63 protein-coding genes, 1 pseudogene and 1 other annotated feature (2 of these 65 only partly in view) are annotated in these 57,671 nt (G+C 33.9%); of the genes and pseudogenes, 27 read left to right on the top strand and 37 right to left on the bottom strand.

Translation table 11 applies throughout. The annotated features are described in order from the left end of the window. The 4 genes from ahpC to KI230_RS01810 all read left to right on the top strand — a co-directional run. Window positions 1-195 carry the 3' portion of an alkyl hydroperoxide reductase subunit C gene (gene ahpC / locus KI230_RS01825; RefSeq protein WP_000052781.1) on the top strand. The gene continues 375 nt to the left of window position 1, outside the view, so only the last 195 of its 570 coding nucleotides appear in the window; the start codon falls outside the window, past its left edge; the stop codon is at window positions 193-195. Between the two features lie 15 nt (window positions 196-210). Then, window positions 211-1,734, top strand: a complete 1,524-nt coding sequence (ahpF, locus tag KI230_RS01820; RefSeq protein ID WP_045177558.1) for an alkyl hydroperoxide reductase subunit F — start codon at window positions 211-213, stop codon at window positions 1,732-1,734. 114 nt (window positions 1,735-1,848) lie between these two features. After that, window positions 1,849-3,468 (top strand): hypothetical protein, encoded by a 1,620-nt coding sequence (locus KI230_RS01815; protein WP_000887780.1) that lies wholly within the window; start codon window positions 1,849-1,851, stop codon window positions 3,466-3,468. A gap of 72 nt (window positions 3,469-3,540) precedes the next feature. After that, entirely contained in the window at window positions 3,541-4,167 is a 627-nt protein-coding gene (locus tag KI230_RS01810) for an NDxxF motif lipoprotein (protein WP_000746687.1), read from the top strand. A gap of 68 nt (window positions 4,168-4,235) precedes the next feature. Here KI230_RS01810 and KI230_RS13825 read toward each other — a convergent pair whose 3' ends face one another. Further along, window positions 4,236-4,361, bottom strand: a complete 126-nt coding sequence (locus KI230_RS13825; RefSeq protein WP_257240746.1) for a hypothetical protein — start codon at window positions 4,359-4,361, stop codon at window positions 4,236-4,238. A 61-nt stretch (window positions 4,362-4,422) separates the two neighbouring features. Between KI230_RS13825 and KI230_RS01805 the strand changes: the two genes are divergently transcribed. Continuing rightward, entirely contained in the window at window positions 4,423-4,806 is a 384-nt protein-coding gene (locus tag KI230_RS01805; protein WP_000868252.1) for a YdeH family membrane protein, read from the top strand. Between the two features lie 65 nt (window positions 4,807-4,871). Here the strand turns inward: KI230_RS01805 and KI230_RS01800 are convergent, their stop codons facing one another. Then, the gene (locus KI230_RS01800; RefSeq protein ID WP_000158376.1) at window positions 4,872-5,453 is read right to left on the bottom strand and encodes a histidine phosphatase family protein; all 582 of its coding nucleotides are present in this window, start codon (window positions 5,451-5,453) and stop codon (window positions 4,872-4,874) included. A gap of 177 nt (window positions 5,454-5,630) precedes the next feature. On the opposite strand from KI230_RS01800, the gene KI230_RS01795 reads away from it, so the two are divergent. Continuing rightward, window positions 5,631-5,840 carry a hypothetical protein gene (locus tag KI230_RS01795; RefSeq protein WP_138277882.1) on the top strand — a complete coding sequence of 70 codons (210 nt, stop codon included), beginning with the start codon at window positions 5,631-5,633 and terminating at the stop codon, window positions 5,838-5,840. Window positions 5,841-5,882: 42 nt separating this feature from the next. Here the strand turns inward: KI230_RS01795 and KI230_RS01790 are convergent, their stop codons facing one another. Continuing rightward, the gene (locus KI230_RS01790; RefSeq protein ID WP_000466743.1) at window positions 5,883-6,134 is read right to left on the bottom strand and encodes a GlsB/YeaQ/YmgE family stress response membrane protein; all 252 of its coding nucleotides are present in this window, start codon (window positions 6,132-6,134) and stop codon (window positions 5,883-5,885) included. A 299-nt stretch (window positions 6,135-6,433) separates the two neighbouring features. On the opposite strand from KI230_RS01790, the gene KI230_RS01785 reads away from it, so the two are divergent. Then, a complete protein-coding gene (locus tag KI230_RS01785) occupies window positions 6,434-6,697 on the top strand; it encodes a helix-turn-helix domain-containing protein (protein WP_001055897.1) in 264 nt (87 codons plus the stop codon). Window positions 6,698-6,834: 137 nt separating this feature from the next. Here KI230_RS01785 and KI230_RS01780 read toward each other — a convergent pair whose 3' ends face one another. The 3 genes from KI230_RS01780 to selX all read right to left on the bottom strand — a co-directional run bounded on the left by KI230_RS01780 (window position 6,835) and on the right by selX (window position 8,936). Continuing rightward, window positions 6,835-7,407 (bottom strand): PepSY domain-containing protein, encoded by a 573-nt coding sequence (locus KI230_RS01780; RefSeq protein WP_000769720.1) that lies wholly within the window; start codon window positions 7,405-7,407, stop codon window positions 6,835-6,837. Between the two features lie 180 nt (window positions 7,408-7,587). Continuing rightward, on the bottom strand, window positions 7,588-7,956 hold the full coding sequence (locus KI230_RS01775; protein WP_000849175.1) for a YxeA family protein: 369 nt from the start codon (window positions 7,954-7,956) through the stop codon (window positions 7,588-7,590). Window positions 7,957-8,324: 368 nt separating this feature from the next. Beyond that, window positions 8,325-8,936: a staphylococcal enterotoxin-like toxin X gene (gene selX, locus KI230_RS01770; protein ID WP_045177550.1), complete on the bottom strand. Its 612-nt coding sequence runs from the start codon at window positions 8,934-8,936 to the stop codon at window positions 8,325-8,327. 205 nt (window positions 8,937-9,141) lie between these two features. Between selX and KI230_RS01765 the strand changes: the two are divergent. Further along, a pseudogene (locus KI230_RS01765) lies at window positions 9,142-9,832 on the top strand (tyrosine-type recombinase/integrase); the annotation flags it as partial. Between the two features lie 17 nt (window positions 9,833-9,849). Then, a complete protein-coding gene (locus KI230_RS01760; protein ID WP_001080634.1) occupies window positions 9,850-10,857 on the top strand; it encodes an Abi family protein in 1,008 nt (335 codons plus the stop codon). 234 nt (window positions 10,858-11,091) lie between these two features. Here the strand turns inward: KI230_RS01760 and rpsR are convergent, their stop codons facing one another. Genes rpsR through rpsF form a run of 3 tightly spaced genes read right to left on the bottom strand, consistent with a single transcriptional unit; the run spans window position 11,092 to window position 12,206 of the window. Next, window positions 11,092-11,334, bottom strand: coding sequence for a 30S ribosomal protein S18 (gene rpsR / locus KI230_RS01755; RefSeq protein WP_000897044.1), 243 nt, complete (start codon window positions 11,332-11,334; stop codon window positions 11,092-11,094). Window positions 11,335-11,385: 51 nt separating this feature from the next. Then, window positions 11,386-11,889 carry a single-stranded DNA-binding protein gene (ssb, locus tag KI230_RS01750; protein ID WP_000934799.1) on the bottom strand — a complete coding sequence of 168 codons (504 nt, stop codon included), beginning with the start codon at window positions 11,887-11,889 and terminating at the stop codon, window positions 11,386-11,388. Between the two features lie 20 nt (window positions 11,890-11,909). Continuing rightward, window positions 11,910-12,206, bottom strand: coding sequence for a 30S ribosomal protein S6 (rpsF, locus tag KI230_RS01745; RefSeq protein WP_001261460.1), 297 nt, complete (start codon window positions 12,204-12,206; stop codon window positions 11,910-11,912). 243 nt (window positions 12,207-12,449) lie between these two features. Here rpsF and KI230_RS01740 point away from each other — a divergent pair, with 243 nt between their 5' ends. Beyond that, window positions 12,450-12,641 (top strand): hypothetical protein, encoded by a 192-nt coding sequence (locus tag KI230_RS01740; protein WP_001052483.1) that lies wholly within the window; start codon window positions 12,450-12,452, stop codon window positions 12,639-12,641. Between the two features lie 85 nt (window positions 12,642-12,726). Here KI230_RS01740 and ychF read toward each other — a convergent pair whose 3' ends face one another. From ychF to KI230_RS01720, 4 genes are all read right to left on the bottom strand, one after another. Continuing rightward, a complete protein-coding gene (gene ychF, locus KI230_RS01735; protein ID WP_001218732.1) occupies window positions 12,727-13,824 on the bottom strand; it encodes a redox-regulated ATPase YchF in 1,098 nt (365 codons plus the stop codon). An 11-nt stretch (window positions 13,825-13,835) separates the two neighbouring features. Next, window positions 13,836-14,039 carry a DUF951 domain-containing protein gene (locus KI230_RS01730; RefSeq protein ID WP_000157345.1) on the bottom strand — a complete coding sequence of 68 codons (204 nt, stop codon included), beginning with the start codon at window positions 14,037-14,039 and terminating at the stop codon, window positions 13,836-13,838. 29 nt (window positions 14,040-14,068) lie between these two features. Further along, window positions 14,069-14,950 carry a mechanosensitive ion channel family protein gene (locus KI230_RS01725; protein WP_001077602.1) on the bottom strand — a complete coding sequence of 294 codons (882 nt, stop codon included), beginning with the start codon at window positions 14,948-14,950 and terminating at the stop codon, window positions 14,069-14,071. A 156-nt stretch (window positions 14,951-15,106) separates the two neighbouring features. Next, window positions 15,107-15,952: a ParB/RepB/Spo0J family partition protein gene (locus KI230_RS01720; protein ID WP_001566903.1), complete on the bottom strand. Its 846-nt coding sequence runs from the start codon at window positions 15,950-15,952 to the stop codon at window positions 15,107-15,109. 228 nt (window positions 15,953-16,180) lie between these two features. Continuing rightward, window positions 16,181-16,550, top strand: a binding site (T-box leader). A 65-nt stretch (window positions 16,551-16,615) separates the two neighbouring features. Between KI230_RS01720 and KI230_RS01715 the strand changes: the two genes are divergently transcribed. From KI230_RS01715 to KI230_RS01695, 5 genes are read left to right on the top strand one after another with little or no spacing between them, the layout of a single operon-like run. Further along, on the top strand, window positions 16,616-17,719 hold the full coding sequence (locus tag KI230_RS01715) for an aminotransferase class I/II-fold pyridoxal phosphate-dependent enzyme (protein WP_000655703.1): 1,104 nt from the start codon (window positions 16,616-16,618) through the stop codon (window positions 17,717-17,719). Continuing rightward, entirely contained in the window at window positions 17,716-18,876 is a 1,161-nt protein-coding gene (metC, locus tag KI230_RS01710; RefSeq protein ID WP_000175846.1) for a cystathionine beta-lyase MetC, read from the top strand. Before KI230_RS01715 ends, metC begins: the two co-directional genes overlap by 4 nt. Then, a complete protein-coding gene (locus tag KI230_RS01705) occupies window positions 18,845-20,686 on the top strand; it encodes a bifunctional homocysteine S-methyltransferase/methylenetetrahydrofolate reductase (RefSeq protein ID WP_045177543.1) in 1,842 nt (613 codons plus the stop codon). The genes metC and KI230_RS01705 overlap by 32 nt, the downstream gene beginning before the upstream one ends. Then, window positions 20,683-22,911 (top strand): 5-methyltetrahydropteroyltriglutamate--homocysteine S-methyltransferase, encoded by a 2,229-nt coding sequence (gene metE / locus KI230_RS01700; protein WP_000207619.1) that lies wholly within the window; start codon window positions 20,683-20,685, stop codon window positions 22,909-22,911. Before KI230_RS01705 ends, metE begins: the two co-directional genes overlap by 4 nt. 42 nt (window positions 22,912-22,953) lie before the next feature. After that, complete coding sequence (locus KI230_RS01695) at window positions 22,954-23,706, top strand: cyclase family protein (RefSeq protein ID WP_000195907.1); 753 nt, start codon at window positions 22,954-22,956, stop codon at window positions 23,704-23,706. Between the two features lie 82 nt (window positions 23,707-23,788). Here the strand turns inward: KI230_RS01695 and KI230_RS01690 are convergent, their stop codons facing one another. Then, the gene (locus tag KI230_RS01690; protein ID WP_000199071.1) at window positions 23,789-24,970 is read right to left on the bottom strand and encodes an acetyl-CoA C-acetyltransferase; all 1,182 of its coding nucleotides are present in this window, start codon (window positions 24,968-24,970) and stop codon (window positions 23,789-23,791) included. A gap of 538 nt (window positions 24,971-25,508) precedes the next feature. Here KI230_RS01690 and KI230_RS01685 point away from each other — a divergent pair. After that, a complete protein-coding gene (locus KI230_RS01685) occupies window positions 25,509-26,642 on the top strand; it encodes a low temperature requirement protein A (protein WP_214958304.1) in 1,134 nt (377 codons plus the stop codon). Window positions 26,643-27,025: 383 nt separating this feature from the next. On the opposite strand, the gene KI230_RS01680 is transcribed toward KI230_RS01685, so the two are convergent. Genes KI230_RS01680 through KI230_RS01665 form a run of 4 tightly spaced genes read right to left on the bottom strand, consistent with a single transcriptional unit; the run spans window position 27,026 to window position 29,435 of the window. Continuing rightward, window positions 27,026-27,655, bottom strand: a complete 630-nt coding sequence (locus tag KI230_RS01680) for an ABC-2 transporter permease (RefSeq protein ID WP_045177537.1) — start codon at window positions 27,653-27,655, stop codon at window positions 27,026-27,028. Continuing rightward, window positions 27,655-28,497, bottom strand: coding sequence for an ABC transporter ATP-binding protein (locus KI230_RS01675; RefSeq protein WP_000209548.1), 843 nt, complete (start codon window positions 28,495-28,497; stop codon window positions 27,655-27,657). Before KI230_RS01675 ends, KI230_RS01680 begins: the two co-directional genes overlap by 1 nt. A gap of 24 nt (window positions 28,498-28,521) precedes the next feature. Next, complete coding sequence (locus KI230_RS01670) at window positions 28,522-29,235, bottom strand: DUF3169 family protein (RefSeq protein ID WP_045177534.1); 714 nt, start codon at window positions 29,233-29,235, stop codon at window positions 28,522-28,524. Continuing rightward, window positions 29,232-29,435, bottom strand: a complete 204-nt coding sequence (locus KI230_RS01665) for a helix-turn-helix transcriptional regulator (protein WP_001246014.1) — start codon at window positions 29,433-29,435, stop codon at window positions 29,232-29,234. Before KI230_RS01665 ends, KI230_RS01670 begins: the two co-directional genes overlap by 4 nt. 240 nt (window positions 29,436-29,675) lie before the next feature. Between KI230_RS01665 and KI230_RS01660 the strand changes: the two genes are divergently transcribed. The 3 genes from KI230_RS01660 to tatC all read left to right on the top strand — a co-directional run bounded on the left by KI230_RS01660 (window position 29,676) and on the right by tatC (window position 31,107). After that, window positions 29,676-30,065, top strand: a complete 390-nt coding sequence (locus tag KI230_RS01660) for a DUF1398 domain-containing protein (RefSeq protein ID WP_000886005.1) — start codon at window positions 29,676-29,678, stop codon at window positions 30,063-30,065. 99 nt (window positions 30,066-30,164) lie between these two features. Beyond that, complete coding sequence (locus tag KI230_RS01655; protein WP_138277881.1) at window positions 30,165-30,389, top strand: twin-arginine translocase TatA/TatE family subunit; 225 nt, start codon at window positions 30,165-30,167, stop codon at window positions 30,387-30,389. A gap of 16 nt (window positions 30,390-30,405) precedes the next feature. Then, window positions 30,406-31,107, top strand: coding sequence for a twin-arginine translocase subunit TatC (gene tatC / locus KI230_RS01650; RefSeq protein ID WP_072384825.1), 702 nt, complete (start codon window positions 30,406-30,408; stop codon window positions 31,105-31,107). 91 nt (window positions 31,108-31,198) lie between these two features. On the opposite strand, the gene KI230_RS01645 is transcribed toward tatC, so the two are convergent. The 5 genes from KI230_RS01645 to KI230_RS01625 all read right to left on the bottom strand — a co-directional run bounded on the left by KI230_RS01645 (window position 31,199) and on the right by KI230_RS01625 (window position 36,083). After that, window positions 31,199-32,911 (bottom strand): FTR1 family iron permease, encoded by a 1,713-nt coding sequence (locus KI230_RS01645; protein ID WP_045177525.1) that lies wholly within the window; start codon window positions 32,909-32,911, stop codon window positions 31,199-31,201. Next, entirely contained in the window at window positions 32,892-34,121 is a 1,230-nt protein-coding gene (gene efeB, locus KI230_RS01640; protein WP_000186223.1) for an iron uptake transporter deferrochelatase/peroxidase subunit, read from the bottom strand. Before efeB ends, KI230_RS01645 begins: the two co-directional genes overlap by 20 nt. Next, a complete protein-coding gene (gene efeO / locus KI230_RS01635) occupies window positions 34,118-34,972 on the bottom strand; it encodes an iron uptake system protein EfeO (protein WP_000737196.1) in 855 nt (284 codons plus the stop codon). The genes efeB and efeO overlap by 4 nt, the downstream gene beginning before the upstream one ends. 267 nt (window positions 34,973-35,239) lie before the next feature. Further along, on the bottom strand, window positions 35,240-35,785 hold the full coding sequence (locus tag KI230_RS01630) for a GNAT family N-acetyltransferase (protein WP_006191812.1): 546 nt from the start codon (window positions 35,783-35,785) through the stop codon (window positions 35,240-35,242). Between the two features lie 79 nt (window positions 35,786-35,864). Beyond that, on the bottom strand, window positions 35,865-36,083 hold the full coding sequence (locus KI230_RS01625; RefSeq protein WP_138271804.1) for a hypothetical protein: 219 nt from the start codon (window positions 36,081-36,083) through the stop codon (window positions 35,865-35,867). A 64-nt stretch (window positions 36,084-36,147) separates the two neighbouring features. On the opposite strand from KI230_RS01625, the gene KI230_RS01620 reads away from it, so the two are divergent. Then, entirely contained in the window at window positions 36,148-37,143 is a 996-nt protein-coding gene (locus tag KI230_RS01620) for a YeiH family protein (protein ID WP_000157629.1), read from the top strand. A gap of 59 nt (window positions 37,144-37,202) precedes the next feature. Here KI230_RS01620 and KI230_RS01615 read toward each other — a convergent pair whose 3' ends face one another. Genes KI230_RS01615 through KI230_RS01605 form a run of 3 tightly spaced genes read right to left on the bottom strand, consistent with a single transcriptional unit; the run spans window position 37,203 to window position 39,784 of the window. Further along, window positions 37,203-37,769 (bottom strand): NADPH-dependent FMN reductase, encoded by a 567-nt coding sequence (locus KI230_RS01615; RefSeq protein WP_045177520.1) that lies wholly within the window; start codon window positions 37,767-37,769, stop codon window positions 37,203-37,205. Between the two features lie 13 nt (window positions 37,770-37,782). Next, entirely contained in the window at window positions 37,783-38,844 is a 1,062-nt protein-coding gene (locus KI230_RS01610; RefSeq protein WP_045177518.1) for an LLM class flavin-dependent oxidoreductase, read from the bottom strand. Between the two features lie 13 nt (window positions 38,845-38,857). Next, on the bottom strand, window positions 38,858-39,784 hold the full coding sequence (locus tag KI230_RS01605; protein WP_045177517.1) for a VOC family protein: 927 nt from the start codon (window positions 39,782-39,784) through the stop codon (window positions 38,858-38,860). Window positions 39,785-40,095: 311 nt separating this feature from the next. On the opposite strand from KI230_RS01605, the gene glpT reads away from it, so the two are divergent. Continuing rightward, complete coding sequence (gene glpT, locus KI230_RS01600; RefSeq protein WP_001010111.1) at window positions 40,096-41,454, top strand: glycerol-3-phosphate transporter; 1,359 nt, start codon at window positions 40,096-40,098, stop codon at window positions 41,452-41,454. 82 nt (window positions 41,455-41,536) lie between these two features. Here the strand turns inward: glpT and KI230_RS01595 are convergent, their stop codons facing one another. From KI230_RS01595 to mepR, 3 genes are all read right to left on the bottom strand, one after another. Continuing rightward, a complete protein-coding gene (locus tag KI230_RS01595) occupies window positions 41,537-41,977 on the bottom strand; it encodes a MepB family protein (protein ID WP_045177516.1) in 441 nt (146 codons plus the stop codon). Between the two features lie 103 nt (window positions 41,978-42,080). Continuing rightward, window positions 42,081-43,436, bottom strand: coding sequence for a multidrug efflux MATE transporter MepA (gene mepA, locus KI230_RS01590; RefSeq protein WP_138277880.1), 1,356 nt, complete (start codon window positions 43,434-43,436; stop codon window positions 42,081-42,083). 106 nt (window positions 43,437-43,542) lie between these two features. Next, the gene (gene mepR / locus KI230_RS01585; protein WP_000397416.1) at window positions 43,543-43,962 is read right to left on the bottom strand and encodes a multidrug efflux transporter transcriptional repressor MepR; all 420 of its coding nucleotides are present in this window, start codon (window positions 43,960-43,962) and stop codon (window positions 43,543-43,545) included. 211 nt (window positions 43,963-44,173) lie between these two features. On the opposite strand from mepR, the gene KI230_RS01580 reads away from it, so the two are divergent. From KI230_RS01580 to ulaA, 4 genes are read left to right on the top strand one after another with little or no spacing between them, the layout of a single operon-like run. Then, window positions 44,174-46,129 carry a BglG family transcription antiterminator gene (locus KI230_RS01580; RefSeq protein WP_045177514.1) on the top strand — a complete coding sequence of 652 codons (1,956 nt, stop codon included), beginning with the start codon at window positions 44,174-44,176 and terminating at the stop codon, window positions 46,127-46,129. A 4-nt stretch (window positions 46,130-46,133) separates the two neighbouring features. Further along, entirely contained in the window at window positions 46,134-46,577 is a 444-nt protein-coding gene (locus tag KI230_RS01575) for a PTS sugar transporter subunit IIA (RefSeq protein WP_000050767.1), read from the top strand. 1 nt (window position 46,578) lies between these two features. Further along, window positions 46,579-46,863 carry a PTS sugar transporter subunit IIB gene (locus KI230_RS01570; protein ID WP_000699538.1) on the top strand — a complete coding sequence of 95 codons (285 nt, stop codon included), beginning with the start codon at window positions 46,579-46,581 and terminating at the stop codon, window positions 46,861-46,863. 14 nt (window positions 46,864-46,877) lie between these two features. Next, window positions 46,878-48,224 carry a PTS ascorbate transporter subunit IIC gene (gene ulaA, locus KI230_RS01565; protein WP_001147967.1) on the top strand — a complete coding sequence of 449 codons (1,347 nt, stop codon included), beginning with the start codon at window positions 46,878-46,880 and terminating at the stop codon, window positions 48,222-48,224. Window positions 48,225-48,316: 92 nt separating this feature from the next. Here ulaA and KI230_RS01560 read toward each other — a convergent pair whose 3' ends face one another. From KI230_RS01560 to KI230_RS01530, 7 genes are all read right to left on the bottom strand, one after another. After that, window positions 48,317-49,342 carry an SDR family oxidoreductase gene (locus tag KI230_RS01560; protein ID WP_001060928.1) on the bottom strand — a complete coding sequence of 342 codons (1,026 nt, stop codon included), beginning with the start codon at window positions 49,340-49,342 and terminating at the stop codon, window positions 48,317-48,319. A 314-nt stretch (window positions 49,343-49,656) separates the two neighbouring features. Next, window positions 49,657-50,679, bottom strand: coding sequence for a lipoate--protein ligase (lplA, locus tag KI230_RS01555; protein WP_000280803.1), 1,023 nt, complete (start codon window positions 50,677-50,679; stop codon window positions 49,657-49,659). After that, complete coding sequence (locus KI230_RS01550; protein WP_001191952.1) at window positions 50,657-51,601, bottom strand: SIR2 family NAD-dependent protein deacylase; 945 nt, start codon at window positions 51,599-51,601, stop codon at window positions 50,657-50,659. Before KI230_RS01550 ends, lplA begins: the two co-directional genes overlap by 23 nt. Beyond that, on the bottom strand, window positions 51,591-52,391 hold the full coding sequence (locus tag KI230_RS01545) for a protein-ADP-ribose hydrolase (protein ID WP_214958303.1): 801 nt from the start codon (window positions 52,389-52,391) through the stop codon (window positions 51,591-51,593). Before KI230_RS01545 ends, KI230_RS01550 begins: the two co-directional genes overlap by 11 nt. Then, the gene (locus KI230_RS01540; RefSeq protein ID WP_000731878.1) at window positions 52,392-52,724 is read right to left on the bottom strand and encodes a glycine cleavage system H family protein; all 333 of its coding nucleotides are present in this window, start codon (window positions 52,722-52,724) and stop codon (window positions 52,392-52,394) included. A 33-nt stretch (window positions 52,725-52,757) separates the two neighbouring features. Continuing rightward, window positions 52,758-53,759 (bottom strand): LLM class flavin-dependent oxidoreductase, encoded by a 1,002-nt coding sequence (locus KI230_RS01535; protein WP_000240058.1) that lies wholly within the window; start codon window positions 53,757-53,759, stop codon window positions 52,758-52,760. Between the two features lie 113 nt (window positions 53,760-53,872). Next, a complete protein-coding gene (locus tag KI230_RS01530) occupies window positions 53,873-53,965 on the bottom strand; it encodes a hypothetical protein (RefSeq protein ID WP_001802007.1) in 93 nt (30 codons plus the stop codon). A 95-nt stretch (window positions 53,966-54,060) separates the two neighbouring features. On the opposite strand from KI230_RS01530, the gene KI230_RS01525 reads away from it, so the two are divergent. Both KI230_RS01525 and KI230_RS01520 read left to right on the top strand, forming a co-directional pair. Beyond that, entirely contained in the window at window positions 54,061-55,260 is a 1,200-nt protein-coding gene (locus KI230_RS01525) for an NADH-dependent flavin oxidoreductase (protein ID WP_045177501.1), read from the top strand. 72 nt (window positions 55,261-55,332) lie between these two features. Then, window positions 55,333-56,160 carry an alpha/beta hydrolase gene (locus KI230_RS01520; protein ID WP_044292130.1) on the top strand — a complete coding sequence of 276 codons (828 nt, stop codon included), beginning with the start codon at window positions 55,333-55,335 and terminating at the stop codon, window positions 56,158-56,160. A gap of 241 nt (window positions 56,161-56,401) precedes the next feature. Here the strand turns inward: KI230_RS01520 and lip2 are convergent, their stop codons facing one another. Further along, window positions 56,402-57,671 carry the 3' portion of a YSIRK domain-containing triacylglycerol lipase Lip2/Geh gene (gene lip2, locus KI230_RS01515; RefSeq protein ID WP_045177499.1) on the bottom strand. The gene runs 806 nt beyond the window's last position, so 1,270 of the gene's 2,076 nt are visible here — the last part of the coding sequence; its start codon lies beyond the right edge, outside the window; it ends in the stop codon at window positions 56,402-56,404.

Below are 57,671 nucleotides of genomic sequence, written 5' to 3'. Positions count from 1 at the left end.
ATTATCGACCCAGACGGTGTTGTACAAGCATCTGAAATTAACGCTGACGGAATTGGCCGTGACGCTAGTACATTAGCTCACAAAATCAAAGCAGCTCAATATGTTCGTAAAAACCCTGGCGAAGTATGCCCAGCTAAATGGGAAGAAGGCGCTAAAACATTGCAACCTGGTTTAGATTTAGTAGGTAAAATCTAAGGAGGCATTACAACCATGCTTAATGCTGATTTAAAACAACAACTTAAACAATTATTAGAACTAATGGAGGGCAACGTTGAATTCGTTGCCAGCCTTGGTTCAGATGAAAAATCTAAGGAACTCAAAGAATTATTAACAGAAATTTCTGATATGTCACCTAGACTTTCACTTTCTGAAAAGTCTTTAAAACGTACACCAAGTTTCTCAGTCAACCGTCCTGGCGAAGAAACAGGTGTAACATTTGCAGGAATTCCATTAGGTCACGAGTTTAACTCACTTGTTTTAGCAATTTTACAGGTTAGTGGTCGTGCACCTAAAGAAAAACAGTCAATTATTGACCAAATTAAAAACTTAGAAGGTTCATTCCATTTTGAAACATTCATTAGTTTAACGTGTCAAAAATGTCCTGATGTCGTTCAAGCACTTAACTTAATGAGTGTGATCAACCCTAACATCACGCATTCTATGATTGATGGTGCAGTGTTCCGTGAAGAATCTGAAAACATCATGGCAGTCCCTGCTGTCTTTTTAAACGGTGAAGAATTTGGCAATGGTCGTATGACAATCCAAGATATTCTTTCGAAACTAGGCAGTACGGCAGATGCATCTGAGTTTGAAAATAAAGAACCTTATGATGTCTTAATCGTTGGTGGTGGTCCTGCTAGTGGTAGTGCAGCGATTTACACAGCACGTAAAGGTTTACGTACTGGTATAGTTGCTGATCGTATCGGTGGCCAAGTTAATGATACTGCTGGTATTGAGAACTTCATTACTGTTAAAGAAACAACTGGTTCTGAATTTTCTTCTAACTTAGCAGCGCACATTGATCAATATGACATTGATGCAATGACAGGTATACGTGCTACAGATATCGAAAAGACTGACGAAGCAATTAAAGTTACGTTAGAAAACGGTGCTGTCTTAGAAAGCAAAACAGTCATTATTGCTACTGGTGCAGGTTGGCGTAAGCTAAACATTCCAGGTGAAGAGCAATTGATTAATAAAGGTGTTGCATTCTGCCCTCACTGTGACGGACCTCTATTCGAAAATAAAGACGTAGCAGTTATCGGTGGCGGTAACTCTGGGGTTGAAGCAGCAATTGACCTTGCTGGTATCGTTAATCATGTTACATTATTCGAATTCGCTAGCGAATTAAAAGCAGACAACGTGTTACAAGATCGTTTACGTTCTTTATCAAATGTTGATATCAAAACAAATGCCAAAACTACTGAAGTTGTCGGAGAAGACCATGTTACAGGTATACGTTACGAAGACATGAGCACCGGCGAAGAACATCTACTTAACTTAGATGGTATCTTTGTTCAAATTGGTTTACTTCCAAACACATCATGGTTAAAAGATGCTGTTGAATTAAACGAACGTGGTGAAATTGTTATTGATCGTAACAATAATACTAACGTACCTGGAATATTTGCTGCTGGCGATGTCACAAATCAGAAGAACAAACAAATTATCATTTCAATGGGCGCTGGTGCAAATGCAGCATTAAATGCCTTTGACTATATTATCAGAAACTAAAGTTTTCACAGTTTCACTGACAGTATCTTACATTTGTTAAGATGCTGTTATTTTTTTATCCCGACATAAAATCATGTTATGATAAACTTAATATATACAACGAGGTGTGCAAAAATGCTTGATGTTCATTTTATATACCCAAGAAAATTACAAAACGCATGCGAATATTTTAATTTACCGACCCAAAAAGAAGGATTTGAAGTCACGATGCATGCTTTACGCCCTGAAAATATACATAAAATTTATCATGATATGGATAAGACAGAACAAAAATTTATAGAAACACTTATATCTAATGGTAACCCTGTCACAATCGTAAATAGCCGTGATGTTAATATGTTAAAGCTAACAAATCACCTAGGTTTTGTTTATCAACTTAACGAAGATGAGTTCTTTGTAAATAATTTCTTTTTAAGATATATCAATTCAGAGGTACTAGATAATGCATACGGTGAATTCGAATCGTTAGATACAATAAACCATATGAATTTAAATGAAGAAGTGTTACGTGTAAGACAACATACGCGCTTAAACGATGTCACATTAGAACATGCTTTACTGTTAAAAACTAATGACGAGCTAAAAACAATATGCAGGCAGTATGGTATCAAAGGATTCTCAAATAAAAACAAACAAAATCTTGTTGAATTAATTATGACAGCATTTTTCAATAATAATCACATCATTGAACAAGTGTTTTCTAATGCTACTCTATTTGAGTTTGATATTCTTTCTAGCATACTTGAAAGTGATGATAACTACCGATTAAACAATGAACTAACTAAATTTGAAAAGCTGCAATTAATAAATTTTGATAACTTTTTAACTATTCATTTTTATTATTATTACGACTTTGAATATGATTGTCTTATTTTGCCAAATGATGTGCGTAAACATATTGAAAATTTCGTGAATCAAGTCGGCAATGGTGATTTTGAGAAAGCTGTAAATCAATTTGTTAATGAGCAAACAATTGAGAATAGTTTAGCAGAGTTTAAAAACGCGTTAGAATTATCATTTATGGAAGACGAAGTTGACTTAGATATGCTACTTGAAGATGATGACTTTGAAGATTTTGGTACAACCGATAGCTTAAGAAGTGATGCAATCACTCAATTGATTTCTGAGATTAAGAAAGGATTAATAGATAAAAAAGATATTTTACCTCTTCGTATTATACTTGGTTCTGTAAACTTGTATGGTATTTTATCAACTAATCATCTACTATATCTTTTACAAAGATTTTATGACGCTACTTTTAGTAAAGAAGAGTTACAATATAGCTTAGATACTTTAGCTGGTACTGAGCTATATTATGTTGACGATGACTTCGTGTTTCATCCTGTGTTATTTGATGTTGTCGAGTCTGAGGCGTCTGGCATTGATATTTCTGATGATGGATATTATGTACCAGCTTCGGTTGAAGAATTAATCTATTATGATAGACATCACTATTTGAAATCTGATCAAGCAATTAAAGAGTTTACCAGTTATCTACGCAAACAAATCAATATGAAAAATGATATTGAGAAAGAAAAGTATGTGAACGAAATTATTATGCTTTTACGTACGATACCTACGTCTAAATTAGTACAACCAATTATGCAGTTATTTATAGATAAAGCTATCCTTAACAACGTCCAAAATGATGCATTATTGATAGAAAAAGCAACTCATGCACGTAATCATTTACGTCTATGGTCATTGCAAGGTCATCGTGACATTCCAAACTAATTCAATGTTACTCTATTAAACATGAATACATATTTTTTCAATTAAAGATAAACTAAGGAGTTATATTACATTATGAAAAAGAGATTACTACTAAGTACATTTTTAGCATCGACATTAATTCTTACAGGTTGCGCGTCCGATCAATCTGATAACGAAGATCATCATACAAGTACTGGCATCCATGCACCTAAAAGCGCTAAAAAATTAGAAACAAAAGATATCTTTAACTCAGATAAGAAAAATAGTGATATTAGTGATGCAGAGATGAAGCAAGCTATAGAAAAGTATTTGTCTGTAAATAGCGATATACTTGATAACAAATATATTATGCAACATAAACTAGATAAACAAATTGACAGTCAAACAAAAGTGACTGAAAAACAAGCAGAAACACTTAGCCACTTATCTAACTTAGCTGTTAAAAACGATTTGCATTTCAAGAAATTTGTCACTGAAAACAATATTCCTAAAGAATATAAGAAACCCGTTGAATTAATGATGAATTACTTCAAAGCTTTAAATAGTACAATCGCCAATGTTGATGAAGATATTGAAAAGCTTAGCTATCAACCGCAAAATAAAATCAATGTTGTCGACGTGCCAACAAAATATGCCGGTGATGTTAATAAAAAGCAACAAGATAAAATTAAAGATTTCTTAAAATCTAAAGGTATCAAGAGTGATGTTATCGATAAATAACTGAAAGCCATCATTGCGACATGTAACACATCATTACATGTGCTTTAATTCATGACAATTCTTTATCTTTAAAAGTGACTAATCAATTTAGCTAAAGTCATCATTTGGGCATCAAGCAGCATATTACTGTTTGATGCTTCTTTAATTGCCTTAAATTCTCTATCTATGCCAAAATCACCCATTAGTTGACACATTTGACTATATCCCTAACATATTCCATACTTATATTGACTCTATAAACAAAGGATGATCATGATGAAAGTTCGAATTACTTTTATTATTTTAGCAATTTTATCGACGATTGTTTGCTTGTTCTTAGCAGCCATGCATCCAACAGGACCAAACACAGTAACTTTTGAACAGCCATATTTATTCACCCTCAACATCATTATAATGGTATTAGTCGCATTACCTTCACTTGTTTTAGCTATATATGATTATATGAGTTTTAGAATTTCTTCTGCTATTTTACAATTTCTAGGGGCTGTCTCTTGGTTCTTTTTATCATTGATATTATCGCTCACACAATTTACACCTTTTACATTAGCGTCATTTATAACTTCAATTATTTTGTTCGCAAGCACAATTATCACATTAGCTATTGGTGGTAAGTCTGTTGATAAGAATGATTCCCATTAAATTCCAAATACAAAAAAGGTTCTGAAGGCCGCTATAAAACACAGCTTTTCAGAACCTCAATACTTCTATTCAATGATATATGGTTTGCAATTTTCAACTTTTAAATCCACAGCTTCTTCCCGTGAAACGTTATTAAAATAAACCATTAAACAACGAATGACAACTTGATGTGCAACAATGACAATATCATCTTTTTGTGTATCTTCATTGACAACATGATTCATAAAATGTTCGACGCGTTGATATACATCTTCATAACTTTCTCCTTCAGGCGCTTTTTGTGAAAAACTATGACGAAAGTCTTTAAAGTTTGGATCATTGAAATATTTTTCATATTTCGGATTCGCACTGATTTCATCTTTATATTCACCCTCAAATACGCCAAGTGAACGTTCTCTTAATAGAGGGGTAGTCGTTGATGCAATGTCATATGGAAAAATATGTTCAAACGTTTGCTGTGTTCTTAATAAGTCTGAAACATATACATGTTTAATCTGTTTCTCTTTAAAATAATCACATAAATCGTCCGCACTTTTTGTGCCAGTATCCGTTAACGGCACATCTAATTGTCCACAAAAATAAGATCTAAAATGTTTATTATCATAATTCGATTTTGATTCGCCATGTCTAACTAAATAAATCGTCATAATATTACTCCTTACCTTATGTATTTCATATCTACCATAACACTTTGACTACTAATTCGATATCAATCTCAATATTCTATTCTAAAAAAATAATTAATTCATATTTTAAATTAATGACTCTAAAAATAGTATTGTCTTTAATCAAGTGATGTGTTACTATATGGGTGTAGTTCTTAAATGAATACACAGTCTTTTATATTCATGAACATAATACTCCTGGATGACGCAACCCAACGTCATCCTTTTTTTATTTATCAAATACTTGCTTTTTTATTTCCAACCTCTCCTCATGTTAATTTATTACTTTTTAATCCTATCTTACCTACATTTTCAAATATTATAATACATATTGACCATTTTCACGCAAATAAAAAAGATGACAACTGAATGCCATCTTTATATTAATTCAATTTCCAATTGAATTTTTTATTATTTACGCATAGCTCTTAAAATTAACGTTACGATTGCAATTAAGATAATTGAACCAATTAATGCTGGTAAGATGTAAATTCTTCCTATTTCAGGACCCCATTGCCCTAATAACGTTCCACCTAACCATGATCCAATAATACCTGCGATAATATTACCTAAAATACCACCTGGGATATCTTTACCCATAATAGCACCAGCAGCCCATCCAATTAAGCCACCGACAATTAACATTCCAATAAATCCAAACATAATTTTCAGTCTCCTTTTTCTATTTATTTTGCGTTATTCTAAGTAGTACCCCTTATTTACAATTCTAAAACAAATTCAAATTATTTTTATCCAAATATTTTTAAAAGTAGTAATTGAATATCAATTTTATTCAATGTAGCTATCGTTATTTAAAGTCTCTGTACTGGCAATATCATATACATTTACATTATTTTTTCTGCCGAATTCATAGCTTGATTATTTTATGTTATAGGACTAGAATATACACATATTATTAGAGCATCTTTGAATTTTAAATCAAGAAGCGAGGTTAATGAACAATGAATATGCATATTTTATATAACTTACGAACTAAACATAATTTAGAAATTGACGAATTAGCACAGCAATTAAATGAGAAATATGGTACTAAATATGAAGCACATCAAATTTGGGAATGGGAGAATCATCACCATGAACCTAAATTTAAAGATGCCATGCATTTAGCTGACTTCTTTGATGCACCATATGAAATGTTTTTAGAAAGTAAGGTTAAAGAATATCAGAAACATTTAGAAGAAGTCGATATTCGCATGGATAAATAGATGCAAATAAACCCTCACAACACGTTTGGCATATATCCTTTCAAATCTATACTGGATATATTACATTACGTTGTGAGGGTATTTTAATAATTAATATGAATTAAGACATTTTACAAGCGTTAATGCAACGAATCTTTTTAGTGATCTTGCTCACTCTTTAATACTTTACCGTTCTTAGCATCAACAGTAACTTCTTGTTTTTTATTACCTTTTTTCAAATCGATATTGTAAACAAGTTTGCCATCATCTTTTTCAAGTGACCATTCTTTAATATCACCATCAAATTCTTTTTGTCCTTCTTTAATGGCTTTTTTGTAATCTATAGCATCGCTATATTTAAAGTTATCATTTTCATTCATTGTATCTTCTTTTTCAGTCTTTTTATTAATCACTTTTTTATTTTTATCAGCAACAAGTACTTCTGACTCTTCACCAGATTTTTGTTGCGTCACTTTATAAGCCCATTCACCATTAGAATTTTCAAATGAAATTCCTTTCAACTTTTGGCCTTTGTAAGTTTCTTCAGCTTTTTTCACAGCATCTTCTGGGCTTGTTTTAACATCTTTTAATGCAATAACATCTTTTGTTGTATTAGTGTCTTGATTAGTATTTGACTCTGTTGATTTTGTTTCATCTTTTGGAGTATCATTGCCACATGCAGTAAGCACCACCGCTGACATTGATAACACTGCTAATGATTTTAATTTCATAATATCACTCTCTCTTCCTATTTTTGAAACTCATAACAAAAGCTTATATGCTATATAGATTGTATTACCCCTTGTTTTTAATTTTATTCATAATTATTACAAATATTTTTAAATTAATCGTCATGCGTTACTTTCGTTCGTACTCCTTTTATAAATGAACCATGTAATATAAGCATGCTATTATCGACTCAGTTTGTCTAATGCTTTCTTTGGTACTTCTTCCTTTTCAACTTCTTCAAAAGTTTCTACATGACGACCTTTATGTGTAATTTTCAAGTATCTATGCGGTTTAACATCAAATGTAGCAGTATACATTAATTGCGTCTCTTTCCCTTCTTTATTAAAAGCACTTTGAGTATAACTTCGGAGTTGATCATCCATTCTAGTAGACACCTCTGTCGTTTTAACATAAGAATCATCTTCCTTTACTAATGGGTTAAATTGATCTGTTATACCATGAGAGTCTATTGTTTTTAAAATGAATAAAGCAGCATAAGCGCCAATGATAGTAAGTACAAGATATGTTATTGTTTTTAAAATCGTTTTCAAAAGATCACCTCTGACAAAATATAAAATAGGATGTATCTGAAAACAACTTACATAATTGTAATTAAAGTGTAAGTATTAGGAGAAAATGATGGTATTTGAATCTGAAAGATACGAATCGTTTTTAAACTAAGTTATTTTATAGAGACTTTATTATGAAATTGAAAGAAGTTAATTTTAAGGTTGTCGAATGTAAAAACATATTGATTAACCATAAAAGAGAAATTATTTTTGTAGATTTCGGCATAAACGTCATTAAAGAATTTTCTATATGATGGTGCTAATCATAACAAAGAAAGCTAGGCACCTTTAGATACCTAACTTTCAAAGTATTAGCGATAAAACACTATATATACTAATTTAGCTTAATTTCAAACTTGTTCAATGTCATTAACACTTTTCACAAGTTTGAAAGTTACATTTTTTATATCGGCTGTATTAATTTTTACATTTTCCCTATCTTTTTGTAGCTCTTTATGCGACTCTAATGTATATTTACCACCATCTTTTGTATTTATGACGATGTTACCTTTAGGCAAATGTTCTCCCATATACAAGCCATAGGAAATATGAGCAAATCTTATGATATGATCCAATTCTTTTAAAGTGACAACTTCTTTATTAAGAGTAATATTCCTCTTAGGTGTATACAGTCTGCCAGCAACTGTGTATGTTCCTTCTAAATGTATACGAACTTGGTTTTCATTTAAAGGTCTCTCTGAATAAACCCAATTCCTAGATTTATTAGATTTTCCATTTATTGTATCCTTGCTGTATCTATCGTAAAGTTTTTTAACCAAAGCTTTTTCTGAATTATTTGGTACTTCTTCAACTTTTTGTAATTGTTTATCTTGTACACTTGAGGAATTTTGTGTTGACGCGTCTGCTTTTGGATATATTCCAAATGTTCCCCCATAGATGATACCTAGCGATAGAATAGATTTTAATACGATTGAATTTTTTGAGTCATATTTTTTGAACATATTTAATTACCTCCTTGATGTAAAGCTTTATTTGCTACAATTATAAAAATAATAGACGTGTTCATGAATTAAATTCATCTTAACTCTTGATTAACTTTAATTTTCTATCACTTTGTCTTTAATAACTATAAATCGTCTACACATAATTGGACTAAATCTAAGAGAATAAAATTTGTTAATTTAAAATAGCAAGCAATTCAAAGTTATATGTGTAATAGATAAAATAGATATCCCTATAGTGATGCGTTACTAGCTAAACATAATAACACTTTAGAAGATAATGAAGTTAAGGAGTTACTGGATTGTTTCGACTATCTAATTCAGCATAAAAATATCCAACGACAAAACGTAATTATAAAATGGTAAAAGCTATGGTACAGTTTCAAATTGCTAATGACATGCGTATCGGTGAGCTACTTGCAATAAAGAGAGTAAATATAAACTATGAAGATAAAAAGCTAGATATCGACGGTAAAGTTAATTGGGAAACTGAAAAAAGACGGGAGCATTCGGAGTAAAGGAGACAACTGAAAGAAGTAATAGCTATAAGGTCATAGGGCTCACTACCCAAAGCATCGACTTACTAAGAACACTTATGCTTGGAATGATAAGTTTATTGATAGAGAGTACATATTCACAAATACGGCTGGTAGCCCTATCGACTCGAACAAAATTAGCCACATTATTAAAGGGGGGGCGCTGATATTAGTCCTATTAAGAAACCTATAACAACGCATACATTACATCATTCGCATATATCTACACTTGCTCAATTAGGAATTAACTTAAAAGCAATGCAAGAGCATGTAGGTCATTCAGATTATAAAAAAAATCTAGAGATATACACACATGTTACTAATCAGATGGCGAAAGATATGATGAATAAATTTGAATGATTGGGGAGTTAAAAACTATGAACAGAAAAACACCTAAAACTACTGATGGTTTAATGAGACATATAAGAGACAATAAAGGTATCCAAATAAATGGTAGCACGGAAAAAATCCAGTTACGAAACATCGGCTATTTTCATGGATTCAAAGGGTATAATTTCTTTTTAAACAAAGAGGAAGAACTTAATTTTGAAAAATTTAGCGAATTACAAGCTTTATACAGTTTTGATACAGAAATTAAAAGCCTTTTCTATAAACACGTTATGTTCTGTGAAACGGCTATTAAAAATAGATTGCTAGAAATAGTTTGTGTAAACTCTGGCTTTGATTTAGATAGTTTATTTCAAAAATCATTAACATATTATAAAAGTTATAGTCCCGGTAGCTCAAAATATAAAAAACATTTAAAAAATACTACTAGACTAAGAAGAGATATTTACGACATGATCCATGAACATTGTAATTCGAAACCTTACATTTATCATTACATACATCAAGATAGAACCGTGCCACTATATGCCGTATTTGAATTATTCACTTTGGGAAATCTGGTATTTTTCACTCGTTGCATGTCCCAAAATTTGAATATAGAAGCTCAAAAGCAACTAAAATTATACTCCCCAGCATTTGATCAAAGTAAAGATATACTAGGTGACATCATTGATTGTATGAAAGGCTTAAGAAATGCTATAGCTCACAATGGTGTACTTTATGACTGTAGATTTAAAACTGGAGAGACAAGTAATAGATTAAAAGAATATTTAGCAGTAAAAATGGATATACACAATTTAGATTTCGACAGAATAATTGATTATCTCATTTTATTAATTTTAATTTGTTCTGGTCTCTCTTATTCTAAAACAGAACTCCAAAGAATTATAAAGCAATTCGAACAAAACCTTGATTTTTTACGATCAAAGATAAGCGAGTCGACTTATGATAAAATTATAGGTGTTCGAGCAAGACCTAAATTAAGAAGTTTAAAGAACTTTATCAATAACCTTGATTTTTATCTAAAAACATATTAATATTATACATAAATAGCGGTGCATATCTGAGGAATGCACTTGAGGTTAACTGTTACTGACGGTTGCCTCTTTTTTTTATGCATATAAATTCATATTATTTTTGCAATATAAACATATCTTTGTGCAAATTCCGAACACAAAACATTCACATCCTCTTTTTTGCCCTTTTTCTATATCCCAAAACACAAAAAGCCCCGCAAGCCTATGCCTACGGGGGTTATAATATATTAAATATTATTGTTCTTCTTTAACATATGGTAATAATGCCATATGACGAGAACGTTTGATAGCTGTAGTCAACATACGTTGATATTTAGCTGAAGTACCAGTTACACGACGTGGTAAAATTTTACCGCGTTCTGAGATAAAACGTTTTAATAATTCAGTGTCTTTGTAGTCGATATGTGTAATACCATTTGCTGTGAAATAGCATACTTTTTTACGACGACGTCCGCCTCTTCTTGGTCCACCTGCCATGATTGTGTGCCTCCTTTGATAATTTTTTCGCTTTAATTTCGTTAATTTTTATTAGAATGGTAAGTCATCATCACTTATATCAATCGGTCCGTTTGCATTTGCAAATGGATTATCAGATTGTTTCGTGTTTGATGAATTATTGTACGAATTGTTTTGTCCTGATTGTTGACCACCGAATCCTTGACCGTAATCTTGGAATTCATTTTGTTGACGTTGGCCACCATTTTGTTGCGCATTTTTAGGTTCAAGGAATTGAACGCTATCACACACAACTTCAGTAACAAACACACGACGACCTTCTTGATTTTCATAATTACGGGATTGTAAGCGACCATCTACACCAGCTAAACTACCTTTAGATAAATAGTTATTTACATTATCTGCTTGTCTTCTAAAAACAACACAGTTAATAAAATCTGCTTCGCGCTCCCCTTGAGCATTCGTGAACGTACGATTTACTGCAAGAGTGAATGTCGCTACACTCACACCTGAGGGAGTGGTTCTGTATTCCGGATCTTTCGTTAAACGACCTACTAATACAACTCTATTTAGCATTTAAACGCCCCCTCTAATTATTACTTGTCTTCGTCTTCACGAATAACCATGTAACGAATGATATCGTCACTGATTTTAGCTAGACGTTGGAATTCGTCAGTAGCTTTGTTGTTATCAGATTTAACACGTACGATGTTGTAGAAGCCATCTTTGAAATCATTGATTTCATAAGCTAGGCGACGTTTACCCCAGTCTTTTGCTTCTAAAACTTCTGCACCTTCAGTAGCTAAGATGCCGTTGAAACGTTCAACTAACGCTTTTTTAGCATCTTCCTCAATGTTTGGGCGTACGATGTACATAACTTCATATGTTCTCATTTTATATTTGCACCTCCTTGTGGTCTATACGGCTTATCAATCTTAAAACAGATAAGCAAGGAATAATTTTCATTACTCACAATAAAGAATTATATCATGCGCCATTACTTTTTACAATAATAATTCAAACTACTCTTCATATCATTTTTGACATTAATTCATTTGAAATTTTCTATGATATTTTTAAAAATACACTTCACAAAAGCGAACACGTGTTCTATAATAGTTGTGAGGTGGTAAGGAATGAATTTAAATATTGATTGGTCTAAAGATTTTCAAGAATTCCAAGAGATACTTAATAGTGGCATTCATCCTGAATGGCTTTATTGTGCAAAGGCTAATCTTGTTTTAGAGCCTGCTTATACTGGCGAAGGCAAACAATTTTTCAGCACTCAAGATATTATTAACGCGAGTAAAATTATTCCATTCTTTTAATAAATTATACGCATAATTAAAAGAGGCGAACAATTGATTCCGCCTCTTCTCCATATATACTATTTAATTAACTTCACTCTATCGTTTATACATTAAATCTGAAATGAACGATATCACCATCTTGCATAATATATTCTTTACCTTCTAATCGTTGTCTGCCCGCTTCTTTAGCGCCACTTTCGCCACCATATTGTACATAGTCGTCATAACTTGTTACTTCGGCACGGATAAATCCACGTTCAAAATCAGTATGAATGATACCAGCACATTGAGGTGCAGTCATACCTTGTTTAAATGTCCAAGCACGTACTTCTTGCACACCAGCAGTAAAATATGTTGATAATCCTAATAATTCATAAGTTGTTCTAATTAATCGATCTAATCCTGGTTCTTCGATACCTAAATCTTCTAAGAACATTTCTTTATCTTCATCATCTAATGTAGCAATTTCTTCTTCAATTTTTGCACTAATAACAATCACTTCAGAGTCTTCTTGCGCTGCATATTCACGAATCGCTTTTACTTTATCATTATCATCATCACCAATTTCATCTTCACCAACATTAGCGATATAAAGCATTTTTTTAGAAGTCAGTAATTGCGCTTGATTCACCCATTTTTGATCTTCTTCATTAAAGTCAATACTACGAGCGGGTTTACCATTTTCTAAAGCTTCTTTAATAGTTGTTAAAATACGTACTTCCATTTCAGCAGTCTTATCTTTTTGACGTGCTAATTTTTCAATTCTAGGCAAACGTTTCTCAACAGATTCTAAGTCCGCTAGTACTAATTCCATATTAATAACTTCAATATCATCAATAGGGTCTACTCGACCAGCAACATGAGTTACGTTATCATCATCAAATGCACGAACGACCTGACAAATCGCATCTACTTCTCTAATATGTGATAAGAATTTATTACCTAACCCTTCTCCCTTTGAAGCACCTTTCACAATACCAGCGATATCTGTAAATTCAAATGTAGTCGGCAATGTCTTTTTAGGTTGAACCATTTCTTCTAATTTAAGTAATCTAGCATCTGGCACTTCTACTATCCCTACATTAGGATCAATCGTAGCGAATGGATAGTTCGCTGCTAAAGCACCTGCTTTTGTTATTGCATTAAATAATGTTGATTTACCAACGTTTGGCAATCCAACGATACCTGCTGTTAAAGCCATGAATCATTCTCCTATCTTTGTGTATCATCATGAGATTCGATGATTTTTTTAAGTTTTTTATCAAACGTTTGACGTGGAATCATAATACTTCTTTGACAATTTTCACATTTAATTCTTATGTCTGCACCCATTCTAATAATCTTAAAACGGTTTGTTCCACACGCATGTTGTTTTTTCATTTCTACTATATCATTTATTCCATATTTTGACGCCATTAAATATGACCTCCATGTATTATAAACTACTAAACACCGTTTTCACTATGATTATAAGCAGTCATAATTGGTTGAGGTGTTTTAATACCTTCTTGTAAAAACATTTTTTGTACTTCTTTGCGAATAATTCGAGCTCCAGCAAATCCTTCACCTGGAATTGTTTCTGCAGATATTCTCAATATTACTCTTGTATCTTCAATAGCATCAATACCAATAACAACCGGATCACTAACAAATAAGTAATATTTACTACGTAAAGAAGTAAATAGTTTGTTTAGTTTTTTATCAACATTATCAATGTTTTCTTCGACAGACACTGGAATTTTAACGATAGCTGTACCATTTGTAATTGAGTAGTTCGTTATTTCACCCATACTACTATTTGGTAAAATTGTTAATTCTCCTGAAATTGTATTGATTCGTGTTGAACGAAGTCCTATTGATTTAACCGTTCCCTCTGCCACAGTCGTACCACCATTGTTTATTTTAACATAATCACCTACATCAAATTGACTTTCAAATATAATGAAAAATCCAGTAATAACGTCTTTAACAATGGTTTGAGCACCAAAACCTACTGCTAAACCTACGACACCAGCACTTGCAATAACACCTTCAACACTAATGCCAAATTTACTTAAAATCGTCGTAATAACTATAAACCAAACGATATACTTCACTACATTTTGAACAAGAGATATTAAAGTTTTAGAGCGCTTTTTGTTACTCTTTTTACTCTTATTTTGAATCTTAAATCCCTGTTCAATCATTTTATTCAGTATTTTAATAACTATGAGGGCTACGATAATATAAATAACAATCATAGCGATTTTAGTTGCAATGTTTTCATATGTTTCTATTTTTGTTAATGGCTCAAATAGAGATGAAATAATATTCATGACTTGATTCATGATAAGCGTTACTCCCTTCTATATGATATATCAATATTGTATTCATATTTTTATATACTTCCAACCTACGAAAGTCTCAATATATCTAGAATCAAATGTTCACTGATTACAATTTATTTACACTTGCACAAAGAGTTATTATATAAAATTGTGTAACTATTTACCATACCTACGATTTAATTGTTCAATTATTCTTAGAAAATCTTCTTGTGAATCAAACTCAAATGAGATTTTACCAACCGATTTTTTTATTGATATATCTACTTTGGTACCATACTGTTCTCGCAACTGTCGTTCTTGTTGCTTTATAAATTTAGGCTTAGTTATATCTACTTTGTCTGTTTCCGACTTTGACGAAACATTTTTTAATTCATTAACATGGTTTTCTAAATATCTAACACTCCACTTTTCTTTAACAACCCGTTTCGCTAACCTAAGCATTTGTTGTTCATCTTTAATTGCCAATAACGTTCGTCCATGTGCACTTGTCAGTCGCCCATCTTTTACCATGTCAGCAATCTTTTTCGGCAAATGTAATAACCTCAACATATTCGCTATATACGGGCGCGACTTACTCAATCGCTTCGCTACTTCTTGTTGTGTAATTTTCAAATCTGTCATCAAACGTTGATAACTTTCAGCTTCTTCAATCGCATTTAAGTCTTCTCGTTGTAAATTTTCGATGACCGCCAGTTCCATCATATCTTCATCTGTTAAATCTTTGATAATCGCTGATACGTATTTTAGACCAGCAATTTTCGAAGCTCTAAACCTTCTTTCACCAACTACAATGTAATAACCTTGAACTGTTTTTCTAAGCACAATTGGTTGCAAAATTCCATATTGCTTAATTGAATCTGCCAAATCATTTAAATGATTTTCATCGAAAGTTTTTCGGGGCTGATACGGATTCGGTTTGATATCCGATATATCTATTTGCTTAATTTGTTCATCTTTTGTTTTAGTAATACGTTGATCTTCACTTTTTGACAATTCACTCACATCACTTTTTATTTGATAACAACAGTTAAATATATTTTATGTATTCTAAATGAGTCAGACAACCATTAACCACACTTTATTTAAAAAATAATTCATTTTTCAACTTCAAGATACCAATTACAATTTCACAAACAAATTAACTTTTAAATCAAAATTTTCTGAATAATTGTTGACAAATCTTTTTTTACTCTGTAAGCTAATTAATATCTTATAACAGTTTAATGAAACGTAAACACAATAAAGAGGAAAGTAAAACACACCCTGCTTATACAGAGAGTCTTTAGTAGCTGAGAGAAGATTTTGAAAGCGTGTTTGAAAATGGCCTTGGAGTGTTGATGCCAATATGAGGTGTCTACGGGTTCGCCCGTTATAGCGATACAGTATTAACATTGATGTTAAATGGCGTACTGGATTCTTTACGCACGATTTTTTGTTAATAAGTATGGGATAGCACATTACTATATCCTTACTTACTGACTTTAATTGTGATAATTGTTCAGTAAGCATATTTACTTTTAATGCGTACTGAATAAGGTTATTTCAGCGATGGAATAACAAATAAAGGTGGTACCGCGAAACATAAGCTTTCGTCCTTTTTATCCGATTCATTCGGGTACGAAGGACGGAAGCTTTTTTTATTTTTTCTTATAGGAGGGTCTTAATATGAAGGATACACAGTTAGCCCAAATCACATTAACCGATGATTCAACCGGTGCTATAGCGAATCCAATCCATTTATCTACTGCCTACAAGCATCCAAAACTAGGACAATCGACAGGTTTTGATTATACACGTACTAAAAATCCTACACGCTCAACATTTGAAACCTGTTTTGCCAAACTCGAACATGGTATTGCATCATTCGCTACATCAAGTGGAATGTCAGCCATTCAATTAATATGTAATTTATTTAAACCACACGATGAAATTTTAGTTTCATTCGATTTATACGGCGGCACATTTAGATTATTTGAATTTTATGAGCAACAATACAATATCAAATTTAAGTACGTTGATTTTACAGATTATGAACAAGTTGAAAAAGAAATCACTGATAAAACAGTTGCATTATTCATTGAACCAATATCTAACCCACAAATGATTGCTATTGATGTAAAGCCATACTATCAACTTTGTAAAGCTAAAGGCTTATTGTCAATTATCGACAATACTTTTTTAACACCTTATCTTTCAACACCACTAGCAGAAGGTGCTGATATAGTCTTACATTCAGCCACGAAATATATTGGCGGACATAACGATGTACTAGCAGGTGTCGTAACCGTCAAAGATGAATCACTCGCGCAACAGTTGTTTGATTTTCACAACATGACTGGCGCAACACTTTCACCAATAGATAGTTATTTGTTGTTACGTGGACTTAAAACTTTGCATTTACGCATTGAGCGTGCGCAATCAAACGCTAGAAAACTTGCTAAAAAATGTCAGTCACTTCAAGCAATTGACGAAGTACTATATAGCGGGCAAACTGGCATGCTTAGTTTAAGACTTAACAAGGCCTATAGCGTCGCTAAATTATTAGAAAATTTAGACATTTGCATTTTTGCAGAAAGTTTAGGAGGTACTGAAACATTAGTGACCTTCCCTTACACCCAAACACATGTTGATATGCCAGATGCTGAAAAAGATAAACGTGGCATTGATGAGTATTTAATCCGCTTATCACTAGGTGTTGAAAATTATGAAGACATCGAACGCGATATCATCCAAGCATTAGATAAAGCTCAGATTGGAGAGATTGTATGACACTTTCAAAAGAGACAGAAGTGATATTCGATTGGCGTAGAGGTGTGGAATATCATTCAGCTAACCCACCACTCTATGATTCTTCAACATTCCATCAAACAAGTCTTGGTGGCGATGTTAAATATGATTATGCACGAAGTGGCAACCCTAACCGTGAACTTTTAGAAGAGAAGTTAGCACGATTAGAACAGGGGAAATTCGCTTTTGCTTTTGCATCAGGTATTGCTGCGATTTCAGCAGTACTTTTGACTTTCAAATCTGGTGATCATGTCATCTTACCCGATGATGTATATGGCGGTACTTTTCGCCTCACTGAGCAAATTTTGAATCGATTTAATATTGAATTTACAACCGTAGATACTACCAAGCTCGAACAAATCGAGGGTGCCATTCAATCAAACACAAAATTAATTTATATCGAAACACCATCGAATCCCTGTTTTAAAATTACTGATATCAAAGCTGTTTCTAAAATAGCCGAAAAGCATGAACTACTGGTAGCTGTGGACAATACATTTATGACACCGTTAGGTCAATCACCTTTATTACTTGGCGCTGATATTGTCATTCATAGTGCTACAAAATTTTTAAGTGGACATAGCGATTTAATTGCTGGTGCTGTCATAACTAATAATGAGGCAATTAGTGACGCTCTTTATTTAATACAAAATGGTACAGGCAATATGTTATCTGCTCAGGATAGCTGGACACTTGCTAAACATTTAAAAACTTTTCCAATCAGATTTAAACAATCTGTCGAAAACGCTCAAAAAATCGTGTCATTTTTAATAAAGCAAGATGAAATTTCAGAAGTTTATTATCCGGGACTCACTACTGCTCATTTAGAACAAGCTAAAAATGGCGGTGCCGTTATTGGCTTTCGTTTAGCTGATGAGTCTAAAGCACAACAATTTGTCGATGCACTGACATTACCACTCGTTTCAGTGAGTCTGGGTGGTGTTGAAACGATCCTTTCACATCCAGCAACAATGTCTCACGCTGCACTACCTGAAGAAGTGAGACAAGAACGTGGTATCACTTTCGGTCTATTCCGATTAAGTGTTGGTCTCGAAGATCCTGATGAACTCATTGCAGACATCAAATACGCATTAAAGGAGGCATTCAATGAGTCAATTCCTCACACAATTGAAAGATAATGTTTTAGTAGCTGATGGCGCTATTGGAACCATTTTATACTCTGAAGGATTAGACACCTGTCCAGAAGCATATAATCTTAGCCATCCAGATAAAGTTGAACGTATCCATCGTTCATATATCGAAGCTGGTGCTGATGTCATTCAAACCAATACTTATGGTGCAAATTTTGAAAAGTTAAAACGATTCGGTCTTGAAGATAAAGTTAAAGCTATACATCAAGCCGCCGTACGCATCGCAAAAAAAGCAGCAAATAAAGATACGTATATATTAGGCACAGTTGGTGGGTTTAGAGGTATCAAACAAGAGGATATCAGCTTACAAACTATTCTTTATCATACTGAAATTCAAATAGACACCTTAATTGAAGAAGGCGTTGACGCGCTACTTTTCGAAACGTATTACGACCTAGAAGAGCTAACAAATGTCATTTCACGAACGAGAAAGAAATACGACATTCCAATCATTGCTCAATTAACCGCTTCAAACACAAATTACTTAGTTAATGGTCAGGCAATCAATGAAGGATTAAAACAACTCGTTCAATGTGGTGCAAACATCGTGGGACTCAATTGTCATCATGGCCCGCACCATATGCAAGAGTCTTTCACACATATTGAATTACCAGAGCACGCATACTTATCTTGCTATCCAAATGCCAGCTTATTAGATATTGAAAATAGTGAATTTAAGTATAGTGACAATGCACAATATTTCGGCCAAGTTGCTCAAAATTTAATTCACGAAGGTGTTCGTTTAATTGGTGGTTGCTGTGGTACAACGCCAGAGCACATCAAATTTATTAAAGAATCTATTCAGACACTTAAACCTGTTAATGACAAAAAAGTGATTCCGATACCAACGAAAGCACTTTTCAATCCATCTCAAAATAAAGTTAGACAATCATTAACATCTAAGGTTCAAGAACGTCCAACCGTTATTATCGAATTGGATACACCGAAACATTTAGACACGGATAGATTTTTTGAAAATATCGCTAAACTTGATAAAGCTAATGTAGATGCGGTAACACTCGCAGATAATTCATTGGCAACTGTCAGAATTAGCAATATTGCTGCTGCTAGCTTAATTAAGCAATATTACAATATTGAACCACTCGTACATATTACATGTCGAGACCGAAACTTAATCGGCTTGCAGTCCCATTTACTTGGATTATCGCTCATTGGCGTTAACGAAATATTAGCCATAACTGGTGATCCTTCAAAAGTTGGTCACTTACCAGGTGCAACCAATGTCTATGATGTTAATTCTAAAGGATTAACTGAACTCGCTCTAAGATTTAATCAAGGTATTAACACTGACGGTGATGCGCTGAAGAAACGTACACACTTCAACATCGCTGGCGCCTTTAACCCTAATGTTCGTAAATTAGATGGTGCCGTCAAAAGATTAGAGAAAAAGATAGAAAGCGGAATGTCTTATTTTATAACACAACCCGTGTACAGCAAAGAGAAAATCATTGAAATTTACCATGCCACTAAGCACTTGAACAAACCATTTTTCATAGGCATTATGCCTATCGCAAGTTACAAAAACGCACTCTTTTTGCATAATGAAGTGCCAGGAATCAAGATGTCAGATGAAATTTTACAACAATTTGAAGCAGTTAAAGATGATAAAGCCAAAACACGAGAACTAAGTCTTAAGCTTTCAAAGGATTTAATCGATACTGTTCATGAATATTTTAATGGTTTATACATTATCACACCGTTTCAAAATGTCGAAGATTCATTAGAACTTGCAGCATACTCAAAATCTATTACTGCTCACAAGGAGGCAATATTATGACAACAATTAAAACATCAAACTTAGGATTCCCAAGATTAGGTAGAAAAAGAGAATGGAAAAAAGCCATCGAAAGTTATTGGGCAAAGAAGATTTCTAAAGAAGAATTAGATCAAACATTAACTGATCTACATAAAGAAAATTTATTATTACAAAAGTACTATCACTTAGATAGCATCCCAGTTGGTGATTTCTCTTTATATGACCATATATTAGATACGTCATTATTATTCAACATCATCCCTGAACGTTTCCAAGGAAGAACTATTGATGATGATTTATTATTTGATATTGCTCGCGGTAATAAAGACCATGTTGCAAGTGCACTTATAAAATGGTTTAACACTAACTATCATTACATCGTACCTGAATGGGACAATGTTGAGCCTAAAGTGAGTCGCAATGTATTATTAGATCGCTTTAAATATGCCCAATCTTTAAACGTTAACGCTCACCCTGTCATTGTTGGTCCGATTACTTTTGTTAAATTATCAAAAGGCGGTCACCAAACTTTTGAAGAAAAAGTTAAAACGTTATTACCACTTTATAAAGAAGTGTTTGAATCATTAATTGATGCAGGTGCTGAGTACATTCAAGTTGATGAGCCAATCTTAGTTACAGACGACAGTGAAAGCTATGAAAATATTACACGTGAAGCTTATGACTATTTCGAAAAAGCTGGTGTTGCTAAAAAATTAGTCATTCAAACATACTTCGAACGTGCACATCTTAAATTCTTAAGTTCTTTACCTGTTGGTGGTTTAGGTTTAGACTTTGTCCATGATAATGGCTATAACCTTAAACAAATTGAAGCTGGAGATTTTGATAAATCAAAAACATTATACGCTGGAATTATTGATGGTCGTAATGTATGGGCAAGTGACATTGAAGCTAAAAAAGTCTTAATCGATAAATTGTTAGCACACACTAATGAACTTGTCATTCAACCATCATCTTCATTATTACATGTTCCAGTATCTTTAGATGATGAAACATTAGATACAAGTGTTGGCGAAGGCTTAAGCTTTGCAACTGAAAAATTAGACGAATTAGATGCATTGCGTCGCCTATTTAATCAAAACGATAGTGTTAAATATGATAAATTAAAAGCACGTTATGAGCGTTTCCAAAATCAATCATTCAAAAACTTAGATTATGATTTCGAAAGCGTGCGTACTTCAAGACAATCACCATTCGCGCAACGTATTGAACAACAACAAAAACGTTTGAACTTACCGGATTTACCAACAACAACTATTGGATCATTCCCGCAAAGCCGAGAAGTTCGAAAATACCGTGCAGATTGGAAGAACAAACGCATTACAGACGAAGCATATGAAACATTCTTAAAAAATGAAATTGCTCGATGGATTAAAATTCAAGAAGACATCGGCTTAGATGTATTAGTTCACGGTGAATTTGAACGTAATGACATGGTTGAATTCTTCGGAGAAAAATTACAAGGTTTCTTAGTAACTAAATTCGGTTGGGTGCAATCATATGGTTCACGTGCCGTAAAACCACCAATCATTTATGGTGATGTAAAATGGACAGCGCCTTTAACTGTTGATGAAACAGTTTATGCACAAAGCTTAACAGATAAACCAGTTAAAGGTATGTTAACTGGACCTGTAACAATTCTAAACTGGTCATTTGAACGTGTTGATTTACCACGTAAAGTCGTTCAAGATCAAATTGCTTTAGCAATCAACGAAGAAGTATTAGCACTTGAAGCTGCAGGAATCAAAGTTATCCAAGTTGACGAACCTGCATTACGTGAAGGCTTACCATTACGCTCTGAATATCACGAACAATATCTTAAAGATGCTGTTTTATCATTTAAACTTGCAACGTCTTCAGTTCGTGATGAAACTCAAATCCATACACATATGTGTTATTCTCAATTCGGTCAAATCATTCATGCTATTCATGACTTAGATGCTGATGTTATTTCAATTGAAACATCTCGTAGCCATGGTGATTTAATTAAAGACTTTGAAGATATTAATTATGATTTAGGTATTGGTCTAGGTGTATATGATATTCATAGTCCACGTATTCCAACAAAAGAAGAAATTACTACAGCAATCAATCGTTCACTACAACAAATCGACCGCTCATTATTCTGGGTAAACCCTGACTGTGGTTTGAAAACGCGAAAAGAAGAAGAAGTTAAAGATGCATTGACTGTGCTTGTGAATGCTGTTAAAGCTAAACGCCAAGAATAATCGCAGCATTTATCATATAATAAACTAAAAACGGGTGATTTTATGACACAATATCCTTTATGGCAACAATTAAATACTTTAAAACAAGCAACTTGGGTTGATTTAACGCATACATTTGATCCGGAAATACCACGTTTTAGTGAGTTTGAAAAAGGCGAAGTTTCAACTTTATTCACGGTTAAAGATCATGGTTTCTATGTGCAACGTTGGAATATTGTAACGCAATATGGTACTCACATTGATGCACCAATTCACTTTGTCGAGAATAAACGTTATTTAGAAGACATTGATTTAAAAGAATTGGTATTGCCGTTAATTGTATTAGACTTTTCAACAGAAGTAGCGAACAACAATGATTTCATCGTAACACGTGCGCATATAGAAGCATGGGAAAAAGAGCATGGTACTATTGAACCTGGCACTTTTGTTGCACTTCGTACCGATTGGTCAAAACGTTGGCCTAATATTGAAAAGTTTGAAAACAAAGATGCGAACGGACAACAACATGCACCGGGTTGGGGATTAGATGCTTTGAAGTACTTAATTGAAGAACGCCGTGTTGAAGCTGTTGGTCATGAAACATTCGATACCGATGCATCTGTGGACGTTGTAAAAAATGGCGATTTAGTTGGCGAACGTTATATTCTTGGTCAGGATAAATACCAAGTCGAGTTATTAACTAATTTAGATCAATTACCAACTCGTGGCGCCATCATTTACGCTATCAGCCCTAAACCAAAAGATGCACCTGGGTTCCCTGTTAGAGCATTTGCAATTAAACCATCAAATGACTAATATTACCCAATAAATCCATAAACAAATAAAAACAGGTTATGCCAACATGTAATTAATACTGTTGTGATAACCTGTTTTCTTATTATTTATATTTTGATACAACTGCAGCGATAGCTTGACCGCCACCAATACACAATGATGTTAAACCAGTTTCAACTTCATCATTCAGTTGATGCAATAATGTCACTAATACTCTAGCACCAGATGCACCAATAGGGTGTCCTAATGCAATAGCGCCACCTTTAACATTCACCTTTTCAGGAGGTAATTTTAATTCACGATCAACAGCTAATGATTGTGCTGCAAATGCTTCATTTAATTCAAATACATCAATATCGCTTAATTCTTTTTTACTACGTTTCAAAGCCTTTTCTACAGCGCCAACTGGTGCAATACCCATAATAGAAGGATCTACACCATGAGTTCCAAAGCCATCAAGCACTGCCAATGGTTCGATATTTAATTCTTTAGCTTTGTCTTCTGACATGACTAACATCATCGCAGCACCATCATTGATTCCTGATGCATTACCTGCTGTAACTGTACCGTCTTTTTTGAAAGCTGGTCTTAATCGACTTAATTTTTCGACTGATACATTTTCACGTACACCTTCATCCTTAGTGACTACGATTGGTTCACCTTTACGTTGAGGAATCGATACTGGAACTATTTCACTATCAAATTCACCATTTTGCTGTGCACGTACTGCTTTTTGTTGTGAGTTTACAGCAAATGTATCTTGTTCTTCTCTTGAAATACCATATTGCTCTACTAAATTTTCAGCAGTAATACCCATATGATATTGATTAAATACATCTGTTAAACCATCATATACCATGCTATCAACCATTGATTGATGTCCCATTTTAAAACCAAAGCGACTGTTGTTGACAAGCATTGGTGATTGAGACATATTCTCCATACCGCCAGCTAGCACGATGTCATTTTCACCAGTCACAATAGATTGATATGCTAATTGAATCGACTTTAACCCAGAACCACATACTTTATTCACCGTAAATGCAGGTACTGTTTCTGGCAAGCCACCTTTCATAGCAGCAATTCGTGCTGGATTTTGTCCTTGTCCTGCTTGTAGTACGTTACCGATGATAACTTCATCAATCTCACTTGGATTCAAACCCGTCTCTTTAATAATATGTTCTATTAAAGTCGCACCTAAATCATAGGCTGGCACGTCTTTAAACGCACCTCCAAAAACGCCAATAGGTGTCCTGTATGCTGCTGCTAATACGACTCTCGTCATGTCATATTCATCTCCTTATGATATATACAATTTTATTACTAATACGTCTAATGAACCAATACGCCACTAACATCCAATTTATGAAACCAATTGCTACGTATGTTACATTTTCATTCTTGTTATGCATTTAACAAATCATATTATACAATGATGTAATTTGTTTGGGCAATCGGAAACGTAAACGGTTTCACTTTAACATTTCACACTCTTAAATATGCTCTATCATCCTCATCTATAGTACAAAATTATGCTTTGATTTACCACAAATTATCATTAATCATTTCGCGTAATGACTCTAATTAAATGCTATCTATCATTGCATCGCTATTCACAGCTGGTTTCACCATCAATTTCTCATCAACTTTTTCTTACCATTACGTCTCCAGTCAAATATTAAATCGCTGATGATTGTTAATTCCACAATTACCTTGCAGTCACCTCTCCTTCCACTTCATCGCCAAATCTGCCCCTATTCACTAGAAAAAATAAATAGTATACTTAGTAAATTAATTACACATCTTAAAGGAGTTAAAATTTTATGGTTAATGCATTAACACCAAAACATTTAGCTGAAAAGCGTGCAGGATTCCATGAGTTGTTCTTTGATTTAATTTTCGTCTATGCCATTCAAAAAATTGCACATGTGATTTTAACAACACAAAATGGTTCCATTTCAGCTGATTTATTTTTCAAATACATCGTCATGAGTTTGTTCTTATGGTTAATGTGGTCTCATCAAACATTTTTTACAAATCGATTTGGTCAAGTTACATTCAAAGACGTCTCGTTTATGATGTTTAATATGTTCATCATGGTCTTCCTATCTAACAGCCTATATCCGGACTTTGAAAAGACATTCTTCCCATTCTTCTTATGCGTGGCAATTATGTATTTAAGTATCGGATTACAGTATTTATTACATATACGTACAGGGTTAGATTATGGCGATAAGCGTACATGTCAAGCTTTTGCGAGCGTAGCCTTTGTGATTTCATTTTTATCATTTCTATCATTAGTACTACCACAAAGTATCCATTACATCCCTGGATTTTTAGGCGTATTCATTGCAGCGACAGGACTTATTCCATTTCAGAAATATCTTGTATTATCACCTGTTAATATGATGCATTTAGTAGAACGTTTTTCGTTACTAACAATTATTATCTTTGGCGAGGTACTGGTTGGTTTAGCTTCGTCATCATTTAGCATTGATTATTTTAGTTACATTTATATATTCCAATTTATGATTTTAATTAGTCTTTTCGGTGTATATTGGATCATTACTGAAAATTACATTAATCATAAATTGTCATCTATCGGTTTCCGTTTATCGTATACGCATATATTAATCAATATCGCTTTAGGTGTGATTAATGCTGCAATTGTTTTTAGTAATAACAATAAACTAAATGACTTGTTTGAAATTAATATGATGTATATCAGTGTTTTAATATTCTATATTGGATTATGGTTAATCACCCCTTATTTCCATAATGAACTGACAAACGCAAAATATATTTCTTCTTCACTTGGCATACTTGTAGTATCATATATCATCAGCCTTATCTTTAAAGGGCATGACCAAGTAATGATTATCTCGGTATCCGTTGCGACTTTCTGCATCATGCTGATTTATTTTAAAAATCAACGTCTACGTAATAAAAATGAATAAATAGTATTCACCTCGGTCAAAGTATTTGAACTGAATCCAAAAGTGTCGAACTTCACATTATACTTTTGGATTCAGTTATGCTACATGATCGAGGTTTTTAAATATTTCCAAGGAAATCATTGGCATATACCATCATCAATTGATACACACAAATAAATTTCAGCAACATACTAAATAATATATACACGTTAATCCTCACTATAAAAGGAAATAATTCCCACACAACATAACCACCTCAAAACAAATGAATCAATCTAGATATGTCACCTATACTTATCACCCTGCATTTCATTCCACACCAAAAAGAGCAGATGATAATCGTATTGATTTATCACCTGCTCTAAATATTATTTCAAGGACTAGCTTCACACCAAGAATATTGATTATAGTTCTTGTTTGTTAAAAATTTTAATAGACAATATATAAGAAACGCTCGTTATAACTATACCAATGACCGCATATGCTATGACAACTAGCCATCCTTCAGTGCTAATTTTTTCAAATTCTAATGCAGATGCACCACTAACCATACCATATATAAAGAAAAAGACCACGAAAGAAATAAGTAGTAGTATAAATGCACATATCATAATGACATTGGAGTTTTCAGCGCCAAATTTAAATGTCAATGGGAAAATGATAGAGTATGCCCCTATGATACCAAAACTCATTAAACCTGACATAATACCAATCATCACACTTTGGGTCACGATTGTAGTCACAACTAATCCAATCATTAAACTTGCACCGAATAAGATTAAATAAAAGGCAAAGTATGACTTAATATAATCATTACGTTTAACCGGTAAAGTAGATACATAATACATCCATCTTGAGTCTTTTTCATGTTTAATATTATCAGTAATGGGTGTGATTAACATAACCCCAGCCATTGCAGAACTCATCAACGGACTAAATACCGAAAAGTATCCCGCAGCTATGATAGCGACTATAAAATAAATATATGTTTGCTTTCTCGTTGCATAAAAACTACTTAGGAACATACCTTTCATTATACTTCACCTCGCATTATGATTTTTGTAGCGTCATCAATGTGTTTTAAAGGCTCTGCATTTTCAATTTCTGCATAATCTTTAACTAAAATTTGATGTTTCCCCTTTGACAATCTAGAAGCAATGATTAAATGCTTAGGAATTTCAACATCTTTATCTTCTGTCGTAACAATTCCATATTGTGCTAACAGTATATCTTTCTGTTCAGTTAAAACCATTCGTCCATCTTTCATAAACACTAATTTGTCCGCTAAATGTTCAATATCTTCAGAAATATGCGATGATATTAAGATACCTCCACCTTGTGTGACAAAATCTTCTAATAGTTCCATTACTTCTTCTCGTCCAGAAACATCCATACCCGCAGTTGCTTCATCTAAGATTAGTAACTTCACATCATGAGAAAGCGCAATCGTTAAAGCTATCTTCATTCGCATTCCTCTTGAAAAAGTTTTAATTTTAGTTTGTAGTGGCAACTCGAAATATTTGATTAAATCAAAGAATTTTTGACTATTCCAAGTCGTATAAATAGATTGAAATACTTTATCAATATCTTTAATAGTCAATTTATTAGGTACTCTCAGATCATCAAACACAACACCTATGTGTTCTTTATATTCTACATCATCCATAGCATGTTCTTCTCCAAAAAATGCAATACTACCGTTATCTTTAAGTCGATTGCCTACTAAAATATTAATTAATGTCGATTTACCCGAGCCATTTTTCCCGATTAATCCTACTGTCTCATTAGTAGCAATCGTTAAAGATGCATCTTGTAATTTAAAATCCGAATCTTTGTATTGTTTGTTCACACGATCTACGTTTAACAATGTTGTCATATCCATGCTCCTCTTTGTTTAATTTTAATAAAAACGTCTTCTCTTCAATAAATAACTAAAGGCGTTATATATGAAAATAGCAATGATAAGTAGCAAACTAAAGCTTTGATTAATTCCTGTAGCAATTGAATAAGACCCTATAAAAATAATGGCTAGTATCAATATGGATAAGTTGATCGCATATGTTTTAAATAATGCAATTAATTCTATATGGCGTTCACCCTCATCCAATATTTCCAATCGCTTTTCAGTGTAATTCTTATCTGCAATTTTTGGCATTCTATCATCAAATCTTCTATTAAACAGCGTAAATTGTGTATTGAAAATAGCACTAGCAAAAAATGGTATTAAAAAGAATAGTATTGCATTTGCTGCAGCGTGCCCTACCACAAAAATAAGCAATACTAAAAAAGCAATAACTGTCTGCAGAATACTTAATATACTTCCATTTAAAACATAACGATTCGCAAGCAACTCATATTGATCTGTTGCATCGATATCTACCTCTTTATCTACAAGTTGCTTATACTTCAATGCACGTCTTTGATTCATCAAAATAATGCCTTCTACCAATATGATGATAATCGTCGCAACAATCGATATTACAACGACATTGGTATATGTCGCAAACGTCAAGTTCTCAATACCCAATCCATCAAAATTACCTAAAATTCCACCAATGATACCCCCTACAAGTCCACCTAGTAAAAGATATCCGATATATCTTAGTATTTTCATACCTCATCCTCCTCAATAATAAAAACAGTTTCCACCGTTTCATTGAAAATTCGAGCAATTTTTATTGCCGTTAATACTGATGGCATAAAATTGTTTCGCTCAATTAGCGATATGGTTTGTCTTGAAACGCCCGCTTGTTTAGCAAGTTGCGTTTGGTTTAAGCCATCTCGTGCTCGTAATTCTTTCAATCGATTACGCACATCGCATCAACTCCTTAACTACACTGTAAATGATATGCGTCTTTTTGACAACTATATTTGTCAAATCCACACAAAAAAATATGATTGTCCACCTATGTATGACATTTTGAAACAAACACCTCAACGCCTACAAGTCATAATTGTTTACTTTCGTTACACCTTCCTGCATAATTAACAGCATTCTAATTTTAGTATGATGCACGCATTTTCACTAAATCAAATCATTCAAAGGAGATTATTATGGCATTTACATTATCTGCAATTCAACAAGCACATCAACAATTTACTGGTGTTGATTTTCCAAAACTATTCAAAGCATTTAAGGATATGGGTATGACGTACAATATTGTTAATATTCAAGATGGTACAGCAACATACGTACATCAATCAGAAGATGATATCGTTACGTCATCTGTAAAAAGTAATCATCCTGTTGCTCAAAAATCAAACAAAACAATAGTTCAAGACGTCTTAACAAGACATCAACAAGGGCAAACAGATTTTGAAACATTTTGTGATGAAATGGCTGAAGCTGGCATTTATAAATGGCATATCGATATTCAAGCGGGCACTTGTACTTATATCGACTTGCAAGACCAAGCTGTTATTTCAGAATTAATCCCTCAATAAACTATATTTATAGCAACATTTTAATTATTTCATAAAATTTTATTGATAATCATTATCGTTCGGTATAAAGTAAATACTATATACTACTTATGAGTGAGGTTGATTATCATGATAACTAACACTTTTATTTTAGGCATCACAGGCCCAACAAGTCTTGTCGTCATTAGCATTATCGCTTTAATTATTTTTGGTCCGAAAAAATTACCACAATTTGGCCGTGCCATCGGTTCTACTTTAAAAGAATTTAAATCTGCAACAGAAGATTTAGATAAAGAGTCTTACGATACACCCAGTAAGGAATCGAAACAACAGCGAGAGCAATAGTACTGATGATACATTAATGGTTCACTTTAGCGAACTACGCCATCGGTTAGTAAAAATTTTATTGTCGTTCGTCATTACGGTCATCGTCGTATATGTTTCATCATTTTGGTGGATGACACCATTCATAACGTATATTACTCGTGCACATGTGTCCTTACATGCATTTTCATTCACAGAAATGATCCAAATATACGTGATGATTATATTTTTCATCGCGTTTTGTTCCATTTCACCAGTCATGTTTTATCAATTGTGGGCATTCATTGCACCTGGATTACATAATAATGAACGTCAATTTATTTATAAATATAGTTTTTTCAGCGTGTTATTATTCTGTGCTGGTGTCGCTTTTGCATTTTATGTTGGCTTTCCAATGATCATTCAATTCGCGTTAAAATTATCAACCACTTTGAACATTTCGCCAGTGATTGGCTTTAAAGCGTATTTAGTTGAACTTATACGTTGGTTATTCACTTTTGGCATTTTATTCCAATTGCCAATATTATTCATAGGACTTGCAAAATTCGGTCTTATAGATACCACATCATTGAAGCATTATCGAAAATATATTTATTTCGCTTGCTTTGTATTAGCAAGTATCATTGCACCACCCGATTTAACATTAAATATATTACTTACATTGCCACTCATATTGCTCTTTGAGTTCAGCATGTTCATTGTTAAGTTCACATGCCGAGGCAAACCGCCAACACATTAACCTTATACGAATTAATGCTGTGATTATCGTTATACTGCAATACCGAATATTTCCAACATCGCAACAAAAAAACAGGCACTCGGCCTGTTTTTTATTTTTTAAATTTAAAGATTAAGATAGCAACTACCATAATATAGGCAGCTTGTGCTATCAATGGTTCATAAGTTGGATAGAATCCTAACCAGTTAATCGTTGGGAATCCTTCAATGACATGTCTCGGCATAGCACCTAATAATTGTAACTTTTGAATACTTACGCCAAGCATTTTGAATCCCATAATAAAAATAAAAATCGACAACACTCTAAATATATAGAATATAGGTATCAATCTGACGATAAATCTAAATAATAACGCAAAGATGATTAAAATAACGATAGCTAAAGCAATACCAATAATAAAATCTTTGGTCGCTAGCTCACCTATCATCCCCATATAGAAAATGATAACCTCGACACCTTCACGCAACACAGATATTAAACCAATCGTCGCTAACAATACCAAATTACCATTACTAATCGCATTAGCATACATATTTTTAATCATGTCATTCCAACGTTTTGCATTTGAACGTTTGTGCATCCAAACACCAACGATAAACATTAATATGACCGCAACGATACCTAATCCCGCTTCCATACTTTCACGAAGAATGCCACTATTCCCTAAAGTTTCTACAAACGTAATTGCTAAGATAATACTCAGTACAAGTCCGGCAATTGCACCACCAATCACACTTGCAGTCCCTTTCTTATCTTTTACATTACGCGTCATGGTAGTCAATGTCATTACAATTAACAACACTTCTAGCCCTTCACGTAAAAAGATAATCATCACATCGACAAAGCTATAACTATGGCCAACAACCTCTTTAATTTGATTGTTTATATCTACTAAGCCATCTTTCACATGTGCTTTATTATGTTCATCTAATACACTTTGATAGTATGGTATTTTATCTTCAATTTTCGTATACAAAGCACCGTCTTTAGTTTGAATCTGACCTTCAACATATGGCCAAATTTCTATAAAATGTGTAAGTGATGTATCAGCATCTGACAATTGATTGTCGTCGATAGCTTTAATCGCCTTCTCTAACGCATCATTTAATTGTGATACATGGTATTGATCATTTGCAGACGTATTACTTTTTTTATCGACATGATCAATATTTGATTTAAAAGTTGTCCAAGCATGTGACACTTTTGCCGTATCTAATGGTGACTTATGAATTGCAATTCTAAGTTGTAATAATGCGACTTCAATTTGTCCATATTGATTTGCGTCATAATTGCGAATCACTGTTTCATTACTTGTCCAAATCTGATTCAAACTATTGTTCAAAGATTCTAATTCCGCTTTATTTTTATCTTTAATCGCTTTTGTCATTACTGCATCTTTGGCATCGACTTGCTGTTGCAATAGTTTAATTTTAGAACCCGCATCTTTACTAGCCAATTTCTCTTCATAAGCAATTAATGACTTCGTTAATTGCGAAAGTGTATCTTTTTGATTATCATTCGCTTTTGCATCTTCAAGCTTTCTCACATCTGATTTGACAGCATTACCTTCACTATTATCTTCAAGCGATAATTTCTTAACTGCACTTACCACTTGCTCAATTGCTTTCTGCTTATTGTCATTCGATATCGAATTATTAGAAAGTGCAGATTTCGCATCCGTTATCACACTATATACATCACTAATACTTTGTTGTTTTGCTGCCTGACTTTTCAGTAACCCAAAGCTACACACCATAGCAGCAGTTATTAGCATTGCTACAAATTTAGTCAAATAATGTTTCACCAAGGTATCCTCCCTTACTAACACCTGGTAATACTAAAAATGAAGCAGAACCTCTATGTGTAATATATTCATTTAATTTATCATTACTACCTAAATTATTTTGTATATCGATAAATTGTTTTGTCGCTTTTTGAAAAGCAATGAACAACAAGCCTGTTTCGAAGTTACCTGTGCGGTCATCCGTACCATCAACATAATTAAAGGCTCTACGTAAAATTGACGTATTTGCTTCTTTCGCTAGTCTCGTATGGGCATCTTTATCAATAATATACTCGCCATGACTATCTTTCGCTTTTAAGTCAATTTCATCAAACTCTTTCCCACCTGTTAACGGCGCACCACTATGTCGTTTCCGACCAAATGTAGCCTCTTGTTCTTCCAGTGCAGTACGATCCCACGTTTCAATGTGTATTTGAATACGTCTGACAACACAATAAGTTCCATGTTTCGCCCATCCGTCATCAATAAACACATAATCTTTAAGTTGATTACTCTTTCTAGGATTAATTGTTCCATCTTTAAATGCCATTAAATTTCTAGGTGTTTCCTTACCTTTAGCAGAGATAAAACCAGATTGCGCCCAACGTACCTTAACAATATCTCGAAATGGACGAACTAAATTATGAACCGCATGAAAGGATACTTGCGAATCATTTGAGCATGCTTGAATCATAATATCACCATCGCTGTAATCGTCTATTAACTGATCATTCGGAAAATGCGGTAAATCTTTAAAGGCATCGGGAATTTTACTAGATAACCCAATTTTCTTCATCAAAGACTTACTAATCCCAAAGGTAATCGTTAACTTGCTTGCACCTAATCCTATCGATTCACCGGTATCTACTGGTGGCATTAAAGGATTGTTACTCGTCTTGCCAACTGTATCACCATCCATCATACGATCAGCCATAACCGTCCACTTTTTAAACATTGCCTTAATTGCATCTCTATCTTTTGACTTCAAATCTAACGCAACGAAATTGCATGTTTTTTGCGTGGGTGTGGTAATGCCTGGTTGCACTTTACCATAAAATTCATACGCATCTTTTTCCGGATCTTCTGGTGTATTGAACATTGATTTGAAAGACCACATGCTACCAACACCACTTGCGCCAATTGCAACACCGGCACCGCCAATACCTAACATTTTCAAAAATGTACGTCTTGAAAATTGCGTACTATCGTTAACTTGTTCATAATTTGTCATTCAGTAATCACAGCCATTTTACTTAGTGGCTCTCCTAATGCATTAACAGCATCCGCAAATGCTTTACGGTCTTTCTTAGATACTTTTTCAAATGACTCATAACCGCCGTTGTTATCTTTATATTTATCCAATAATTGATTCACTTTATCGAAGTTCATTTGAATATCATCACTTAATTTTTTATCTTTTTTCTCTAAAATAGGTTTAAATAAGTCATAAATTTTTTGTGCACCTTCAACGTTCGCTTTAAAATCATATAAATCTGTATGTGAATAAATTTCTTCTTCACCTGTGATTTTAGAAGTTGCAACTTCATTTAATAGGTCAACAGAACCTTGTAACATTAATTTTGGTGTGATATCTAATGTATCAGCTTTGGCATGCAATTCTTTTGCATCTTTCAATAATTGTTGTGCATCTTTTTTAGTCACATCATCAATTTTCTTATCTTCGTATAATGCTTTTTCAATCTTATGATATCCTGACCATTCTTTTTCCTTTTTCTCTTCTTTCATATCTGCAAGACGTGCATCAATTTTAGGATCTAAATCTCCAAATGCTTCTGCAACTGGTTCAGAGCGTTCATAATACATACGAACTTTTGGATATAACGCTTTTGCTTGGGCCATATCATTATTTTCAATCGCTTTAACAAATTTTTCTGTACCTTTTAAAAATTCATTTAACTGTTCATCAGTATATTTATCATATGCTTTTGTTGCTTGTTTTAATTCTGCTTTAACACCATCATCTTTTTTCGATGTCTTTGAATCATCCTTCTTACTATCGTCGTTCCCACATGCAGCAATTAATAACGTTGATGCTAATAATAGCGTTGTTAACTTTTTCATTTTGACACCTCATTATAGAAATTCTATTATCCCCATAGATGTGTTCTTATAAATATTATTTTCGCATTCCCTACACGCTAAAATAATACATTACACTTAAAACGGCTGTTTTAAAGCATCCTCCCATAAACATCATCTAGTTGATAATAATTATCAAAATCATTATATTGTTATAAAATAATGCTGTCAACAACCTTTTATTTTCAAAAATTAAATAAAAGAGCGATGCCATTTTAAATGTCATCACTCTTTTGTAAGTCTAATTTGTCATTTTTGGTCGTATTCTGATTTTAATAAACTATAGATGTAACTCGATGAATAAATACCATTTAGTAATTCATTGTCACGTAACATACCTTCTCTAGTAAATCCCAGCCTTTCAGGAATAGCCCGGCTTTTTTCATTATTAACTGCGGCACTAATCTCAATTCGGTTTAAGTCAAGCTCTTCGAAACAATACTTTATCAATGCCTCAACTGCTTGTGTCATAATCCCATGACCCTCAAATTGTTTATCTAAATAATATCCTAATGAAGTTTTTCTGTGCATGTGATTAATTTCATGTAAACCGATGACACCAACTAACGTTCCTTCATACCAAATGCCACACTGAAATCCATTACCATCAGCAAATTGCAAAAGTCCTCTTTTGATAAATGCACGCGTATCTGATGGTTGCTCAGTTGCATCTACCCAAGGTAACCATTCCCTAAGTGAATTTCTTGAACGATTGACTAAATTGAAAAGCGCTTCTGTGTCATGGGCTTCTAAAATTTTTAATATTATTTGTTCATTCACTTTCATTCCAAACATACCATCACACCCTCATTTATTTTTCATATAATTCTGTAAATTATCATAATAATAACATATTAATATTACGCCTTGTACCTTAAATTTGTTGTCCTTCCCCAACTTGCATTGCTTGTAGAATTTCTTTTCGAATTTCTCTTTGTTGGGGCCCATCCCCAACTTGCACATTATTGTAAGCTGACTTTTCGTCAGCTTCTTTGTTGGGGCCCCACCAATAAGCGTTGTAGTGCCTATTACTTTGGTTGATGTCCTTGATACCTACAACACAACTTAATTTAAATACCATTTTATTATTCATTCCAAATTTATATTTAAAAATTCGACAAAACAGTGCTAAAATGCTATTAAAGGAGGCACTGCTCATGGCATCATTGAAAAATAAGCATTTTATGATTGGACTATCATTAACATTTATAGTCGCATTATTTAGCTTTTTAGCAGCTAAATTGCCAATCTTAGATAAGGTTGGCGCATTAACTATCGCGATATTAATCGCTATTCTATATCGTCACTTTAGAGGATATCCTGAACAATATAGCTCAGGTATTACGTTTTCATCTAAATATTTATTAAGATTTGCAATCATCCTATATGGACTTAAACTCAATATATTCGATATTATCGGTCAAGGTAGTAAACTATTAGCCATCGATGTAGGTGTCGTTATTTTCAGTATTGTAATGATGCTCTTTGTCAACAAACTGTTGCATGGTGACAAAAACATCGCATTATTACTAGGTGTAGGCACAGGCGTTTGTGGTGCTGCTGCTATTGCCGCAGTCGCTCCAATATTCAAATCACGTGAAAAGGATACAGCTATTAGTATCGGTATCATCGCATTGATTGGTACGATATTCTCACTTATATATACAGCTATCTACGCTATCTTTTCAATGACGACAAATGTTTATGGCGCTTGGTCTGGCGTTAGTCTTCATGAAATTGCACACGTTGTCCTAGCTGGTGGCTTTGGTGGTAGTGATGCACTTAAAATTGCACTGCTGGGCAAACTTGGCAGAGTATTCTTACTGATTCCATTAACCATCGTACTTATTTTAATTATGCGTTTCCGTTCATCAGAATCATCTAGCAAAGGTCGAATAAGTATTCCATACTTTTTAATTGGATTTGTCATTATGGCCTTAGTGAATACGTATGTAACTATTCCGTCAGCATTGCTAAATATTTTAAATACTGTATCAACAATTTGCTTATTAATGGCCATGGTTGCTTTAGGGTTAAATGTTGCATTTAAAGATCTTAAAAATCGCGCACTTAAACCGCTTATGACAATCATTATTACCTCAATATGCTTGTCATCACTTGCCTTTATCGTCGTTCATTGGCTATATAGTTAATATGAAAAGACGCTCAAACACTTACAAATTTAGTGTGCCGAGCGTCTTATTTTTATACTTTAAAAGTCGTATTGGTTGTTTTCTTCTTCAAACACTTGTTGTTGTACTTTGGCAGTTCGCATTGTGGATTGTGCCAACGCTTTTAACAGAAATACAACATCATCATTGACAATTTGTTGATTTGAAAAATCTTTCTCTTCAATAAATACATACGTTTGCATCGTATGTGCTTTCATGTAACTCAATATTGGTTTTAAATGCATTTCAGGAATTAAATAATGTTTACTAGAACCTGCTGTCGCTACAAGTCCTATTACCTTGTCACGAAAAGCATTGACCGGAAGCAAATCAAATACATTTTTCAAAGCACCAGGGATGGAAGCTTGAAAAATTGGAAAACCAATAAAAATCACATCAGCCTGCATTAACGACGTCGTTAATTTATATACATCTCCTGTAGTATCTAGATAATTCTTTCCAACGCTAAATTCTAATTCAAGTTCTCGTAAATCCATCAACTCTATTTGATGTCCCTCATTGATGACTTCTAGTTCATTTTTTAAATCATCCATAGCAATTCTCGTTTTAGAACCTACTGTGGAACCTGACAATAATACAATATTCATGATGACGCCCCTCCTATTTTGATAAATGCTTTTTAATCGCCGGTATAATTTCGTTGCCAATTAACTCAATATTCTTCATAACATTTTCAAATGGCACACCGCCAAAATCAAGCTGTGCCATAAAACGTTGATGACCATACAACTCGTGTTGATACAATATCTTTTCAATAATTTGTTGCGGGCTTCCAACCATTAGCGCTTCTCGATAATCTGACGAATTAGCAAATTGCTGTTTCGGATAACCAACACCACGAATAAATGACATCCCTGTATTCAAATGTGGATAAAATTCTCTCATAGCATCCTGAGTTGTTTCAGCTGTATAAAACAGACTCGCTGTACTTACTGGTAAAGACTTAGACGAAACATCGAAACCTGCTTCAGTTGCTGCTTGACGATAAGCATCTATAGAACCTTTAAAGTTCATTGCTGGGCCACCAAGGGTTGTAATCATCATTGGCACACCTTGTTTTCCCGCTTTAATAGCACTTGCAGGTGGACCACCAACAGCACGCCATATTGGCAATGTATTATCGATTGGTCTTGGGAATATTTTCATATTTCTAAGTTCTGGACGATATTTTCCAGACCAAGTAATACGCTCAGTTTTATTTAACTCTAAAAGTAAACCTAATTTTTCTTCAAACAATTCATCATAGTCTTTTAAATCATAGCCAAACAAGTCAAAAATACCTGTTCTTGATGCTCTGCCAGCTACAATTTCGGCTCTACCATGAGAAATCAAATCTAATGTCGCGAAGTCTTCAAATACTCTTACAGGATCTGTTGCACTAATAATCGTTGAAGAACTTGAAACTTTAATATGCTTTGTCGCTTGGGCAATTGCACCTAACACAACCGTATGTGCCTGTGTTGTAAAATGCTCCTGATGACTTTCACCAACTGCAAAAACATCAATACCTGCTTCATCTGCTAATTTACTTGCTTCAATAATTTCATTAATACGTTGCTCATAACTAACTTTTTCACCTTTAAATGGATTCAATAAATGATCACCTAAGGAATACAAACCAAACTCAAGAGGTGTATTTTTATTCATTTCTAATTTGGCCATTAAACATTCTCCTTTATATTTCGTGTAACTTACTTTCAATTTGTTCACGTTCTGCTTCTAAAAAGTCAGGCAAGTTCAATTGACTTCCTAATTGTTCAACAGGTGTATCAATAGTAAATCCAGGCGCTTCAGTCGCAAATTCATACATAATTGAATTATGGCGATAGTATAATGATTTAAAGAAATAGCGATCAATTATACCTGAATTACTTTGTGGTTGTTGTTGTAATTTCTTGTAAATTGCATCTAAATCACTCATTAGTGGTGTATTAACTGCAATATGATGTATATAACCTCGTCCAGGTCTTTCACGTTGTCCCTGTTGCTCAATAACTACAAAATCCGAATATAAACCTTGTGGTGCTAATGTCAGCACATCGAATGATTTATCATCTCTTTTACGATAACCTAAGACATTTTCCAAAAATTCTACCGTACGCGCTGCATTTCTAACTCTTAATTCGACTGGCCCTATTCCTAAAATTTGATATGCTTGAGGTATTTCACTATAAGCGTTATGTTGCCATTGATGTGGTACTTCAAAACTATCATTAACAAGCAATATGATTTCTAAGTCGTCTTCATCTTTAAAGACAACACCTTCTTGTCCAAGATAGTACAAACGTTCAGACTTAATACCATTATTCTCAAGACGTTTTTCAAAATAATGAAGTGCCGCTTGATTTGGTACTAATAAAGAAAATCGATAAATCGTTTCAGAACCTGGCTGCTTATGACCCGCATTGGGAATTTCAAAAAAGCTTAAAATTGTTCCGGCTGTACCTACTTCGTCCCCATAAAACAAATGATACATTGAAGGATTGTCTTGATTAACCGACTTTTCAACTAATCGTAATCCAAGGACATTTGTGTAAAAATCCTTATTACGTTTTGCATCTTTTGTATACATGGATATGTGATGATGCCCTACTATATTCATACTATCCCTCCTATTAGTATAAATTTTATACCAGCTTACATAAAAAAGATAGTTATATGCCATTTACCCCTTTTCTGCAAATAAAAATATGTTTGTACTCATTCGTAGATACACAGCTAGTATGTATAACGACATAATAATTGCATAATTATAAATTTATGTGTAGCAATTTATTTTTTCTAAATGTTTATAAAATACTTCAATAACTAAATATGCAAGATTTCACAAAAGTATATTGACAACGCTTTCATACATGTCTAATATAAGTTTATCGCACAAAATGCATATAAATACATATTAAGGAGGATTTTATGAATTTTCTTAAACCTGCAAAGCATATTAAGCCTTTGCCAGAAAATCAGATAGATGATACCTATAAACGATTACGTCTCCAAGTATTTCTTGGTATTTTCATCGGTTACGCTGGGTACTATTTATTACGTAAAAACTTTTCATTAGCGATGCCAGCATTGCAAGAGCAAGGTTTTACAAAAGCGGAACTGGGTTTTGCACTTTCTGCTGTTTCCATCGCATATGGATTTAGTAAGTTCTTTATGGGTACTGTAAGTGATCGGAGCAATGCTCGGATATTCTTAGTTCTTGGATTAGCACTCACTGCTATCGTCAATTTGTTAATGGGATTTGTACCGTTCTTTACATCAGGTATCGGTATTATGTTTGTCCTATTATTCTTAAATGGATGGTTTCAAGGTATGGGCTGGCCACCTTCAGGCCGTGTTCTCGTTCACTGGTTTAGTGTAAGTGAACGCGGAAGTAAGACTGCCCTTTGGAACGTTGCGCATAATGTTGGTGGAGGTATTATGGCACCTATTGCTGCTTGGGGTATTACAACAACAGCATTTATCAACTTTGGTTATTTAAAAGGTTTCGAAGGTGTATTCATTTACCCTGCACTCTTAGCACTTATCATTGCCGCAATTTCATACGTATTGATTAGAGACACACCTCAATCTCAAGGTTTACCTCCAATCGAAATTTATAAAAACGACTTTGCTACAAGCGATAAGAAAACATTAGAAACAGAATTAACAACAAAAGAAATTTTATTTAAATATGTACTAAACAATAAATGGGTATGGGCAATTGCCTTTGCAAATATATTTGTTTATTTCGTGCGTTATGGTGTACTTGATTGGGCGCCAGTCTACTTAAGTGAAGAAAAACATTTCGACTTAAAAGCATCAGGTTGGGCATACTTCTTATACGAATGGGCTGGAATTCCTGGTACATTATTATGTGGTTACATTTCTGATAAATTATTCAAAGGTCGTCGTGGACCTGCAGGTTTCTTCTTTATGTTAGGTGTCACAGTATTTGTATTAATTTATTGGTTAAATCCTCCAGGCAATGCTTGGTTAGACAATGTCTCATTAATTGCCATTGGTTTCTTAATATATGGACCAGTTATGTTAATTGGTTTACAAGCATTAGATTATGTACCTAAAAAAGCAGCTGGCACAGCAGCTGGATTAACAGGATTATTTGGTTATCTGTTTGGTGCTGTAATGGCCAACATCGTCTTAGGTGCTGTAGTTGATAAATTCGGATGGGATGTCGGTTTTATTTTATTAACAGCAATCAGTGTGTTTGCAATGTTGAGCTTTATCCTCACTTGGAATAAAGTAGGACAAGAAACCGTTCATCATTAAATGATAAAAAATAAAGTCATATGGTTATCTTATCGAAAGATGATATATTCATCTCTTATAAGTTCAACCATATGACTTTTTATTAGTATTCAAAAAAATATTTACATTGCCACTTTTGTGTTTGCCCTGCTGTTTTATTCAATTGATTACACCACTTAGGATAAACTCTAAAAGCCATCTTACCTTTATGTTCAAATGTAGTTAAGATACCTTTTTCTACCAATAATTCCCTAGGAAATAAAAAATAACCGCTTAATTCTTCATCAATAACTATAATCATTAAGTAATCTGCAAATGCCTCTTTTGAGTATGGTTGATTACAATTGTTCTCGTCTTTTGTCCAACATGTAACAAAATATCCCGATTTAGTCGGTGTTTTCTTAGCTAACCTACTTTGATATGTTTCCTCTTTAAAGCTAAATGTTAATGCTTCGTAATCTTGATTATATTTTTCTTCAGTTAAATCTTTAACTTCTGATTCTTCACTAAAAATATTTTTCAACAGTATTTTAGATTTACACATATGCCAATCTCACTTTATTTTTTCATAATCGTATCATATATTTATTTTTTTCGAAAAATACCCTTTCGACCGAAATATACTCAGCCAGAAGTGTACGAAATATTTAACCTTCTATTAATTCAGATGTATCAACTGTCAAACGATCACGTAATAAATAAACGATTAACATTGCTGCTAAAGCACAAAGTGACTCAGCAATTAATAATGACCAAATGACACCTGTTAGTCCAAACAAAGCATTCATAATAAATAATACTGGAATGATAATCGCACCTTGTAAAATGGCCATAATTGTAGCACCACGACCTTGCCCAGTCGCTTGAAGCATACCAGTAAACAAGAAACCTATACCATTTAATAATAATGATGTCATTGTTACTTTCAAAATAAATGTCGCCATCTCAACAATGGCTTGATCAGTAGTAAATAGTCCGACCATATGATGTCCAATTGTAAATACAGCAATCATACATACAACAAAGATAACGCCGATAGACATGATAACTGCTTTGATAACGTCTTTCATACGGCCTTTATTTGCCATAAAGTTATATGCAATTAATGGTACAACACCTTCACATAATCCCATGATAATAAGTTCTGGAAATTGCACAAGTCTAAATGAGATACCATAACTTGCAATCGCGAAGTTTCTATAATGTGCTAAAAATAAATTTAAAACTAATCCTGTGAATCCCATTAAGATACTCATTAAAAATGCAGGAATACCGATTTTAAAGATTTCAGAAAGCATTTCTTTATTAGGTTTCGCAAGTTTAATATTAACTGACACAACGTCACTATTTTTCATAAAATAAACGATAAAGAACAGAGCAGCAGCAACATTACTGATTGCAGTACCCAAAGCTGCACCAACAACGTTTAAATCAAAACCAAAAATTAAAATTGGATCTAAAATAATATTTAAGCCTACACTAGCTAACATACCAATCATAGAAATCATTGGTGCCCCAATTGCACGTGCAAATTGTTCTAATATGAAGAACAAAATTACAAAAGGTGCACTTAAAAACATTACTTTCAAATAATTACTTGTTAAAGCTAACGTTTCACCTCTCGCACCTAAAATTTCTGCGATTTGATCACTGAATGGTAAAGTAACTAAAATCACGATAAGTCCTAGTGCAATACCACCATAAATAGAGAAACTACTCACAAATTTACTCTTACTATAGTCTTTCGCACCTAATAAACGTGAAATATAAGTTCCTGCACCAACGCCAAATAAATTACCCAACCCCATTAAGATAGCAAATACTGGCAGTGTCAGAGAGATAGCAGAAATCATGTGGCTATCTTCTAAAAATCCTATAAAGTAAATATTTAATATGCCATAAATAACGCTTAATAAAGTCCCTATCATCATTGGCAATGAGAAATGCATCATCGCTTTAAATACTGGCGATTTCTCAAAATAATATAATTGTTCGTCTTTCATTGTTCAATACTCCTTGTCTTTTTCAATAATTAGCTTACTAACAATTAGATATCTAACTATAATATTAAAGATAAAGTGACTGATTTCTACCAGTCACACTTATCATTTATTGTAAACTAGATAACATTTTAGTTAAGTTTGCTTTCATTTGTTCATTTTCTTCTTCAGATAACTGCGATACGAGTGTTTGCTCCATTTCATCAAATATCGAAGTGAATGCTTCTACAAGTTTAATCCCAGAGGTAGTCAGTCCTATATTCTTTCTTCTCGTATCTTGTGCATCGACATAGCGATAGATCAGCTTTTTACGTTCAAGGTTCCTTAATAAATTACTGACAGTTGGACCTGTTCGTTGTAATGCTTTAGCAATATCATTTTGTGTCAGTCCATCTTGTTGATGTGCATAAAGATAACCTAACGTATGACCTTGCTCATTTGTAATATCAAATTGCTCTAACTTTTGATCAGCCTTTTGTTTCATCTCATGGCTAATCATTCTAAATAAATACGAATAAGTGAATTCCATTTATTGCACCACCATTTCGTTAGATGTCTAACTAAATATACTGCGACATTTTTAAATTGTCAACATGAATATCTAATTTATTTTAAAAGTTCCTATAAAATCTTGCGCCATAAACATTTTGATATGCAATTTTTCGGATTAAAATATGAAAGAGATTGCATATCTACGTTTTCAAGAAATCGCTTACAATTGCAAATAGGAGGATATTACGTTGTTAAGTTATAGACAAATTGAAATTTTGTATCTTTTAATTCATGAGCAAACGTTTATTCCAATCAATACCATTGCTAATCAACTTGGTGTATCACCTCGTACCATTCAATATGATATATCATATATTGAGCAATATGCTGAAACTTATCATTACCAAGTCAGCCGTAATAAAGCTGCAGGCATCAAAGTAACAACAGCTCACGCGACACTATTAAATGAATTAGAGCACAATCTAACAAATCAAATTCATTTTTCAAAAGATGAACGACTCACACATATCGCTTTAAAGTTATTCGAAACAACTGATCCTGTTTCAACAAAGCAACTTGCACAAGATGTTAATGTTTCGCGTCGGACAATTGCAGATGATATTAAAATGATTCAAGCCCAACTAGATCAATACCATTTAAAGTTAAATTATGTCCACAATAAAGGATTCAATATTATTGGTGAGGAAGATCATTATCGTAAAGCGTATGCACACTTTATACATCAATATATGAAACAAGCTGCACCTTTTATAGAGGCTGATATCTTTAATTCAGAATCAATCGCATTGGTTCGCCGTGCCATTATTAAGACATTAAATAGTGAAAATTATCATTTAGTTCAGTCGGCTATCGATGGCTTAATCTATCATATACTCATTGCCATTCAGCGTCTAAATGAAAATTTTTCGTTCGATATACCTATCAATGAAATTGATAAATGGCGACATACTAATCAGTATGCTATTGCTTCAAAAATGATAGAAAACTTAGAACGTAGTTGTAATGTCACATTTCCAGAGTCTGAAATTATCTTTATCACGTTACATTTACTAGGCTCTAAAATGACCGAACATACAGCATCTTCAATTGCCTTTGAATACCATGATTTATCGCAAAATATACATGAATTGATCACTTGTGTTAGCCAAGAATTAGGCATTGATATGTCAAAAGACAACAAGTTACATACCAGTCTGATCACACATATCAAACCAGCTATACATCGTATTAAATATGATATGCTACAACCTAATCCTTTGAGGCAAGAAGTTATGCGTCGCTATCCTCAAATCATTGAAGCCGTTAGCAAGCATATTAGCCCAATTGAACAAGATGCTGCTATTCGCTTCAACGAAGATGAATTAACATACATTACAATTCACTTCGCATCAAGTATAGAGCGTGTTGCAACACATAAACAATCAATGATTAAGGTTGTCTTACTATGTGGTTCTGGTATAGGCACGTCGCAACTTTTAAAATCAAAACTAAATCACCTGTATCCTGAGTTTCACATTTGGGATGCCTATTCCATTTATCAATTGGAAGAAAGTCGATTATTGCAAGATAACATTGATTATGTCATTTCAACAGTACCTTGTGAAATATCAGCTGTACCAGTTATTCATGTCGATCCATTTATCAATCAACAATCTCGTCAAAAATTGAATCAAATTATCAATGACTCAAGAGAACAACGAGTCATGAAAATGGCAACTGATGGCAAGTCACTCGCAGATTTATTGCCTGAACATCGCATCATTATAAATAAACAACCATTATCAATTGAATCCGCAATTGCAGTGGCTGTGCAACCTTTAATCAATGATGGCATTGTCTATTCAAATTATACAGCTGCAATTTTAAAACAATTTGAACAATTCGGGTCATATATGGTCATTAGTCCACATATTGCACTTATTCACGCTGGTACTGATTATGTACAGAATGGTGTAGGTTTCGCACTAACATATTTCACTGAAGGGATTATCTTTGGTAGTAAAGCTAACGATCCCGTTCACCTTGTAATTACATTAGCAACGGACCACCCCAATGCACATTTAAAGGCATTGGGACAGTTAAGCGAATGCTTAAGCAGCGACTTATATCGACAAGATTTCTTAGATGGGAATATTTTTAAAATTAAACAACACATTGCTTTAACTATGACAAAGGAGGCTTAATAACGTGTCATTAGACATTTTGTCAACAACACGCATCATTGTAAAAGAACAAGTAAATGATTGGACTGAAGCTATAACTATAGCTTCTCAGCCATTACTACAAGAACAAATTATTGAACAAGGCTATGTTCAAGCAATGATTGATAGCGTTAATGAACTTGGACCTTATATCGTTATCGCACCTGAAATTGCAATTGCACATGCAAGACCGAACAATGACGTACATCAAGTTGGTTTAAGTCTATTAAAGTTGAACCAACATGTGGCATTCTGTGATGAAAATCACTACGCATCACTCATTTTTGTATTGAGTGCCATCGACAATCATTCACACTTATCTGTATTACAAAATTTAGCAACCATACTGGGCGATAACCAAACAGTCCAGCAACTATTAACTGCAACAAACGCACAAGACATTAAAAACATTTTAAAGGAGCATGATTAATATGAAAATTTTAGTAGTATGTGGCCACGGTTTAGGAAGTAGTTTTATGGTAGAAATGAACGCACAAGAAGCACTTAGGCAACTTAATGCACCATCTGATATCGAAGTTGAACATAGTGACATTATGACAGCAAGTCCAGAGATGGCTGACTTGTTTATTTGTGGTAGAGATTTAGCTGAAAATGCCGAACGTCTAGGGGATGTCTTAGTTCTTGATAATATTTTAGACAAAGCTGAATTACAACAAAAGCTCTCAGAAAAATTACAACAACTTAACATGATTTAAAGGAGGTACGACCTATGCAAGCAATCCTTAATTTTATAGTCGATATTTTAAGTCAACCAGCCATTCTTGTTGCACTGATTGCCTTTATAGGTTTAATCGTTCAGAAAAAACCTGCCGCAACGATCACTTCAGGAACCATTAAAACGATATTAGGCTTCTTAATTTTAAGTGCAGGTGCTGATGTCGTCGTTCGATCTCTTGAACCATTCGGCAAAATATTCCAACACGCATTTGGTGTGCAAGGTATCGTACCTAACAACGAAGCTATCGTCTCACTAGCCTTAAAAGATTTTGGAACAACAGCTGCACTCATCATGGTCTGTGGCATGATTGTTAATATTTTAATTGCCCGCTTCACTAATTTAAAATATATCTTTTTAACAGGTCATCATACATTTTACATGGCTGCGTTTTTAGCAATCATTTTAACAGTCAGTCATATTAAAGGCTGGCTAACGATTGTTATCGGCGCACTCGTATTAGGATTAATCATGGCAGTATTACCTGCATTACTCCAACCTACGATGCGAAAAATTACAGGGAATGACCAAGTAGCTTTAGGTCATTTTGGCTCAATCAGTTACTTTGCCGCAGGTGCTGTAGGTCAATTATTCAAAGGTAAGTCTAAATCAACGGAAGAGATTAAATTTCCAAAAGGCTTAAGTTTCTTACGAGAAAGTACAATTAGTATCTCGATTACGATGGCATTACTTTACTTCATCGCATGCTTATTTGCGGGCGTTAGTTATATACACGAATCTATTAGTGATGGTCAAAACTTTATTGTCTTTTCATTAATTCAAGGTGTGACATTTGCTGCTGGTGTATTTATTATTTTAACGGGCGTTCGTTTAATCTTAGCTGAAATCGTCCCAGCATTTAAAGGAATTTCTGAAAAGCTTGTACCAAATTCTAAACCTGCATTAGACTGCCCTATTGTGTTCCCTTATGCACAAAATGCAGTATTAATTGGATTCTTTGTCAGCTTTATTACAGGTGTCATCGGTATGTTTATCTTATTCTTATTTGGTGGCGTCGTCATTTTACCTGGCGTAGTTGCACACTTCTTCTTAGGTGCAACGGCTGCTGTATTCGGTAATGCAAGAGGCGGTATTAAAGGTGCTGTTGCTGGCGCCGCTCTAAATGGTGTCCTAATCACGTTTTTACCATTATTATTCTTGCCATTTTTAGGCGAATTAGGTGGTGCTGCAACAACATTCTCAGATACAGACTTTTTAACTGTCGGTATCGTGTTCGGTAACGCAGTAAAATATATGGGATTATTTGGTGCGATTCTATTTATTATTATCGTAGGTGCGACAGCAATTTTATTAAAAGGCCGTCAAAAGCCACAGCAATAGTGTTAACGTAGAAATATAAAACACCGTCACATATTGAGTGAATGCCCCTTTTATCAAGAGGAAAGCCACTTACTTATGGACGGTGTTTTGTATTATATTAAATGATACTTAGCCATACTATCAATTGCTGCTAAAATTGCTTCTTCTTGTGTCGCAATCGGTTCCCAACCAAGTAATGTTTTTGCACGTTCGTTACTTACATTGCGGTTCATATCTAATAAAAGTTTACCTTCTTTAGCTTGATGATTAAATTTAGCACCTAGACTCAAAATAAAGTCTGGTAATTTTTTAGTAGAAACTTTTTGAGCTATTTCAGGTCTCTTTTCTTTAATTAATTTTGCAATTTCCAACAAATTAATTTGTCCATCAGCCGTCGCAATAAATCGCTTGCCATTAGCTTGTTCATTTGTCATTGCCAAAATGTGCAGTTCAGCTACGTCTCTCACATCAACAACATTTAACGGAATTTGAGGTACACGTTTCATTGAACCATTCAATAAATTTTCTAATAAATGAAAGCTTCCTGAAACGTGTGCATCTAATGATGGCCCAAAAATTGCAACTGGATTGATTGTTGCAAATTCTACTGTTGTATTTTCATTCTCAACAAAATCCCACGCTGCCTTTTCAGCTAACAATTTTGATTTTTCATATACTGATAAGCCTGGTTCATCTTCATTTGTCCAATGACTTTCATTTGTGATTGAATTTTTATCTTTATTACTAAAACCAACTGCACCAAAGTTTGCAGTCATTACCACACGTTTAACACCCGCATGTTCTGCAGCTCTTAAAATACGTTGTATACCTTCAATTGCAGGCTTCGCCATCACTTCTGCATCGTCTGTTTTACCGAAAAACACCGGAGATGCTACACTCAAGACATACTTGCAATCTTTCATTGCTTCATCCCAATGTTCATCTTGTGATAAATCCGCTTCGACAAACATTAATCGCTCTGTGGAAATGCCATTGTCTTGCATTGTTTTAATTACTTTATCAGCTTTACTTAAATCACGTATCGTCGTTTGTACGTCATAACCTTGTTCTAATAATCGTGAAATAATTCGCATGCCAACAAACCCTGTACCACCGGTTACTAATACTTTATTATTCATCACATAATCTCCTCTTTGTGTCTATTGATTACTCATTATAGCAGTCATTATATTTTGTATATATCAACAGACTTATATTGCTTAATATTCTATATGAATTATAAAAGTAAACATCATTATATTCCTTAAAATATTAAACTCATCTATTTTCAAATACCCAATCATTTAGAAACAAAAACCATATATATATCATACTTTGAATAGTTAAAGGCAATAATTTCCACTCATATGTTCAACCTTCACCAAACACTATTGTCACCTTTTCAAGAGCAAGCAAACACTTCCAATGATTCAGCATACATAAAATAACAATATTAACTTAAAATCATATCCACTAATGCTTCTACCGTAACATTGCCAAAATAATAAACGATGTCTAATTGCTTTAACTGATGCGTTAAATCTTCTCTTGTCATTTTTGTTCCTTGTAATGCTTCTTCCACATCTTTTATATCACCTTGTCCAAAGAAATCCCCATAAATACGACAATCTGCGATACGATTTTGTTCAACAGAAATTGTTATGTCTACCGTACCTGAAGATAATCTTTCACTTCGATTGTATTCATATTTGGGTGACTTGCCATAATTCCAATCCCAATTTTTATACTTTTTATCAGCTAATTCATCAATCGCTTCCCAATCTGCATCCGTTAATTCATATCGTTTCGCCTCTTTAATGTCATCGATTCCCAAAATCTGCGTCACCATTAAATTTTTAAATTCTTCAATGGTTATATCACGATACTTTTCATCCAGTGCTTCTCTAAGATGACCAACACGTGCGCGCACAGATTTAATCCCTTTCGATGCAATCTTTTTGCGATTAGGCTTTAACACTTTATCCATTGCTTCATAATTAACATCAAGTAATAGCGAATAACCGCCATAAATACGATTATTCATTAATGTCATTGCGGCGCCTGACACTTTTTTACCATTCAATGTTAAATCATTTCTACCGCTTTGTACCACATCTGTTGCACCTAATGTATGCAACGCCTTTATAGCTGGTTGATAAAATCGTTGAAAATCACCATAAATTGAAGTGTCTTGTTCTAAAATACAACACATATTAACGGCACCTTTATCAACATACACAGCGCCACCACCAGTATCTCGGCGAACTACTTGAATACTGTGTTTATCTATATAATCTTGATTCACTTCTATAGCAGTATTTTGAAAACGTCCAATTTCCACTTTTGGATCACAATAATAAGGGAATAAAATATCTTCATCTAAAAAGATATGCTGGTTAACATAAACTTGCATAGCGAGTGCAATCGCACCATCAGTAATATATTCTCCATTTCTAATCGGTTCTATTAAGTACATCTTCTGTCTCTCCAATGTTGTTATTTTTCGTTGTGCTGTCGTTCCGGAGTGCTGCTGTAATCAATGTTGAGATATCCTCAGTTAAATGTATGGTACGTTCTTGAATTGAATTCGGAATGCGATATGCCTTTTTATTCATCGTCATATAAAGGGCATTTTCATTTTTACGTGTCATACGCTGAAAAGGATGCTTCACAAATTGTGGTGTAGTATAACCAATTCCAATTTCCAAATACAACACTTTATCATCTTGATGTTGCTCTAGAAAAGCATTATAACGTCGTAGTTGCGCATGAAATTCAGCATCTTCAACCATGCCAACTTCCGCTTTACGTTTATTCACTTCCATTGGGGCATCACATTTTGGACATCTTGGAATCATCTCCCAAGGTATAAGCATATCTTGTTGCGCAACAACCATTTTACGAATTAAATCATCATTACGATATGTTTGAGCATGACAATGCTGACTACACTGTTGCAGTATATACTCCCCTTGTATATGAAATACATGCGTCATATCATATTCAGCAGCATCGAAAGCATTGTCTGCATTCGTAGTTATGATATGGTAATGTTTACCTTCCATTAAGGATTTTAAAGCGAGGTAAGACTGACCTACAGGTTGATCTAAATAGTTTAATGTAATAAAACGACTCTCAAACGCCCAATACTCTTGCCAACTGCCATAAGGATGTAAACTCGCTTGCAACATATCAAAGAAGCGATATTTTTCAATAAAATCTGGGAAATTTTCCGTAAAACGCTCTCCTACATATGTAAATCCGTCAGATGCAGACATGCCTGCACCAATTCCAATCACTATCGCATCTGCTTCATCAATCGCAGTACGCAATACTTCAGCCTGCTTTGTCTTTTCATCCATTAAAAGAGACATTGCATTCCATTTACTACTCTGCATCACGGTTCAATGCCTCCTTATACAGTTGTAAATCCTTATCTGTAAATACATTGAACACGACTTTCAATGTTGAATTTGTTTCTTTGAGATAGCTTTCTACTGTTCGAACAGCAATTTCTGCTGCTTCATCTTGAGGAAAAGCAAATACACCTGTAGATATACAGCAAAAAGCGAGATGATTTAAACTATGTTGATCAGCCAATTTAAGACAGCTAAGATAACATTTAGCTAACAAGTCCTGATTCATCTTTGAAACAGGCAATCGACGTATTTGCGGACCAACCGTATGAATTATATACTTTGCTGGCAAATTATATCCACGTGTTATTTTGGCTTTACCTACACCTTCATTGCGCCCTTGTTGTCGAATGATCTCTGCACAATCAAGTCGAACTTGAACACCCGCTTTTGTATGAATAATATTATCAATGCAGTCATGATTAGCTTGCATACATCCTAGAAAACGACTATTTGCAGCATTAACAATAGCATCGATTTTTAACGTCGTGATATCACCTTGCCAAACAAAGATATTGTCGCCTTTTATCGGCTTCAAATCCTTCAAATCCGTAACATGTTGACGATTCAAATCACTTAACATAGCATCTTGTACAGCTAAATATTCATCACTTACAGGTAATGCCGGTCTGACATTTGCCAAGCCTCGATATAATTCCCACAAATCTTCAAATGAAGATGGCATTACCAATACGTCATTGTCATTTCTCTCTCGACGCATATCATTGATTAAATATTCAAGTCTCGCTTTATTTGATTTTAACGTTTCCATTTAAGCCTCCGGTAATGCTAGGAATGCTTCTTTATCGACATCATCCAATTTGAACAACCAATTTTCTTCTGGTTTTTCAGAGTTTAAAATTGTCGGTTCTTCTTCCGCTTTTGTGTTTCGCTCAATAATCGTTCCTGACAATGGCGTTTGCACATCAATGACCGTTTTCGATGCTTCGATACTCACAATTTCATCATCCACTTTAACTTCATCTGGACTTACGAATTCAACATAACCTACTGTCCCAATATCATCTTGCAATTCAGGTGTCATACTAAACACATACAAATCTCCTACTTTTTCTACCCATAAATAATTGGCTAACTTTTTCATCTTATCTTCATCCTTTCTCTTCTATTTAAAATGCTACAAATAAATTTCCGCGAGTAATTTTAATGTTTTACAACGCTGTTCAATACCTGGAATAAGCGGTGCTACTAACACCTCATCAACTTCAAACGTAGCAATGAAATCATCTAATTGTGCTTTAACCTTTTCTTGTGTACCTGCAATGATGCGTGCTTGATGTGCTTGAATCATCTCTTTGTCTCGATCATTAAGCTTATACTTTTGTGCTGTGTCTACTGAAGGAAAATCTTCAAATTCTGCAAATTGTAATTTACCTAATAACCAAACATCTAAGGCATGTTGTAATGCTGCTACTTCCGCTTCGTTATCAGCTACAATGACAAATACAGATGCCATCACCTTTGCGTCCATTTTAATCGTTGATGCTTGGAAATGTTTTTTGTAAATATCAATGTTATCCTTCGCTGCATGTATCGCATTTATATCTGGTAGCAAAAATGTTCCAACAGAAAGCCCTATACCTAGTTCGGCAGCTATTTTGGCAGATGTTGCGCTACTACTTAATAACCACATTTCTGGAAAATGATCAATGTGTGGTTGGACACCTAACGTATGCGCACTTGGTTTATCCTTTATTGTAAGATAATCACGTAATAACGAAATCGATTCATCGTAACTATCATATGTAGGATTTATTCCATCTAAAGCTTGCTTTACCATAGTAGTACCTGGATTATTACCAATACCTAAATCAATACGATTTGGATATAACGCTGCCATCATTCTAAAATGCTCAGCAATTTTATAAGGTCGATAGTGCGGCAGCATCACACCACCAGAGCCAACTCGTATGTGATTTGTCTGCGCCAATGTATGCATCATCAAAAGTTCTGGACTACTACACGCAAACGCTGGTACATTATGATGTTCCGTAAACCAAATTCGCTTAAAGCCAAGTCGATCTGCTAATTTTGCAAGTGTCACTGAATCTTGCAATGCCTTTTGTGCATCCTTACCTTCATCTATTAAGGCATAGTCTAATACGCTTAATTTAACCAATCCGTCATCTCCAAACTTATCCTGTCATGTCAAATCGACATAACATTTTAGCGTTCTTAATACCATTCCCTCTTCATATACCCACGTATATGATAACGTTTTTCAATTAACTTTTATATCTTTTCGCCTTTATTTTTCTTTTTCATATTCATATTTTCAGACCTACAAATGCCATTCATTAGTTCAATTTTAAAAATGTTTTCCATGTACCAATTCTATTCTATCAAGACTGTTCATCATTGATTATTCATTCTTTCCATGGTACTTTGAAAACAATATTGAATAGAAAAGGAATCATAGTATGTACCGATACAAACCACTTTTACAATCAATCCACTTACCTAATGGCATCAAAATTTCGAATCGCTTTGTATTATCACCAATGACCGTAAACACATCAACAAAAGAAGGCTATATTACAAAAGCAGACTTGGCTTATGCTGCACGTCGCTCTAATTCAGCTGGAATGCAAGTCACCGGCGCTGCTTACATTGAACCTTATGGTCAATTGTTTGAATATGGCTTTAATATTGATCATGATGCTTGTATCCCTGGATTAACTAACATGGCATCTACGATGAAACAACATGGTAGCCTCGCTATTATCCAGCTAGCGCATGCTGGTCGTTTTTCAAATCAAGCCATTTTAAATTTTGGAAAGGTGTATGGACCAAGTCCTATGACTTTGAATTCACCGATTGAACACGATGTTATCGCCATGTCTCATGAGAAAATCAATAGCATCATTCAGCAGTATCGCGATGCTACATTACGCGCGATTAAAGCAGGTTTTGATGGTGTGGAAATTTCGATTGCACAACGTTTGCTGATTCAAACATTTTTCTCAACTTTTTCGAATAAACGTACAGACCATTACGGTGCCGACTCATTAAAAAATCGTGCAAGATTATGTTTAGAAGTTATGCGTGCGGTACAAGAAGTGATTGATAAAGAAGCACCTGACAATTTTATTTTAGGATTTCGAGCAACGCCAGAAGAAACCAGAGGCAGTGATTTAGGATATACCATTGACGAGTTCAACCAATTAATCGATTGGGTCATGGACGTTTCAAACATCCAATACTTAGCAATCGCTAGCTGGGGTCGACATATTTATCAAAATACGTCTCGTACACCAGGTGATCATTTCGGTCGACCAGTTAACCAAATTGTCTATGAACATTTAGCAGGTCGTATCCCTTTAATTGCAAGTGGCGGGATTAATTCTCCAGAGTCTGCTTTAGATGCTTTACAACATGCAGATATGGTCGGCATGTCTTCGCCTTTTGTCACAGAACCTGACTTTGTGCATAAACTTGCTGAACAGCGACCACATGATATCAATCTTGAATTTTCTATGGCAGATTTAGAAGATTTAGCCATTCCACATGCTGCTTTTAAAGATATTGTTAAAATGATGGATTATGGGGAAGGTCTAAAGAAGCATACCCGTGACGCTTTACGTCAATTGGAACAGAATTATCATGACTCATCGTCTTAAGACTATTTTTCATGGAAATTTAAGACAGTGTTATAATGACATCAATATCAAAAATAAGGAGCCTATTAAATCGTGACTGAAATTAAAGATAAAGTAATTACTAAAGATGCATTTGCATTACCTTACACAATTATTAAAGCAAAAAATCAACCAACAAAAGGCGCTATTGTCTACATCCACGGTGGTGGATTAATGTTCGGTAAAGCTAACGATTTATCCCCACAGTATATCGATATCCTTACGGAACATTACGATTTAATTCAACTAAGTTATCGTTTATTACCAGAAGTAAGTCTCGATTGCATTATTGAGGATGTCTACGCATCATTCGATGCGATTCAATCACAATATTCTAATTGCCCTATTTTTACCTTTGGCAGATCATCAGGTGCATATTTAAGTCTATTAATTGCACGAGACAGAGATATTGATGGTGTTATTGATTTTTATGGTTATAGTCGCATCAACACTGAACCTTTTAAAACAACTAATAGTTATTACGCAAAAATAGCTCAAAGCGTAAACGAAACAATGATTGCACAACTCACTTCACCAACACCGGTTGTTCAAGATCAAATCGCACAACGTTTTTTAATCTACGTTTATGCACGTGGCACAGGTAAATGGATAAATATGATTAACATTGCTGATTATACTGATTCAAAATATAATATTGCACCATATGAACTTAAAACACTTCCACCTGTTTTCATTGCGCATTGTAATGGCGATTATGATGTTCCCGTTGAGGAAAGCGAACATATCATGAATCATGTTCCACATTCAACATTTGAACGCGTGAATAAAAACGAGCATGATTTTGATCGTAGACCTAATGACGAAGCAATCACTATTTATCGTAAAGTTGTTGATTTCTTAAACGCTATAACAATGATGTAATATATCATTATTTTAAAAAACTCAATTTATCATCATGATAAACAGTTATTCGATCAACCATATTATTCATACAATTTATTAAGCTCATAAACAGATACGCCTGTCCCTTTAGTTTTCGCTAATGAGACAGGCGCTTTATTTCACTTTACTATTTTGAAATTCAACACTGTGATGCTACTTATATCTGCTGTGCCATGTTAGTAGCACGATTTACATAGCATATTAAATTCAGAAGATGAATTTAACTTGCTTTCAATTGTGTTCCTTTACTTTCAGTTGCTTCAACACGCAACAAGTCATTTATAATACCTGTATAGAAGTTGGCAAGTTCTGCACCTTTACGCTTGAAATCTAGGAAATCCACACCAATAAAATCGACATGATCCCATCCTTGTATGATTGGTTTAACTTGCCAGATACCTCTGCGTGTGGCAGGTTCATCATTCGTAACATTAACAAATGGTTGATTGGACGGATGTAATGACGAAATCACTGGTACGACACCATCATTTTTACGCCATTCTTCTCTTGCATCATGACCAATAATTCTACTCGTTGTATCCATTAAGAAAAATGTACCTAAATCAGGATTTGCATAACCTAATGGACCAGTATGAGATGATACACCTGTATAAGTCGTATACGTAATATTAGGATTCATACTTGTCATGTTGTTCAATTTTGCAGAGCCATCTAACGTTAAATCATAGGCAGCATTGTCGTCTGATGTCCAAATTTTGCTTTTACTAACGCGTTTTATATAGTCAATGTAACTCTCATTTGGTAATTGTTTAAAGCCCCATTGCGTTAATCCTAAATCGATATTCGAATACTTGTTACCCATAAATCGATTTAAAGCGAACATGATTTTTCTAACAGCTTCTGTATTTCCAAACTTATCAGCTGCTTGTGAACCATTATGTGGTGTTGCTAATGTTGTGATTGATGCAACCATATTGTTATGACCACCAGTGAATAATGGTGATATTTCTCCACCATGCGCTTTATGATAGGCAATTTCTTCTTTGTTACCATTTCTTAAAAACTCTTCCATTAAACGAATTGTTTGACCACCCATACTATGCCCTACAAGATGTACCTTTTTACCAGGTTCCCAATTAGGCATGATTCCTTTATAAGTCTTACCATAGCGCTCATGTCCGTATTTAGCTGCATGTGCTGCGCCATAATCTACGCGACCACCTTTAATGTAATAATAAAGTTCTACAGCGCGATCATAGTTACTACCAAATGCACTTACACTTGCTTGATGTACATTATAGCCTTGCTTTCTCAATTCCTCGATAACTTTAAATTTATTTCCACCCCAATAATTTGGATATAAAGCAGGTGCATTATCGCCTACTAATCCTAAAAATCCATGTACAAAAACAACTGGATATTTGTTAAGTGGTTGTACTTGATTCGCTTTAAGTGGTCGAACCTTTTTAGCATCTGCTGCTGCATTTGTAGTCGAACGTGTTTTAGGCGCTTGAAGCGCATCTTTGATT

The sequence above is a fragment of the Staphylococcus sp. MZ3 genome (genome assembly GCF_018622755.1).
GTDB classification, from domain to species: domain Bacteria; phylum Bacillota; class Bacilli; order Staphylococcales; family Staphylococcaceae; genus Staphylococcus; species Staphylococcus aureus.
The sequence above is the reverse complement of the archived record's forward strand: the minus strand, read 5'-3'. Positions and strand labels throughout refer to the sequence as shown.

What these genes read in the sequence shown, in the direction of transcription:
- ahpF (WP_045177558.1), top strand. Translation starts at nt 211, where the DNA reads ATGCTTAATGCTGATTTAAAACAACAACTTAAACAATTATTAGAACTA.
- KI230_RS01815 (WP_000887780.1), top strand. Translation starts at nt 1,849, where the DNA reads ATGCTTGATGTTCATTTTATATACCCAAGAAAATTACAAAACGCATGC.
- KI230_RS01810 (WP_000746687.1), top strand. Translation starts at nt 3,541, where the DNA reads ATGAAAAAGAGATTACTACTAAGTACATTTTTAGCATCGACATTAATT.
- KI230_RS13825 (WP_257240746.1), bottom strand. Translation starts at nt 4,361, where the DNA reads ATGTGTCAACTAATGGGTGATTTTGGCATAGATAGAGAATTTAAGGCA.
- KI230_RS01805 (WP_000868252.1), top strand. Translation starts at nt 4,423, where the DNA reads ATGAAAGTTCGAATTACTTTTATTATTTTAGCAATTTTATCGACGATT.
- KI230_RS01800 (WP_000158376.1), bottom strand. Translation starts at nt 5,453, where the DNA reads ATGACGATTTATTTAGTTAGACATGGCGAATCAAAATCGAATTATGAT.
- KI230_RS01795 (WP_138277882.1), top strand. Translation starts at nt 5,631, where the DNA reads ATGAATACACAGTCTTTTATATTCATGAACATAATACTCCTGGATGAC.
- KI230_RS01790 (WP_000466743.1), bottom strand. Translation starts at nt 6,134, where the DNA reads ATGTTTGGATTTATTGGAATGTTAATTGTCGGTGGCTTAATTGGATGG.
- KI230_RS01785 (WP_001055897.1), top strand. Translation starts at nt 6,434, where the DNA reads ATGAATATGCATATTTTATATAACTTACGAACTAAACATAATTTAGAA.
- KI230_RS01780 (WP_000769720.1), bottom strand. Translation starts at nt 7,407, where the DNA reads ATGAAATTAAAATCATTAGCAGTGTTATCAATGTCAGCGGTGGTGCTT.
- selX (WP_045177550.1), bottom strand. Translation starts at nt 8,936, where the DNA reads ATGTTCAAAAAATATGACTCAAAAAATTCAATCGTATTAAAATCTATT.
- KI230_RS01760 (WP_001080634.1), top strand. Translation starts at nt 9,850, where the DNA reads ATGAACAGAAAAACACCTAAAACTACTGATGGTTTAATGAGACATATA.
- rpsR (WP_000897044.1), bottom strand. Translation starts at nt 11,334, where the DNA reads ATGGCAGGTGGACCAAGAAGAGGCGGACGTCGTCGTAAAAAAGTATGC.
- ssb (WP_000934799.1), bottom strand. Translation starts at nt 11,889, where the DNA reads ATGCTAAATAGAGTTGTATTAGTAGGTCGTTTAACGAAAGATCCGGAA.
- rpsF (WP_001261460.1), bottom strand. Translation starts at nt 12,206, where the DNA reads ATGAGAACATATGAAGTTATGTACATCGTACGCCCAAACATTGAGGAA.
- KI230_RS01740 (WP_001052483.1), top strand. Translation starts at nt 12,450, where the DNA reads ATGAATTTAAATATTGATTGGTCTAAAGATTTTCAAGAATTCCAAGAG.
- ychF (WP_001218732.1), bottom strand. Translation starts at nt 13,824, where the DNA reads ATGGCTTTAACAGCAGGTATCGTTGGATTGCCAAACGTTGGTAAATCA.
- KI230_RS01730 (WP_000157345.1), bottom strand. Translation starts at nt 14,039, where the DNA reads ATGGCGTCAAAATATGGAATAAATGATATAGTAGAAATGAAAAAACAA.
- KI230_RS01725 (WP_001077602.1), bottom strand. Translation starts at nt 14,950, where the DNA reads ATGAATCAAGTCATGAATATTATTTCATCTCTATTTGAGCCATTAACA.
- KI230_RS01715 (WP_000655703.1), top strand. Translation starts at nt 16,616, where the DNA reads ATGAAGGATACACAGTTAGCCCAAATCACATTAACCGATGATTCAACC.
- metC (WP_000175846.1), top strand. Translation starts at nt 17,716, where the DNA reads ATGACACTTTCAAAAGAGACAGAAGTGATATTCGATTGGCGTAGAGGT.
- KI230_RS01705 (WP_045177543.1), top strand. Translation starts at nt 18,845, where the DNA reads ATGAGTCAATTCCTCACACAATTGAAAGATAATGTTTTAGTAGCTGAT.
- metE (WP_000207619.1), top strand. Translation starts at nt 20,683, where the DNA reads ATGACAACAATTAAAACATCAAACTTAGGATTCCCAAGATTAGGTAGA.
- KI230_RS01695 (WP_000195907.1), top strand. Translation starts at nt 22,954, where the DNA reads ATGACACAATATCCTTTATGGCAACAATTAAATACTTTAAAACAAGCA.
- KI230_RS01690 (WP_000199071.1), bottom strand. Translation starts at nt 24,970, where the DNA reads ATGACGAGAGTCGTATTAGCAGCAGCATACAGGACACCTATTGGCGTT.
- KI230_RS01685 (WP_214958304.1), top strand. Translation starts at nt 25,509, where the DNA reads ATGGTTAATGCATTAACACCAAAACATTTAGCTGAAAAGCGTGCAGGA.
- KI230_RS01680 (WP_045177537.1), bottom strand. Translation starts at nt 27,655, where the DNA reads ATGAAAGGTATGTTCCTAAGTAGTTTTTATGCAACGAGAAAGCAAACA.
- KI230_RS01675 (WP_000209548.1), bottom strand. Translation starts at nt 28,497, where the DNA reads ATGACAACATTGTTAAACGTAGATCGTGTGAACAAACAATACAAAGAT.
- KI230_RS01670 (WP_045177534.1), bottom strand. Translation starts at nt 29,235, where the DNA reads ATGAAAATACTAAGATATATCGGATATCTTTTACTAGGTGGACTTGTA.
- KI230_RS01660 (WP_000886005.1), top strand. Translation starts at nt 29,676, where the DNA reads ATGGCATTTACATTATCTGCAATTCAACAAGCACATCAACAATTTACT.
- tatC (WP_072384825.1), top strand. Translation starts at nt 30,406, where the DNA reads ATGGTTCACTTTAGCGAACTACGCCATCGGTTAGTAAAAATTTTATTG.
- efeB (WP_000186223.1), bottom strand. Translation starts at nt 34,121, where the DNA reads ATGACAAATTATGAACAAGTTAACGATAGTACGCAATTTTCAAGACGT.
- efeO (WP_000737196.1), bottom strand. Translation starts at nt 34,972, where the DNA reads ATGAAAAAGTTAACAACGCTATTATTAGCATCAACGTTATTAATTGCT.
- KI230_RS01630 (WP_006191812.1), bottom strand. Translation starts at nt 35,785, where the DNA reads ATGTTTGGAATGAAAGTGAATGAACAAATAATATTAAAAATTTTAGAA.
- KI230_RS01625 (WP_138271804.1), bottom strand. Translation starts at nt 36,083, where the DNA reads ATGAATAATAAAATGGTATTTAAATTAAGTTGTGTTGTAGGTATCAAG.
- KI230_RS01620 (WP_000157629.1), top strand. Translation starts at nt 36,148, where the DNA reads ATGGCATCATTGAAAAATAAGCATTTTATGATTGGACTATCATTAACA.
- KI230_RS01615 (WP_045177520.1), bottom strand. Translation starts at nt 37,769, where the DNA reads ATGAATATTGTATTATTGTCAGGTTCCACAGTAGGTTCTAAAACGAGA.
- KI230_RS01610 (WP_045177518.1), bottom strand. Translation starts at nt 38,844, where the DNA reads ATGGCCAAATTAGAAATGAATAAAAATACACCTCTTGAGTTTGGTTTG.
- KI230_RS01605 (WP_045177517.1), bottom strand. Translation starts at nt 39,784, where the DNA reads ATGAATATAGTAGGGCATCATCACATATCCATGTATACAAAAGATGCA.
- glpT (WP_001010111.1), top strand. Translation starts at nt 40,096, where the DNA reads ATGAATTTTCTTAAACCTGCAAAGCATATTAAGCCTTTGCCAGAAAAT.
- KI230_RS01595 (WP_045177516.1), bottom strand. Translation starts at nt 41,977, where the DNA reads ATGTGTAAATCTAAAATACTGTTGAAAAATATTTTTAGTGAAGAATCA.
- mepA (WP_138277880.1), bottom strand. Translation starts at nt 43,436, where the DNA reads ATGAAAGACGAACAATTATATTATTTTGAGAAATCGCCAGTATTTAAA.
- mepR (WP_000397416.1), bottom strand. Translation starts at nt 43,962, where the DNA reads ATGGAATTCACTTATTCGTATTTATTTAGAATGATTAGCCATGAGATG.
- KI230_RS01570 (WP_000699538.1), top strand. Translation starts at nt 46,579, where the DNA reads ATGAAAATTTTAGTAGTATGTGGCCACGGTTTAGGAAGTAGTTTTATG.
- ulaA (WP_001147967.1), top strand. Translation starts at nt 46,878, where the DNA reads ATGCAAGCAATCCTTAATTTTATAGTCGATATTTTAAGTCAACCAGCC.
- KI230_RS01560 (WP_001060928.1), bottom strand. Translation starts at nt 49,342, where the DNA reads ATGAATAATAAAGTATTAGTAACCGGTGGTACAGGGTTTGTTGGCATG.
- lplA (WP_000280803.1), bottom strand. Translation starts at nt 50,679, where the DNA reads ATGTACTTAATAGAACCGATTAGAAATGGAGAATATATTACTGATGGT.
- KI230_RS01550 (WP_001191952.1), bottom strand. Translation starts at nt 51,601, where the DNA reads ATGCAGAGTAGTAAATGGAATGCAATGTCTCTTTTAATGGATGAAAAG.
- KI230_RS01545 (WP_214958303.1), bottom strand. Translation starts at nt 52,391, where the DNA reads ATGGAAACGTTAAAATCAAATAAAGCGAGACTTGAATATTTAATCAAT.
- KI230_RS01540 (WP_000731878.1), bottom strand. Translation starts at nt 52,724, where the DNA reads ATGAAAAAGTTAGCCAATTATTTATGGGTAGAAAAAGTAGGAGATTTG.
- KI230_RS01530 (WP_001802007.1), bottom strand. Translation starts at nt 53,965, where the DNA reads ATGGAAAACATTTTTAAAATTGAACTAATGAATGGCATTTGTAGGTCT.
- KI230_RS01525 (WP_045177501.1), top strand. Translation starts at nt 54,061, where the DNA reads ATGTACCGATACAAACCACTTTTACAATCAATCCACTTACCTAATGGC.